Annotated in this window: 51 protein-coding genes, 3 tRNA genes and 1 pseudogene (1 of these 55 cut by a window edge); 28 read left to right on the top strand and 27 right to left on the bottom strand. The window is 73.7% G+C overall.

The features are described 5' to 3' along the window. The 4 genes in view from ACZ6X9_RS15795 to ACZ6X9_RS15780 are tightly spaced (at most 52 nt apart) and all read left to right on the top strand, a layout consistent with a single transcriptional unit that may run on beyond the window. Window positions 1-770 carry the 3' portion of an ABC transporter permease gene (locus tag ACZ6X9_RS15795; RefSeq protein ID WP_469778538.1) on the top strand. Its footprint begins 31 nt before the window's first position, so 770 of the gene's 801 nt are visible here — the last part of the coding sequence; its start codon lies off the left edge, out of view; it ends in the stop codon at window positions 768-770. A 52-nt stretch (window positions 771-822) separates the two neighbouring features. Then, window positions 823-1,587 carry an ABC transporter permease gene (locus tag ACZ6X9_RS15790; protein WP_469778666.1) on the top strand — a complete coding sequence of 255 codons (765 nt, stop codon included), beginning with the start codon at window positions 823-825 and terminating at the stop codon, window positions 1,585-1,587. A gap of 2 nt (window positions 1,588-1,589) precedes the next feature. After that, the gene (locus tag ACZ6X9_RS15785) at window positions 1,590-2,579 is read left to right on the top strand and encodes an ABC transporter ATP-binding protein (protein ID WP_469778537.1); all 990 of its coding nucleotides are present in this window, start codon (window positions 1,590-1,592) and stop codon (window positions 2,577-2,579) included. A 25-nt stretch (window positions 2,580-2,604) separates the two neighbouring features. Continuing rightward, window positions 2,605-3,237 carry a DUF1707 SHOCT-like domain-containing protein gene (locus tag ACZ6X9_RS15780; RefSeq protein ID WP_469778536.1) on the top strand — a complete coding sequence of 211 codons (633 nt, stop codon included), beginning with the start codon at window positions 2,605-2,607 and terminating at the stop codon, window positions 3,235-3,237. A gap of 152 nt (window positions 3,238-3,389) precedes the next feature. Here ACZ6X9_RS15780 and ACZ6X9_RS15775 read toward each other — a convergent pair whose 3' ends face one another. Further along, entirely contained in the window at window positions 3,390-4,718 is a 1,329-nt protein-coding gene (locus tag ACZ6X9_RS15775; protein ID WP_469778535.1) for an SGNH/GDSL hydrolase family protein, read from the bottom strand. 673 nt (window positions 4,719-5,391) lie between these two features. Here ACZ6X9_RS15775 and ACZ6X9_RS15770 point away from each other — a divergent pair. From ACZ6X9_RS15770 to ACZ6X9_RS15730, 9 genes and pseudogenes are all read left to right on the top strand, one after another. Then, window positions 5,392-6,747: a DUF445 domain-containing protein gene (locus ACZ6X9_RS15770; RefSeq protein ID WP_469778534.1), complete on the top strand. Its 1,356-nt coding sequence runs from the start codon at window positions 5,392-5,394 to the stop codon at window positions 6,745-6,747. A gap of 419 nt (window positions 6,748-7,166) precedes the next feature. After that, the gene (locus ACZ6X9_RS15765) at window positions 7,167-7,367 is read left to right on the top strand and encodes a DUF3311 domain-containing protein (RefSeq protein ID WP_469778533.1); all 201 of its coding nucleotides are present in this window, start codon (window positions 7,167-7,169) and stop codon (window positions 7,365-7,367) included. Then, window positions 7,364-8,890: a sodium:solute symporter family protein gene (locus ACZ6X9_RS15760; protein WP_469778532.1), complete on the top strand. Its 1,527-nt coding sequence runs from the start codon at window positions 7,364-7,366 to the stop codon at window positions 8,888-8,890. The genes ACZ6X9_RS15765 and ACZ6X9_RS15760 overlap by 4 nt, the downstream gene beginning before the upstream one ends. A 214-nt stretch (window positions 8,891-9,104) precedes the next feature. Next, window positions 9,105-9,422: a DUF6412 domain-containing protein gene (locus tag ACZ6X9_RS15755; protein WP_469778531.1), complete on the top strand. Its 318-nt coding sequence runs from the start codon at window positions 9,105-9,107 to the stop codon at window positions 9,420-9,422. Between the two features lie 352 nt (window positions 9,423-9,774). After that, window positions 9,775-10,806: a YidC/Oxa1 family membrane protein insertase gene (locus ACZ6X9_RS15750; RefSeq protein WP_469778530.1), complete on the top strand. Its 1,032-nt coding sequence runs from the start codon at window positions 9,775-9,777 to the stop codon at window positions 10,804-10,806. A gap of 178 nt (window positions 10,807-10,984) precedes the next feature. Then, window positions 10,985-11,842 carry a fumarylacetoacetate hydrolase family protein gene (locus ACZ6X9_RS15745; RefSeq protein ID WP_469778529.1) on the top strand — a complete coding sequence of 286 codons (858 nt, stop codon included), beginning with the start codon at window positions 10,985-10,987 and terminating at the stop codon, window positions 11,840-11,842. A gap of 95 nt (window positions 11,843-11,937) precedes the next feature. Beyond that, window positions 11,938-12,438 carry a hypothetical protein gene (locus ACZ6X9_RS15740; RefSeq protein WP_469778528.1) on the top strand — a complete coding sequence of 167 codons (501 nt, stop codon included), beginning with the start codon at window positions 11,938-11,940 and terminating at the stop codon, window positions 12,436-12,438. Window positions 12,439-12,537: 99 nt separating this feature from the next. Beyond that, the gene (locus tag ACZ6X9_RS15735; protein WP_469778527.1) at window positions 12,538-13,011 is read left to right on the top strand and encodes an SRPBCC family protein; all 474 of its coding nucleotides are present in this window, start codon (window positions 12,538-12,540) and stop codon (window positions 13,009-13,011) included. A 103-nt stretch (window positions 13,012-13,114) separates the two neighbouring features. Then, window positions 13,115-13,683: pseudogene (locus ACZ6X9_RS15730) on the top strand (GNAT family N-acetyltransferase). Between the two features lie 23 nt (window positions 13,684-13,706). Here the strand turns inward: ACZ6X9_RS15730 and ACZ6X9_RS15725 are convergent. The 3 genes from ACZ6X9_RS15725 to ACZ6X9_RS15715 all read right to left on the bottom strand — a co-directional run bounded on the left by ACZ6X9_RS15725 (window position 13,707) and on the right by ACZ6X9_RS15715 (window position 15,557). Beyond that, window positions 13,707-14,159: a pyridoxamine 5'-phosphate oxidase family protein gene (locus ACZ6X9_RS15725; RefSeq protein WP_469778526.1), complete on the bottom strand. Its 453-nt coding sequence runs from the start codon at window positions 14,157-14,159 to the stop codon at window positions 13,707-13,709. A gap of 286 nt (window positions 14,160-14,445) precedes the next feature. Then, window positions 14,446-14,679 carry a DUF397 domain-containing protein gene (locus ACZ6X9_RS15720; protein WP_469778525.1) on the bottom strand — a complete coding sequence of 78 codons (234 nt, stop codon included), beginning with the start codon at window positions 14,677-14,679 and terminating at the stop codon, window positions 14,446-14,448. Next, complete coding sequence (locus tag ACZ6X9_RS15715; protein ID WP_469778524.1) at window positions 14,679-15,557, bottom strand: helix-turn-helix domain-containing protein; 879 nt, start codon at window positions 15,555-15,557, stop codon at window positions 14,679-14,681. The genes ACZ6X9_RS15720 and ACZ6X9_RS15715 overlap by 1 nt, the downstream gene beginning before the upstream one ends. Window positions 15,558-15,760: 203 nt before the next feature. On the opposite strand from ACZ6X9_RS15715, the gene ACZ6X9_RS15710 reads away from it, so the two are divergent. Further along, on the top strand, window positions 15,761-16,096 hold the full coding sequence (locus ACZ6X9_RS15710; RefSeq protein WP_469778523.1) for a hypothetical protein: 336 nt from the start codon (window positions 15,761-15,763) through the stop codon (window positions 16,094-16,096). Then, complete coding sequence (locus tag ACZ6X9_RS15705; protein WP_469778522.1) at window positions 16,096-16,482, top strand: DUF6255 family natural product biosynthesis protein; 387 nt, start codon at window positions 16,096-16,098, stop codon at window positions 16,480-16,482. The genes ACZ6X9_RS15710 and ACZ6X9_RS15705 overlap by 1 nt, the downstream gene beginning before the upstream one ends. On the opposite strand, the gene ACZ6X9_RS15700 is transcribed toward ACZ6X9_RS15705, so the two are convergent. Continuing rightward, a complete protein-coding gene (locus ACZ6X9_RS15700) occupies window positions 16,392-16,958 on the bottom strand; it encodes a GNAT family N-acetyltransferase (RefSeq protein ID WP_469778521.1) in 567 nt (188 codons plus the stop codon). The two genes, ACZ6X9_RS15705 and ACZ6X9_RS15700, sit on opposite strands and share 91 nt — an antisense overlap. 528 nt (window positions 16,959-17,486) lie before the next feature. After that, on the bottom strand, window positions 17,487-18,569 hold the full coding sequence (locus ACZ6X9_RS15695) for a Gfo/Idh/MocA family protein (protein WP_469778520.1): 1,083 nt from the start codon (window positions 18,567-18,569) through the stop codon (window positions 17,487-17,489). A gap of 55 nt (window positions 18,570-18,624) precedes the next feature. On the opposite strand from ACZ6X9_RS15695, the gene ACZ6X9_RS15690 reads away from it, so the two are divergent. The 7 genes from ACZ6X9_RS15690 (at window position 18,625) to ACZ6X9_RS15660 (ending at window position 24,995) form a co-directional block, all read left to right on the top strand. Then, complete coding sequence (locus ACZ6X9_RS15690) at window positions 18,625-19,686, top strand: ROK family transcriptional regulator (protein WP_469778519.1); 1,062 nt, start codon at window positions 18,625-18,627, stop codon at window positions 19,684-19,686. Between the two features lie 135 nt (window positions 19,687-19,821). Then, window positions 19,822-20,127 carry a hypothetical protein gene (locus ACZ6X9_RS15685; RefSeq protein WP_469778518.1) on the top strand — a complete coding sequence of 102 codons (306 nt, stop codon included), beginning with the start codon at window positions 19,822-19,824 and terminating at the stop codon, window positions 20,125-20,127. 231 nt (window positions 20,128-20,358) lie between these two features. Beyond that, the gene (locus ACZ6X9_RS15680) at window positions 20,359-21,324 is read left to right on the top strand and encodes a hypothetical protein (RefSeq protein ID WP_469778517.1); all 966 of its coding nucleotides are present in this window, start codon (window positions 20,359-20,361) and stop codon (window positions 21,322-21,324) included. A gap of 171 nt (window positions 21,325-21,495) precedes the next feature. Further along, window positions 21,496-22,275, top strand: a complete 780-nt coding sequence (locus tag ACZ6X9_RS15675) for an HAD-IIA family hydrolase (protein ID WP_433019383.1) — start codon at window positions 21,496-21,498, stop codon at window positions 22,273-22,275. A 197-nt stretch (window positions 22,276-22,472) separates the two neighbouring features. Continuing rightward, a complete protein-coding gene (locus tag ACZ6X9_RS15670) occupies window positions 22,473-23,078 on the top strand; it encodes a hypothetical protein (RefSeq protein ID WP_469778516.1) in 606 nt (201 codons plus the stop codon). A gap of 19 nt (window positions 23,079-23,097) precedes the next feature. Next, complete coding sequence (locus ACZ6X9_RS15665) at window positions 23,098-23,760, top strand: class F sortase (protein ID WP_469778515.1); 663 nt, start codon at window positions 23,098-23,100, stop codon at window positions 23,758-23,760. 164 nt (window positions 23,761-23,924) lie between these two features. After that, complete coding sequence (locus ACZ6X9_RS15660) at window positions 23,925-24,995, top strand: glycoside hydrolase family 6 protein (RefSeq protein ID WP_469778514.1); 1,071 nt, start codon at window positions 23,925-23,927, stop codon at window positions 24,993-24,995. Between the two features lie 47 nt (window positions 24,996-25,042). Here the strand turns inward: ACZ6X9_RS15660 and glxA are convergent, their stop codons facing one another. The 3 genes from glxA to ACZ6X9_RS15645 all read right to left on the bottom strand — a co-directional run bounded on the left by glxA (window position 25,043) and on the right by ACZ6X9_RS15645 (window position 29,396). Further along, window positions 25,043-27,067 (bottom strand): radical copper oxidase GlxA, encoded by a 2,025-nt coding sequence (gene glxA, locus ACZ6X9_RS15655; protein WP_469778513.1) that lies wholly within the window; start codon window positions 27,065-27,067, stop codon window positions 25,043-25,045. Continuing rightward, complete coding sequence (locus tag ACZ6X9_RS15650; protein WP_469778512.1) at window positions 27,064-28,920, bottom strand: glycosyltransferase family 2 protein; 1,857 nt, start codon at window positions 28,918-28,920, stop codon at window positions 27,064-27,066. Before ACZ6X9_RS15650 ends, glxA begins: the two co-directional genes overlap by 4 nt. A 402-nt stretch (window positions 28,921-29,322) precedes the next feature. Continuing rightward, window positions 29,323-29,396 (bottom strand) — tRNA-Lys (locus tag ACZ6X9_RS15645). Window positions 29,397-29,676: 280 nt separating this feature from the next. Here ACZ6X9_RS15645 and ACZ6X9_RS15640 point away from each other — a divergent pair. Next, a complete protein-coding gene (locus ACZ6X9_RS15640) occupies window positions 29,677-30,609 on the top strand; it encodes a C40 family peptidase (RefSeq protein ID WP_469778511.1) in 933 nt (310 codons plus the stop codon). Window positions 30,610-30,647: 38 nt separating this feature from the next. On the opposite strand, the gene ACZ6X9_RS15635 is transcribed toward ACZ6X9_RS15640, so the two are convergent. The 5 genes from ACZ6X9_RS15635 to ACZ6X9_RS15615 form a co-directional block, all read right to left on the bottom strand. Next, window positions 30,648-31,463, bottom strand: coding sequence for a cytochrome c biogenesis CcdA family protein (locus ACZ6X9_RS15635; RefSeq protein WP_469778510.1), 816 nt, complete (start codon window positions 31,461-31,463; stop codon window positions 30,648-30,650). Continuing rightward, window positions 31,460-32,332, bottom strand: coding sequence for a DsbA family protein (locus tag ACZ6X9_RS15630; RefSeq protein ID WP_469778509.1), 873 nt, complete (start codon window positions 32,330-32,332; stop codon window positions 31,460-31,462). Before ACZ6X9_RS15630 ends, ACZ6X9_RS15635 begins: the two co-directional genes overlap by 4 nt. 77 nt (window positions 32,333-32,409) lie before the next feature. Further along, window positions 32,410-32,880 (bottom strand): hypothetical protein, encoded by a 471-nt coding sequence (locus tag ACZ6X9_RS15625; protein WP_469778508.1) that lies wholly within the window; start codon window positions 32,878-32,880, stop codon window positions 32,410-32,412. A gap of 86 nt (window positions 32,881-32,966) precedes the next feature. Next, window positions 32,967-33,040: transfer RNA gene (locus tag ACZ6X9_RS15620), tRNA-Lys, on the bottom strand. A gap of 73 nt (window positions 33,041-33,113) precedes the next feature. Further along, entirely contained in the window at window positions 33,114-33,875 is a 762-nt protein-coding gene (locus ACZ6X9_RS15615) for an IclR family transcriptional regulator (protein ID WP_469778507.1), read from the bottom strand. A 388-nt stretch (window positions 33,876-34,263) separates the two neighbouring features. Here ACZ6X9_RS15615 and ACZ6X9_RS15610 point away from each other — a divergent pair, with 388 nt between their 5' ends. Next, on the top strand, window positions 34,264-35,370 hold the full coding sequence (locus tag ACZ6X9_RS15610; RefSeq protein ID WP_469778506.1) for an LLM class flavin-dependent oxidoreductase: 1,107 nt from the start codon (window positions 34,264-34,266) through the stop codon (window positions 35,368-35,370). 259 nt (window positions 35,371-35,629) lie between these two features. Here the strand turns inward: ACZ6X9_RS15610 and ACZ6X9_RS15605 are convergent, their stop codons facing one another. Further along, window positions 35,630-37,390: a putative bifunctional diguanylate cyclase/phosphodiesterase gene (locus ACZ6X9_RS15605; protein WP_469778505.1), complete on the bottom strand. Its 1,761-nt coding sequence runs from the start codon at window positions 37,388-37,390 to the stop codon at window positions 35,630-35,632. Between the two features lie 417 nt (window positions 37,391-37,807). Between ACZ6X9_RS15605 and ACZ6X9_RS15600 the strand changes: the two genes are divergently transcribed. Next, entirely contained in the window at window positions 37,808-39,022 is a 1,215-nt protein-coding gene (locus ACZ6X9_RS15600; protein WP_469778665.1) for a M6 family metalloprotease domain-containing protein, read from the top strand. A 130-nt stretch (window positions 39,023-39,152) separates the two neighbouring features. Here ACZ6X9_RS15600 and ACZ6X9_RS15595 read toward each other — a convergent pair. The 7 genes from ACZ6X9_RS15595 to ACZ6X9_RS15565 all read right to left on the bottom strand — a co-directional run bounded on the left by ACZ6X9_RS15595 (window position 39,153) and on the right by ACZ6X9_RS15565 (window position 45,650). Beyond that, window positions 39,153-39,226: transfer RNA gene (locus ACZ6X9_RS15595), tRNA-Lys, on the bottom strand. Window positions 39,227-39,244: 18 nt separating this feature from the next. Beyond that, window positions 39,245-39,826, bottom strand: a complete 582-nt coding sequence (locus tag ACZ6X9_RS15590) for a bifunctional DNA primase/polymerase (RefSeq protein WP_469778504.1) — start codon at window positions 39,824-39,826, stop codon at window positions 39,245-39,247. 155 nt (window positions 39,827-39,981) lie between these two features. Continuing rightward, window positions 39,982-40,359, bottom strand: coding sequence for a hypothetical protein (locus ACZ6X9_RS15585; RefSeq protein WP_469778503.1), 378 nt, complete (start codon window positions 40,357-40,359; stop codon window positions 39,982-39,984). Window positions 40,360-40,527: 168 nt separating this feature from the next. After that, window positions 40,528-41,877, bottom strand: coding sequence for an AAA domain-containing protein (locus tag ACZ6X9_RS15580; RefSeq protein WP_469778664.1), 1,350 nt, complete (start codon window positions 41,875-41,877; stop codon window positions 40,528-40,530). Between the two features lie 68 nt (window positions 41,878-41,945). Continuing rightward, window positions 41,946-43,514 (bottom strand): hypothetical protein, encoded by a 1,569-nt coding sequence (locus tag ACZ6X9_RS15575; RefSeq protein WP_469778502.1) that lies wholly within the window; start codon window positions 43,512-43,514, stop codon window positions 41,946-41,948. Next, a complete protein-coding gene (locus tag ACZ6X9_RS15570) occupies window positions 43,505-44,719 on the bottom strand; it encodes a hypothetical protein (protein ID WP_469778501.1) in 1,215 nt (404 codons plus the stop codon). Before ACZ6X9_RS15570 ends, ACZ6X9_RS15575 begins: the two co-directional genes overlap by 10 nt. Beyond that, a complete protein-coding gene (locus ACZ6X9_RS15565) occupies window positions 44,619-45,650 on the bottom strand; it encodes a phosphatase PAP2 family protein (protein WP_469778500.1) in 1,032 nt (343 codons plus the stop codon). Before ACZ6X9_RS15565 ends, ACZ6X9_RS15570 begins: the two co-directional genes overlap by 101 nt. 296 nt (window positions 45,651-45,946) lie before the next feature. Here ACZ6X9_RS15565 and ACZ6X9_RS15560 point away from each other — a divergent pair, with 296 nt between their 5' ends. Then, window positions 45,947-46,543 carry a histidine phosphatase family protein gene (locus tag ACZ6X9_RS15560; protein ID WP_469778499.1) on the top strand — a complete coding sequence of 199 codons (597 nt, stop codon included), beginning with the start codon at window positions 45,947-45,949 and terminating at the stop codon, window positions 46,541-46,543. A gap of 114 nt (window positions 46,544-46,657) precedes the next feature. Here the strand turns inward: ACZ6X9_RS15560 and ACZ6X9_RS15555 are convergent, their stop codons facing one another. Then, window positions 46,658-48,061 carry a tetratricopeptide repeat protein gene (locus ACZ6X9_RS15555; RefSeq protein WP_469778498.1) on the bottom strand — a complete coding sequence of 468 codons (1,404 nt, stop codon included), beginning with the start codon at window positions 48,059-48,061 and terminating at the stop codon, window positions 46,658-46,660. A gap of 308 nt (window positions 48,062-48,369) precedes the next feature. On the opposite strand from ACZ6X9_RS15555, the gene ACZ6X9_RS15550 reads away from it, so the two are divergent. Beyond that, on the top strand, window positions 48,370-48,822 hold the full coding sequence (locus ACZ6X9_RS15550) for a hypothetical protein (protein ID WP_469778497.1): 453 nt from the start codon (window positions 48,370-48,372) through the stop codon (window positions 48,820-48,822). A 72-nt stretch (window positions 48,823-48,894) separates the two neighbouring features. Continuing rightward, window positions 48,895-49,797: a spermidine synthase gene (locus ACZ6X9_RS15545; RefSeq protein WP_469778496.1), complete on the top strand. Its 903-nt coding sequence runs from the start codon at window positions 48,895-48,897 to the stop codon at window positions 49,795-49,797. Between the two features lie 166 nt (window positions 49,798-49,963). Here the strand turns inward: ACZ6X9_RS15545 and ACZ6X9_RS15540 are convergent, their stop codons facing one another. From ACZ6X9_RS15540 to ACZ6X9_RS15525, 4 genes are read right to left on the bottom strand one after another with little or no spacing between them, the layout of a single operon-like run. After that, window positions 49,964-51,337, bottom strand: a complete 1,374-nt coding sequence (locus ACZ6X9_RS15540; protein ID WP_469778495.1) for a GH1 family beta-glucosidase — start codon at window positions 51,335-51,337, stop codon at window positions 49,964-49,966. A 51-nt stretch (window positions 51,338-51,388) separates the two neighbouring features. Beyond that, window positions 51,389-52,282, bottom strand: coding sequence for a carbohydrate ABC transporter permease (locus tag ACZ6X9_RS15535; RefSeq protein ID WP_469778494.1), 894 nt, complete (start codon window positions 52,280-52,282; stop codon window positions 51,389-51,391). Window positions 52,283-52,291: 9 nt separating this feature from the next. Then, the gene (locus ACZ6X9_RS15530) at window positions 52,292-53,314 is read right to left on the bottom strand and encodes a carbohydrate ABC transporter permease (protein WP_469778493.1); all 1,023 of its coding nucleotides are present in this window, start codon (window positions 53,312-53,314) and stop codon (window positions 52,292-52,294) included. Next, complete coding sequence (locus ACZ6X9_RS15525; protein ID WP_469778492.1) at window positions 53,311-54,615, bottom strand: ABC transporter substrate-binding protein; 1,305 nt, start codon at window positions 54,613-54,615, stop codon at window positions 53,311-53,313. The genes ACZ6X9_RS15530 and ACZ6X9_RS15525 overlap by 4 nt, the downstream gene beginning before the upstream one ends. Window positions 54,616-54,918 lie beyond the last annotated feature (303 nt).

Below are 54,918 nucleotides of genomic sequence, written 5' to 3'. Positions count from 1 at the left end.
GCTTCCGGCGCCACGCGACGTACCGGATGGCCACCGCGGCCGGCGTGTTCACCAATACGGTCTTCGGATTCATCCTCGCCTACACCTTCACCGCCCTCTGGGACGAGCGCCCGCACCTGGGCGGCTACGACCGGGGACAGGCCCTCACCTTCGTCTGGACCGGCCAGGCCCTGCTGGCGGCGGTCTCGCTGCTCGGCGGCGGGTTCGAGCAGGAGTTGCAGGCGCGCATCCGCGACGGCGACATCGCGGTCGACCTCTACCGCCCCGCCGACCTCCAGTTGTGGTGGCTCGCCGCCGATCTGGGCCGGGCCGCCTTCCAGTTGCTGGGCCGCGGGGTGGTGCCGCTGACGGTGGGCGCCCTCTGCTTCGAGCTCACCCTCCCGCTCGACCCGCTGCGCTGGGTGCTGTTCCTGTGCGCCGTCACGCTGGCCGTCGTGGTCGGCTTCGCGCTGCGCTTCCTGCTGGCGCTGTCCGCCTTCTGGCTCCTCGACGGCGACGGCGTCATCATGGTCGGCCAACTCCTGTGCCTGTTCTTCTCCGGCACCCTGCTGCCGCTCACCGTCTTCCCCGGCGCCTTCGCCGACGTGGCGCGGGCCCTGCCGTGGTCGGCCGTCTTCCAGGTGCCGGTGGACGTGCTGCTGGGCCGGTACGAGGGGACGGGCCTGGCCGGCGCGCTGGGCTTCCAGGCCGGCTGGGCGGCGCTGCTGCTGGCCCTGGGCCGGCTGACGCAGGCGCGCGCCACCCGGAGGGTGGTGCTCCAGGGTGGCTGACCGCCTGGCCTGGTGGGTGCACGCCGTGCGCGCGTACCTGCTGATCGCGGCGATGTGGGTGCGCTCGACGATGGCCTACCGGGCGTCCTTCGTCCTCATGACGATCGGCAACTGCGTCGCGGGCGGCCTGGACTTCGTCGCCATCCTGCTGATGTTCTCGCACATCGACGCCCTGGGCGGGTTCACCCTCCCCGAGATCGCCCTGCTCTACGGCGCGAGCTGCACCTCCTTCGGCCTCGCCGACCTGATCCTGGGGAACGCCGAACGCGTGGGGCAACGGGTGCGCGACGGCACGTTCGACACCCTGCTGGTGCGCCCGGTGCCCGTCCTCGCCCAGGTGGCCGCCGACCGGTTCGCGCTCCGCCGGCTGGGCCGGACCGGCCAGGGGCTGGCGGTGCTGGGCTGGGGCGTGGCCTCCGCGGACGTGGCCTGGACGCCGCTCAAGGCGCTGTTCCTGCTGGTGACGGTGGTGGCGGGGACGGCGATCTTCTGTGCCGTCTTCCTGGCCGGGGCGGCGTTCCAGTTCTGGGCGTCCGAGGCCTCGGAGGTGGCCAACTCCTTCACCTACGGCGGCGTCACCCTGCTCCAGTACCCGCCGACGGTCTTCGCCCGGGACCTCGTGCGCGGAGTGACGTTCGTCGTCCCGCTCGCCTTCGTCAACTGGCTGCCCGTGCTGCGGCTGCTGGGCCGGGACGACCCGCTGCACCTGCCCGGGTGGGTGTCGCTCTGCGGCCCGCTGGTCGCGGTGCCGCTGCTGGCACTCACGGGCCTGGCGTGGCGGGCGGGACTGAGGAGCTACAGGAGTACAGGGAGTTGAGCGTGGACAAGGCATCGGATGCCGACGACAAGGCGTTCATCGAACTCGACGGCGTCGAAAAGGTCTTCCACGTCCGCCGCCGGGCCGGCCTGCTGCGCCGGGAGCGCCGCGAGGTCCGGGCCGTCGACGGCCTCACCTTCCGCGTGGCGCGCGGCGAGATCGTCGGGTACATCGGCCCGAACGGCGCCGGGAAGTCCACGACGGTCAAGATGCTCACCGGCATCCTGATGCCCAGCGGCGGACGACTGCGCGTCGCCGGCATCGACCCGACCCGCGACCGGACCCGGCTGGCCCGCCGGATCGGCGTCGTCTTCGGACAGCGCACCACCCTGTGGTGGGACCTGCCGCTGCGCGACTCCTACGGCCTCGTCCGCCGCATGTACCGCATCCCCGACGCCCGTTACCACGCCAACATGGAGCGCTGCGTCGACCTCCTCGACCTGGGCGACCTCCTCGACGTCCCCGTCCGGCAGCTCTCCCTCGGCCAGCGGATGCGCGGCGACATCGCGGCGGCCCTGCTGCACGACCCCGACGTGCTCTACCTGGACGAGCCGACGATCGGCCTCGACGTGGTCAGCAAGGCGAAGGTGCGCGGCTTCCTCCGCGAGCTCAACGCCGAGCGCGGCACCACCGTCCTACTGACCACCCACGACCTCACGGACATCGAGCAGTTGTGCGGCCGGGTGATGGTCATCGACCACGGCAAGCTGGTCTACGACGGCGCGCTCGACGGTCTGCACACCGTGGGGGAGAGCGAGCGGATGCTCGTCGTCGACCTGGAACACGAGCTGCCGCCCATCGACGACGTCCCCGGCACCCGCGTCGACCGGGTGGAGGGCCCCCGGCAGTGGCTGGCCTTCCCGGCGGCCCGCAGCGCCGCTCCCATCGTGGCGGCCGTGGCCGAGCGGTACCCCCTGGTCGACCTCTCGGTGCGGGAACCGGACATCGAGCAGGTCATCGCCCGGCTGTACGCCGACCGGCCGGGTCTGTGACCCCGCCAGGCCCTACTCTGTGGCCATGACAAGCGAACGCCCTGAGATGCGCGCCTCCGACGCCGAGCGCGAGCGCGTCGCCGAGGCGCTGCGGACGGCCGTCGCCGAAGGGCGACTGGACATGGAGGAGTTCGGGGAGCGCCTGGACGCCGCCTACAAGGCCCGCACCCACGCCGACCTCGCCCCGCTCGTCCGCGACCTGCCAGCCGCCGGGAGCCGGCTCGCCGTCCCCACCGCGGCGTCCCCCGACGTCGGCGACGGGAGCTGGGAGGGCCGCATCGGCGGCACACCGTCGTCCAAGGGCGCCGTCGCCGTCATGGGCGGCTTCCAGCGGCACGGCCGCTGGACGGTGCCCCGCCTCTTCACCGCCTTCACCTTCTGGGGCGGCGGCCAGATCGACCTGCGCGAGGCCCGGTTCGAGGACCGCGAGGTGACGATCCGCTGCATCGCCGTGATGGGCGGCATGGAGATCGTCGTCCCGCCCGGCCTGGACGTCCACGTCGGCGGCGTCGGCATCATGGGCGGCTTCGACGCCAGGGGCGCGGGAGCGGGCTCGCCCGGCTCGCCGCGGGTGCGCGTCACCGGGTTCGCGTTCTGGGGCGGGGTGGGGGTCAAGCGCAAGAAGAGCGGCCGGATGTCGCTGGAGAAGGGAAACTAGCCCGTCCGGCGTTTGAGGACCGGGGGACCCCCTCTGGGGGAGCGCGCAGCGCGCTTCGGGGGTGCGGGGGCGGAGCCCCCGCGAGAAACGGCGAATGGGGGTGCCCCCTCTGGGGGAGGGACAGGGACACCCCCCCGGGGCCCTCCGGGCGGCTAAAGCGCCGCGTCCACCGGCCGCCCGACAAGCGCACCGAGATCGACAGCCTCGGCCATCCGCCGATACCCCGCGTCATTCGGATGCAGCCGATCCCCACTGTCATAGGCGGGCAGCAACCGCTGCGGATCGGCCGGATCCCGCAACACCCGATCGAAATCCACCACGGAGTCGAAGACCCGCCCAGCCCGAATCTCCGCGTTGACGGCCAGCCGCACAGGCTCCTGCCGGGGGAGAACGACCCCGAAATGCCCCCCGAACGGCGTCAGCGTGGACCCGACGACCACCAGCCCCCGCTCGTGCGCCCGCGCCACGAGCCGCCGCAACCCGTCCACGATGCGCCGCGCGTCAAGCTGCTGGGGCCGCCGCAGGATGTCGTTCACGCCGAGCTCGACGACGACGGCCCGTACCCCCGTCCGTCCGAGTACGTCCCGGTCCAGCCGTTCGAGCGCGCTGGGGTTGTTCCGGGGCGCCCGCCCCCGGTTACCGAGCAGGACGCGGTTGCCGCTGATCCCCTCGTTGAGGACGCCGTAGCGCGGCGCACCCGGCTCGGTGCGCAGCCGCGTGGCCAGGAAGTCGGTCCAGCGCCGGTTGGCCCCCACGGTCGAGCTGACGCCGTCGGTGATGGAATCGCCGATGACGACGACGGACCCTGTCGCCTCCGTCCCCCACACGTCGAGCCCGGTGACGTACCGCCAGTAGGTCGTACGGGTGGTGTACGGCGCGCCGTCGACCGCCTCCGTCCGGTCGCCGCGCGCCAGCCAGGAGACCTGGCGGGCGTGCGGGTGCAGTGTCACCGGACCGGACGGAGCCGCCGCGTAGAGGGTGACGAGCAGGTCGGACGCGGGGGCGACGGCGAGCGGCACGGGGTCGCTGACGGCGGCCCGCCCGGCGGGCACGGTCACCGCGGACCGGCCGCCGAACGACAGCCGCCGCATCGTCCCGGGCACCGCCGCGGCCGTGCCGGGCCCGGCGGAGACGGCGAGCGAGGCGTGGGTGAGGCGCAGGGGCCGGTCGCCGAAGAGGTTCGAGAGGTGGATGCGGGCCCCGGTGCCGCCGACGCTGGTGTGGATCACGTTGCGGATGGACGTTCCGGGGAGCCCGGCCGGTGCTCGCGGATCGGCGGCGGCGGGCGCGGCGGCCCAGGAGCCGGTCCAGCCGTTCACCGCGGCGGGCGCGGCGTCCGTCCGCCACCGCCGTGGTTCCCCGCCGCCCGCGCCGCGGCCCGCGGCGCCCAGGAAGATCGCCGTGGAGACCAGGGCGACGACGGCCACCAGCGCGGCGATCAGGGCACAGGCGGTGCCGCGGGACAGAGGGGGCCTGGTCATCGCGGGGACTCTCCTGAACGGCGGTCGGACGGAGCGGGATCCGGGCGGGCCGTCGGGGAAGGCGCCCGTACGGGTGCCACCGCGGCCCGGTCGCCGGATCCATGATCCCACGCGGTTCGCGGGAGCTCCGGGCGGCCGGACCACCGGTGCGGACCGGCCGCGACGTGTCAGACGGTGGGAACTACCGGGCCGTTCCCCGAGTCGAGCGGGTAGAGAGAAAAGAGCTTTCCCGAGCGGGACGGGGAAACCTCTGAGGAAACGCGGACGGGTGGTACGGATGAATCGGTCCCATGAGGACGCGGCGACGGGCGCCGGGGACGGCGGAGGGCCGTCCGAGGGCGGACGGCCGGGCACGGGGGCGACGGGGGCGACGGGGGCGGGTTCGCCGGGAGGGGCGCGGGAAGAAGCGCCGGGAGAAGGGCGGGGAGGAGGGCGGGGAGGAGTGCGAGGCGAGGGAACCGGGGAGCCGCACGGGCTCGCGCCGGAGGAGTCGTCACGGAGGGCACCCGGCGGGACACCCGAGGACCCAGCCCGGGCGACGCCCGGCGGGGCGAGCCGGACGGGCCGGACGGGCGGGACTGGCGGGGCGGCCCGTACGGGTGGAACGGGTGGGACGGTTGGGCCAGGCGGAGCACCGGGAGAGACACGCGGAAAGCGGCCGTCCGAGGGAGTGATGCCCGGAAGGAGCCGACCGGCAACCGACCCGTCGGCGGAGGAGATTCCGGTCACGGCCCCGCCGGAGACCACCCCGCCCACCCCACCCGTCGGCTTCACCTACAGCGAGGCCGACGAGCTGAAACGCCGCGGTGTGCGCCGGATGAAGACCTTCGCCACCGGGCTGCTGCTCGGCGTCGCCCTCGTCTACGCCCTGGCCACCTGGGCCAAGTCGGCGGGGGCGGGCCCCTGGGCGGGCTACGTGGCCGCGGCGGCGGAGGCGGGGATGGTCGGCGCGCTCGCCGACTGGTTCGCCGTCACGGCGCTGTTCCGCCACCCGATGGGTCTGCCGATCCCGCACACCGCGATCATCCCCACCAAGAAGGACCAGCTCGGACAGAGCCTCGGTGAGTTCGTCGGCGAGAACTTCCTCTCCGGCGACGTCGTCCGCCGCCGGCTCCGCGCCGTCGGCATCGGTTCCCGCCTCGCCGCCTGGCTGGCCGCCCCCGAACACGCCGACCGGGTGACGGCCGAACTCTCCACCGCCCTGCGCGGCGCCCTGCGCGTCCTCCGCGACGCCGACGTGCAGGCGGTGGTCGGCGAGGCCGTCACCCGGCGGGCCGACGCCCAGGAGGTCGCCCCGGGCATCGGCCGGATGCTGGAGCGGATCGTCGCCGACGGCGGTCACCACAAGGTCGTCGATCTGGTCTGCGCCCGGGCCCACGACTGGCTGGTCGCGCACGGGGACTCGGTGATGCAGGCCGTCACGGGCGGCGCACCCGGCTGGACCCCGCGCTTCGTCGACCGGAAGGTCGGCGAACGGGTCTACAAGGAGCTGCTGCGCTTCGTCACCGAGATGCGGGACATGCCCGGCCACCCGGCGCGCGGCGCCGTCGACCGCTTCCTCGCCGACTTCGCGCACGACCTCCAGTCCGACCCGGACACCCGGGCACGGGTGGAACGCCTCAAGTCGGAGGTCCTCGGCCGGAGCGAGGTGCAGGACCTGATCGCGTCGGCGTGGAGTTCCGTCCGCGCGATGGTGGTGGCCGCCGCCGAGGACGAGCGCAGCGAACTCCGGCTCCGCACCCGCACGGCGATCCTCTCCCTGGGCGCCCGGATGACCGCGGACGAGCGGCTGCGCGCCAAGGTCGACGGCTGGCTGGAGGACGCGGCCGTATACGTGGTGACGACCTACCGGGACGAGATCACGTCCCTGATCACGGAGACCGTGGCGGGCTGGGACGCGGAACAGACCTCGCGCAAGATCGAGGCACACATCGGCCGGGACCTCCAGTTCATCCGCATCAACGGCACGGTGGTGGGCGCCCTGGCGGGGCTGCTCATCTACTCGGCGTCGCGGCTGCTGGGGGCATGAGAGGAGGAGGAGGCTCCGCGTCCGGGCACACGCTCACCCACCCCAGCCCCCTCAGCCTGTCCGGCGTTTGAGGACAACCGCGCGAAGCGCGGTTCCGGGCGGCGCGGTTCCGGGGGTGCGGTTCCGGGGGTGCGGTTCCGGGGGCGCGGGGGTTCGCCCCCGCAAGAAACGGTGAAAGTGGGGGTCCCCCCTCTGGGGGAGGGACCGGGGCACCCCAAAAAACACTACGCGACCGCCCCCCCTCCCAGGCCGACGGCCGCCGCCCCGAGCGCCCAAGGTCAGCCCCCGCCGCCCGGGTGAGCCACCCCCGCCGGGTGAACCGCCCCCGCCGGGCGGGGCGAACCTGCCGGGTGGGGCGAACTCGCCGCACGGGGCGGGGCGAGCCCACCACACAAGCAACACCCCCTAGGGTCAACGCCGTGTTGAAGAAACGTCCCGCTCTCCTCTGGCTCCTGGCCCCCTACGTGCTCTACCTGGCCGCCCTCCCCTTGGTGAACCGAGTCCACCCCACCATCCTGGGCCTCCCCTTCCTCTTCTTCTGGCTCCTCCTCGCGACGCTCCTCACCCCGGCAGGGGTCTGGCTCGCCTGGCGAGGCGACCGCAAGCGGGGCCGGGTGTGAACGCCACCATCGCGACGACCGTCTTCGGCGTCTTCATGGTCCTCACCGTCGCCCTCGGCCTGCTGGCCGTCCGCGGCCGGGGCGCGGGCGGCGGCATCGCCGAGTGGTCGGTGGGCGGACGCAGCCTCGGCACGGTGATGATCTGGGTTCTGATGGCCGGCGAGGGCTACACCAGCTTCAGCTACCTGGGCGCCGCCGGCTGGGGCTACAACTTCGGCTCGCCCGTCCTCTACGTCATCGCCTACCTGTCCTGCGGCTACGCGATCGGTTACGTCGTCGGCCCGACCCTCTGGTCGTACGCCCGCCGGCACGGACTCGTCTCGATCACCGACATGGTCGCCCACCGCTACGGCCGCCCCTGGCTCGGCGCCTTGGTCGCGGTGCTGGCGACCGTCTGCCTTCTGCCGTACATCCAGCTTCAGATCACCGGCATGGGCGTCGTCGTCTCGACGATCTCCTACGGTGCCATCAGCCTCGACTGGGCCTACTTCATCGCCTTCGCGGTGACGACGGCCTTCGTCGTGATCAGCGGTCTGCGCGGCAGCGCCTGGGTTTCGGTGCTGAAGGACATCCTCGTCATCGGAACGCTCGCCTTCCTCGCCGTCTACGTCCCGCTGCACCACTTCGACGGCTATGGCCCGTTCCTCGACCGGCTGGTGGCCGAGAAGCCGGAGTGGCTGACGCTGAGCGGGCACGGTGGCAGCGGACTGGGCGCCACCTGGTTCGCGACCACCAGCTTCCTCAACTCCCTCACCGTCGTCATCTTCCCCACCACGGTAGCCGGTTACCTGGGCGCCCGCAGCGCCGACGCCCTGCGGCGCAACGCCATCCTGCTTCCCTTCTACAACGTGCTCCTCTTCGTCCCCATGCTGCTGGGCATGGCCGCGATCTTCGTCGTGCCCGGCCTCACCGGCGCGGGCTCCAACCTCGCCCTGTTCAAGCTGGTCGTCGACTCGCTGCCGGCCTGGCTGGTCGGTGTGATCGGGGTGGCGGCGGCGCTGTCGTCCATCGTGCCGATGGCGGTGTTCATGCTGGTCATCGGGACGATGTGGGGCCGGAGCGTGCTGGGCACGGTGCCCGCGCTCGTCGACCGGCCGCGGCGCCAGCGGTTCGCCGCGCAGACCGTGGTGGTCGTGGCGGGCGTGCTGGCGCTGATCCTCACTTACGCGGCGCCCAACACCCTGGTCCGGCTCTCGCTCATCTCCTACGAGGGCATGGCCCAGCTCGTCCCCATGATCCTGCTGGGCCTGGTGTGGCGGAGGATGACGCTGTGGGGCGCGTTGAGCGGCCTGCTCGTGGGCGGTGCCCTCGTCTGCGCGCTCGTGTTCACCGATCACGACCCCGTGGGGGGCGTGAACGCGGGGGCCCTGGCACTCGGCGTGAACCTCGTCGTCGCCCTGGCGGTCTCCTGGCTGGGACCGAAGCCGGCCGACGAGCGCCCGGACGCCGAGGTACTGGCCTCGGACCCGGGACCGGAGACCGGGACGGACGCGGAACGGGTTCCGGCGACGGAGGGCATCTGACGGGTACCCGAGCGGTACCCGAACGGTGTGGTTGTCAGTGGGGCCGTCTACTATCGGAATGACTGAACGGCCGGAATGACTGAACGGCTGAACGTCGGACCGCCTGACGGGCTGCCCGACGGGCCGGGCCGGCCCGACCGGCCGGCCGCCGGAAGCCGCAGCCGGTGTTCAGCCGGCGCTCAGCCGGCCGAGAGAGCAAGGGGGGAGCAGGAGCATGGTGCAGCGCGTCATCCGCACGCACATCGGCGTGTTCCTCACCCTGTGCGCCGAACTCCTGCTCGCGCAGTGCGGACTGCTGAGCATCCTGATGAGCGCGGTCGCCGTCGCCTCCACGACCGCCGTCGCGGCGGCCCTGACGCTGTGCGCCGTCCTCGTGGCGGCCGTCCGCACGGGCCCGCTGACCCCGACCCGAATACGCACCGCGATCCGGGACAGGGAGCGGCGCACGGCCTTCCTCGCCCAACGCGACCCCGACGCCCGGGGCCGTCGGCGCCCGAGGGCACCCGGCCGTCTCGTCCTGACGGCCGCGTAAGCGGCTCCCCGCCGCCTCGGCGGGGGCTTCGCCGCCCCCGCCGCGTGCCCGCACCCGCCTTCCGGCGCGGTGCGGCAGCACGGGCGAGAGACGACGCGCTCCCCCTGACGAACCGCCCCGCGGGCCATCCGCCGCACGGCGCACGGTCACGGGAAGAGGGACGCGTCCTCGCCAAGGCGCATGCACCGCACGTCGATCACCGCCCCGCCCGCGCAGGGGCGCGTCGGCGGCGGGCGAGGAGCCGCGCGGCTCGTCACGCCGATTCCGGCGGCCCGGTGGCCGCGCCTGCCGCGTCACCACCGGTCCGCCGTACCGAACTCCGGCACGACGAGACCTCGTGGAGGGCTCCACCATGTCCTTTTTCGCGCCCCTGGGTGCACTCCTGTCCCATGTCGCCGACGCCCTCGAACCTGTCTTCGGGGCTACGGCGACGGCCGCCACCATCGTCCTGCTCACCCTGTGCGTACGGCTCTGCCTGCACCCTCTGTCCCGGTCCGCCGCCCGCGGCGAACGGGCCAAGGCGGCACTGGCCCCGCGGCTCGCGGAGCTCAAGCGCAAGCACGGCAAGGACCCGGAACGACTGCGGCAGGCGACGGCCGAGCTGTACCAGGAGACCGGCGTGTCCCCCCTGGCCGGCTGCCTGCCGATGCTGGTCCAACTGCCTGTCTTCTACCTCATGTACCACCTTTTCTCGACCGGCTCCGGAGGTGACCTCCTCGACCACACCCTGTTCGGCGCGCCGCTCGGCGGCCGATGGGCGGGCGCCCTCGCCGACGGCGGGCCGGTGGGCGCGCACGGCCTCGTCTACCTGGCCCTGTTCGCGGTGGTGGCGGCCGTCGCCACCTGGACTTTCCGGCGCGCCCGCCGGATGACCGCCGCGACGCCCCTCCCCACCGCCGGCGGGGCCGCCGAACCGGGCGCGGAGGCGGTCGCCCTGGTGGCGCGGATCTCGCCGTTCCTCTCCTTCGCCACCCTGATCACCGTCGCGGTCGTCCCGCTCGCCGCCGCCCTGTACGTGGTGACGACGACGCTGTGGACGGCGGTGGAACGCGTGTATCTCTACCGGGCACGGGCCGGGGAGGACGCCGGAACGGGCACGGGACCGAATGCCGGGCCGGATGCCGGGCCGGATGCCGGTCCTGTCGCCGGTAGCGGGACGAAGGCCGTCGCCGGTAGTGGGACGAAGGCCGGCACCGGCACCGGTCCCGGGACGAAGGCCGGTCTCGGCGCCGGGACGAAGGCCGGACAGGCTGCCGGACCCGACCCCTCCCGCCCGTCGAAGGCCGGGAAGGACGCCGGCCCCCGCGCCAGGGCGAAGACCGGAAAGGGCACCGGTGCGAAGAGCGGCGCGGGTGCCTCCGCCCGGCGTGCCACGACCGGGTGAAAGCAGCGGCCGGGACAGTCCCCGGAAACGGCTGTCCGAAGGCCGGTCGTCGCCGTCCACAGGCCGAAACGCCCCTTGCCGTCCGCCCCCAGGATCTTGCACGATCGACCGGTCGTGGACGATCGACCGGTCGTGCCTTCACGCACCGAGTCCGCCGAAGCACCGGAGGGTTGTACCGATGAAGCTGCTCCGGGTCGGCCCGGCGGGGGCGGAGCGCCCCGCGCTGCTGGACGAGGAGGGCACGCTCCGCGACCTCTCCGCGCTCGTCGGGGACGTGGACGGTGCCCTGCTCGGCGACCGGCCCCTGCTCGACCACATCAGGGCGGCCGTCGGCGCGCGCGTGCTCGCCGCCCTGGACCCGGTGGGCCTGCGCGTCGGCCCGCCGGTGGCCCGGATCGGCAAGATCGTCTGTGTGGGGCTCAACTACCGCGCCCACGTGGCGGAGGTCGGTGCCCGCACGCCCACGGAACCCGCCCTCTTCCTCAAGGCCCCGGACACCGTCGTCGGCCCGGACGACCCCGTGCTAATCCCGCCCGGCAGTCTCAAGACCGACTGGGAGGCCGAACTCGCCGTCGTCATCGGCCGCACGGCCCGCCGCCTGACCACGGACGAGGAGGCGCTGGCCGCCGTCGCCGGCTACACCATCAGCAATGACGTGTCCGAGCGCGCCTACCAGCTCGAACGCGGCGGCCAGTGGGACAAGGGCAAGAACTGCGAGACGTTCAACCCGCTCGGCCCCTGGCTCGTCACCGCCGACGAGGTGCCCGACCCCCAGGCCCTGACGATCCGCGCCTGGGTCAACGGCGCGCTGATGCAGGAGGGGAGCACGGGCGACCAGATCTTCCCCGTCGCTCATCTCGTGCGCTATATCAGCCGGTTCATGACGCTCTACCCTGGGGACATCATCAACACCGGCACCCCGGCGGGCGTCGCCCTCGGCAGACCCGAGCCCAAGCCGTACCTCCGCTCCGGAGATGTCATCGAACTCGCGATCGACGGCCTGGGGCGGCAGCGGCAGCACTTCAAGGACGGGTAGGCGGCGGACGACCGGGCGGCCGGGCGGGGTGCGTTCGGGGGAACGGGCGCGTGTGCTGCCCGAGGGGGTCGGTTGCGGTGTGCTTATTTTCGGATATGCGGCACAGACTTCGCCGGGCCCGCCTCCGGATCCGACCCACCGCCCGGGCCACGGTCGCCGCGATCGCGACGGTCCTGGCGGCGACGGTCAGCGGCGCCCTGCTGCTCTGCGCGTTCACCGCCCCCGCCACCACCGACCCGGACGCAGAGGCGCGCTGCGCGGCCGGCGCACCGGGCGCCTGTGTCGGCGGCGCCCCCCTCTCCGGTCCCGACCGGCTCGGCACGGAGACGGGCCGGGACGACGACCGGGACGCTCCTCCCTGGCCCTTCGGCTCCGCGGCCCCCACCGCCCTCCCCACCGACCCCGCCCTCCGCGCCCGCCTCCCCATCACCGTCGCCCCCCTGTCCGCCGCCCGTCCCGTCGGCGACGACCGGCAACAGGGCCACCGCGGACCGCCGATGAGCCGCGACATGGCCCTCGGCGGCGCCCTGGTCCTCCTCGGCTCGGGCCTGGCCCTGACCGTCCTCTACCGCTCCCGGACGGACGAGTGGACGTGACGTACGTCACTCCGTGGTCCGTCACGGCCGGACCCACTGTCCCGTCCAGACGGTGACCGGCTCCCGGACGACCGGTCCGGCCCGGAGAGAGGACGAGACATGGAAACCGTGACGGTACGACGCGTCATCGCCGCCCCCATCACCGACGTCTTCACGTGGTGCGCCACGACCACCAACTACACCCGCTCCCCGTTCGTCCTCAAGGCCCGCCTGGCCCGCCCGGGCGCGGGTGCCCCGTACGGGGTGGGCGCCGTCCGGCTGCACACCTGGCTGATCGGCTGGTTCCGCGAACGCGTCACCGCCTACAACCCGCCGTACGACTTCGCGTACGACGTCGAACGCAGTTGCCCGCCGGCGCGGCACGAACTCGGCCGCATGGCGTTCACCGAGGTCCCCGAAGGCACACTCGTCACCTGGACGACCACCTTCGGTCTTCCTTTCCCTGGCGGTGCAACCGTCGCACGCCGCGTCGCCAAGCCGGTCATCACCCGTGTGTTCGCCGACATCCTGTCCGCCGCCGACAGGTCCCTGACCGCCCGGACCCGGCCCGCTCGCGGCGTGTCCGGGCCGTGATCGCGGCGGTGTCCCGGATCACGCTTTCGCGGACCGCCGCCCGCGCCGTCGCCATGAGAAGATCCGTTGCCCGCCCGCCGGTTCCGACCCGTGGAGAACGGCGATGTACGCGATCCCCCTGGACGATGACGGGGGTGAACTGGGCCCCCTGGAGCCGTGGCAGGCCGAGGAGTTCCTGTCCTGTGTCAGGCGGGGCGGGGATTTCGTCGGCCGGTTCCTCCCCGTCCCGAACAAGATCACAGACCTGGAGTCGAGCCGCGCGTACCTCCTCTCGTACATGGAGAAGGCCGCTGCCGACACCGGCCGGCTCCACGGCATCCGGTGGAACGGCAAGCTGGTCGGCGTGGTCCTGATCCGCGTCATGGATGTCGGACAGGGCACGGCGGAGATCGGCTGCTGGCTCGAACGGGCGCTGTCGGACGGGGGTTGGTCACCCGGGCCGCGCGCCGCGTCATCGACTGGGCCGTCGAGGAGCGGGGCCTCCACCGCGTCGAATGGCGCGCCGCGACCGACAACGAGTCCAGCATCGCCGTGGCCCGCCGGCTCGGCATGACAAAGGAGGGCGTCCTCCGGGAGTGCTTCCTCCACGCGGGCAGGCGGCACGACATCGAGGTGTGGTCGGTTCTCGCCCCGGAGTGGCGGGTGGCGAAGGGTCCGTCTGCGTCCGGGTGATCATGACGACCGTCCGGACACGGTCACGTGCGGCGGAACGTCTTCACCGGCAGGCCGGGACGCCAGAGCCTGACGACGAGTTCGGCACCCTCGACAGTGGTGAGCACGACGTCACGCAGATCGAGCCGGAAGGCGTGGAAGCCGTCCGAAGGCTCTGTTCCGGTCGTGTAGACCCTCTTCCGCTCAGGGTCCGTCACCTCGACCGCGATGCCGGACACCTTGGCGTCACCCCCACCGCTTGGCTGGGCGTGGATCGCGCAACGGCCGTCTCGTCGCAAGTCCAAGGCCTTGACTGCGTTCGGCATCGAGCCGAAGGACAGGTCCGGCCCCAGGAACGCGACCTCGGATCCGCTGACGCGCGGTGAACCGTCCTTCCGCAACGTCGCCAGAATATGGGTCTCGGCCTTCTCGAACCGGGCTCTCACCACGGACGCGAGATCACGGGCCTCGCTCGCGAACTGCTCCCAAGTCGCCATCCTTCCACTCTCACATCAACGATGTTGCTGTGACGCTGACTTGCCACTTCTGGCTTGAGCCCATCGCCGGGCGGGGTGTCCGCCCCATGCCCGGGTCGTACTCCCTGGCGTGAAGCGAGGTGATCCGACGGATGCCGAGTGTGAACGGTTGCGACCGCTCCTGCCGGTCAGCACGAGGCGTCGTGGCCTGTGGCGGGGCCACCGGCAGGTGGGAAGATGGCATTCCGCGTCGGATGAGGACCGAGCGCGGCGGCGTGACCTGCTCGCTCCGATGCGACAAGCGTGGCTATGTCTTCCTTGGCATCACAACCGCACTGAGGCTGCCTTGCTCCTGGACCGCCCGCACGAACGCCGTCCAGGCGCTCGGCCCGAAGGTGCAGGATCCTCGACGGCGTGCCTTGCTGTCACGGACGGCTATGCGCCGGTCGGGGGTGGGTCGGCACTCGACGCACAGATCCTCACCGTCGGCGCTGTACGAGGACCTCCGCCAGTGACTTTCCTGGGAGTGGGGGCGTATCACTATGCACTCCCTTGGAGTTGTTCAAGCTCAAGCACGATGGACTCCATCAGCTCGGCGGACTGCGCCGTAGACAGGGCAGCCGCCTTCAGGCGGTCGATCGCTCTCCAGGATTTCTTGATCGCCTCATCGTCCTCCAGGTACAGACTGCCGCCAAGGTACGGGATGTGTACGACATCCAAGTCGAGGGCTTTGGGATACGAGAACACGGTGAACGACCCCTGCACGGTTGGCCACCCATGATGATGGAAGGGGATGACCCGGATCGTCAGCTCGGGTTCCCGGTTCATGGCGATGAGGTGCCGGAGCTGGTCGGCCAGAACGGCCGGGCCGCCGATCTGCTGGCGGATGGCACTTTCATGGATCAGAGCCAGGTATTCAGGTGGATTGTCCCGCCGGAGGACTTCCTGTCGAGCCAGACGGAGGTCGACGAAGAAGTCGATGTCCTCGTCGGTGCGGTTCGGGGAAACGTCGCGGATGACCGCCGTGGCATACTCCCGGGTCTGTAATAGGCCCGGGACGAGTTGGGACTGGAACGCGGTAATGCGCGCGGCATCCGACTCATGGGTCAGCAATTCCTTGAAGTCCGCATTGAGCCTGCCGCTGTAACCCCGCCACCAAGTGCGCTGGTTTCCTTCCGCGGCGAGTGCGATCAGCCATTCGCGCGTCTTCTGGTCGGCGACTTTGTAGAGAGCGAAGAGCGTCTCCAGCTCCAGGCGGGTCACGCGGTGGCGACCCGTCTCGATGCGGCTGATCTTCGTGTTGTCGGTGTGGATCGCCCGGGCCGCGTCGGTGGCGGTGACGCCCGCCGCCTCACGGGCCTCCCTGAGTGCGGTGCCGAGCCGGCGTCGGCGGGCGGTACGGCGGGACGGATGTGGCATGTGGTGCTTCTCCCCTTGAGCGCTCCTGTTCAGCGTGGTGTGTGAGGCGGGCGCGTCGACCCGATGTGCAGGTTGATCACCCGGAAGGGTGATTGGGCCAATTTGGAAGCTTGGTTCTTGCCGGACGGGTGCAGACTGATGGAGCAAGGCGCAACGAGCAACCTGCACAGGCGGGTTGCTGCCCAAACAAGGGGGCGGGGCTCGTGACGTACAGAACCGGCACCTTCGTGGTCGACGTGCGGGAGAACCGGCTGGTCCAGGTGATCGGCGCGGCTGAAGACCGTGTGCAGGTCCGCGGACCGGGTGGTGGGGTGGAGTGGGAAGTGCCGCCTTCCGCCCTGCGATTGGCGACGCGGGAGGAGCGGAACGCGGCGGGGTTACGGCCGTACCAGACCGGTTGCGGCCGATGCGCGGAGCTGGAGGCGGCGCGGCGGGCCGCTGCGGCCGCCGGCGACGCGGCGGCGTCGGGGCAGGCCAAGGTGGCGGCGCTGACCCACTGGGTGATGGAGCACTGCCTGCGACAGGAAGGGGACCGGTGATGGAGCGGACGATCGGCCGTCTCGTGCGGCACTGCGGACACACGGCGGGATGGGAACCGGGCGGCGGCGCGAGCCGGTGCCTTGGGTGCGGGACTCGCCGATTCATGGAGTACGGCGCACTGCGACCGCCCGGCCCGCTGCCGCCGGGCCCGCCCCTACCCCTCGGAAGGAACGCCGACGCGTCGGGCGGAGACCTCGACTGCGCGGGCCGCGACGGTGGGAGCCCCGACACGGGAACGGTCGGAACATCGGGGTCAAGTGTGTCTCACGGGCCCCTGCCTCACTGGCCTACGCCTCACCAACCGTCTCCCGCCGTGTCCCGATCCAGCAGCATGACCGAGTGGACGGCGATACCCCAGGGATCGGCCTCGGCGATGGTCCGGTAGCCCCAGGAGTGGTACGCCGCCCGGGCGGGGGCCGCGGCGTGATGGACGGTGAGGAGGGCTCGGTCCGCGTCGGTGGTGCGCAGCAGGGCGTCGTGAAGCAGGCGTGCGAGGCCGCGCCGGCGGTGGGCGGCGCGGACGGCCAACTCCATGAGACAGAAGGTTCGGTGCCGGTCGGTGGGGGCGACGTACGCGTCCCACCACCCGGACCGCCGATCGAGCGTTCTGCCCAACGCCATGCCGACGGGTTCCCCGTCAGCCGCACGGGCGAGGGCCGCGCGGAAGGCGGGGTGTACGGCCTCCGCACGGAAGCGTTCGAAGGTCAGCGCGACGTCCGATGCAGTCTCGTTGTACGGGGGTTCGGCGAAGGCCTCGGCGTACACCAGCCGGAAGTCGTCCACGACGCGGACCGCCGCCGGCCCGTCCATGGTCTCCGCGACGGGGAGACCGGCCGCGTCGCGGGAGGCGTTTTGTGTCATGACCGTCATTGCAGCACCCGGTATGCCCGGAGCCCGAGCCGGGGATGAGGAAAGGAGGCGCCCTGAAAAGTCCCCGGAGTCGGACCCGAGGCCCGAGTTGGTGCCGTGTGAGCCCGAGTTGAAGCCCGGGGTTGGCTCGGCAAACGGTGCCGCCGACGCCTGGCTGGCCGCCACCGACCGCCGCCGCGACCGGAGGGCCGGCGGTGACCGGCGCGGGACAGGCGGCGGCCGGAGGCGCCCGGACGGCAAGCGCCCGACAACCACTCAGCGATCACCCGGCAACCGGACGGCAAGCGCTCGACAGCCACCCAACGATCGCCCGCCAACCGAACGGCAAGTGCCCGACAACGACTCAGCGATCACCCGGCAACCGAACGCCAAGCGGCCACCGATCGCCCGGCAACCTAGCGGCACTCGAGCAGCCTCCACCGGCGACCACCGGCGACCACCGGCGACCACCGGCGACCACCAGCGGCCGCCCGGCGATCACCGGCGACCACCGGCGGCCGCCCGGCGGCCGCAGTGCGATCACAGGCTGACCGTGCGGCCCTCGGTCGCCGAGACCTTCGCCGCCTCCAGGACGCGCAGTGTCGCCGCCGCCTCCGCGGCGGTGACCGGTGGGCGGCCGCCGGTGCGCAGGGTCTCGACGATCGCCGCGTAGTAGGCGGGGTAGTCGCCGGGGAGGGTCGGTACGGGTTCCCCGCCGCCGGTCAGAGGGGACTCGCCCTCGCCGAGCCGGCCCCACAGGGAGCGCGGTTCGACGCCCCAGGGCGTGCCGTCGTCCGGGCGCAGGCCCTCGCGGAGGGCGGCTTCCTGCGGGTCGAGGCCGTACTTGACGTACCCACCTTCACTGCCCAGCACCCGGAAGCGAGGGCCGAGTTGGGCGGTGGTGGCGCTCATCCAGAGGTGGGAGCGGACGCCGTCGGCGTGGCGGAGGGCGATGAAGGTGTCGTCGTCCGCCTCGGCACCCGGGCGGCGGACGTCCGCCTCGGCGTAGACGGTGACGGCCGGTCCGAAGAGGGTCAGCGCCTGGTCGACCAGGTGACTGCCGAGATCGTAAAGGAGGCCGCCCAGCTCGGCGGGGTCGCCGGACTCGCGCCAGCCGCCCTTGGGGCGCGGGCGCCACCGTTCGAAGCGGGACTCGAAGCGCAGCACGCGGCCGAGGCTGCCGTCGCCGACCAGGGCCCGGACGGTACGGAAGTCGTTGTCCCAGCGCCGGTTCTGGAAGACGCTGAGCGGCAGCCCGCGCCGCTCGGCCAGCGCGCCGAGCTCCTCCGCCTCGGCGGCGGTGGCGGCGAGGGGCTTGTCGACGACGACCGGCAGCCCGGCCTCCAGGGCGCGGCGGGCCAGGGGCACATGGGTGCGGTTGGGGGAGGCGACGACGATCAGATCCAGGTCGCCGGCGCGGGCGAAGAGCTCGTCGGGGTCGGCGGCGGTCCGGGTCCCGGGGTGTTCGGTGGCGACCTGCCGCTGCCGCTCCGGGTTGGCGGTGACGACCGTGTCGAGGGTCAGGCCCTCGGTGGCGGCGATCAGCGGGGCGTGGAAGAACGACCCCGCGACGCCGTAGCCGATCAGGCCGACGCGGAAGGGGGTGTCGGAGATGCCGTCCATGCCGCCACTTTGGCAACACTGTTGCAAAAGTGCAAGCGCCCACGACAATGGTTCCGTGAACAGGACCGATCCCGGAGCCAACCTGGCCGCGCTGCGCGACCACAACACCGCCGTTGTCCTCGGACTGCTGCGCTGCGCCGGCCCGGCCGGCGCGAGCCGGGCCGAGCTGGCCGCCCTGGCGGGGCTGACCCCGCAGGCCGTCAGCAAGATCACGGGCCGGCTGCGGGACGCCGGGCTGGCCGCCGAAGCGGGCCGCCGCGCCTCCACGGGGGGCAAGCCGGCGACGGCTCTGCGACTGGTCCCCGGCGCCGCCCACGCCGTGGGGGTCCACCTCGACCGCAACGCGCTCACCGTCACCCTCGTCGACCTCACCGGCACCGAGACCGCGACCCGTACCGCGCCGCTCGACTTCGGGTCCGGGGCGCAGGCCGTACTGGACACGGTGGCCGGCGCGGTGACCGCGCTGCTCGCCGAGCACGCCACCGGTGACGTGCTCGGGGCCGGCGTGGCCGTCCCCGGGCCCCTCGACCACCGCAGCGGCGTCCTGCACCGGGTCACCGGCTTCCCCCGGTGGGACGGCTTCCCGTTGCGCGACGCGCTGGGGGAACGGCTCGGGCTGCCGGTCGTCGTCGACAAGGACACCAACGCCGCCGCCCTCGGCCTCGCCCTCCGTGCCCCGCGCGCGACCGGTTCCTTCGCCTACCTGCACCTTGGCACCGGCCTCGGCGCCGGACTCGTCCTCGACGGCGGCGTCCACCGCGGCCCGCGCACCGGCGCCGGGGAGTTCGGGCACCAGGTCGTCCTGGTCGACGGCCCCGTCTGCGCCTGCGGGGACCGGGGCTGCCTCGAAGCACTGTGCCTCGCCGCCGTCGCGGACGGCGACACCGCCCGCGCCGCTCGGCTGCTCGGCGTCGGCGCGCTCAACCTCGTCCGCCTGCTCGACATCGACGGCATCCTGCTGGGCGGCGGCGTGGTGCTCGCGCGGCCCGCCGCCTTCGTGGACGGGGTCCGGGGCGTGCTCGGCGGCGCGGTGCCGGTCGACGTCGCCCCCGACGGCGCGCGGGTGGTCGTGGGCGGCGCGGCGGAGCTGGTGCTCGCGCCGCTGTTCGGGGTCTGACGGCGACCGGGCCCCGCGAGCGCCGGCCGCCCGGCCCGTCACCCCTCCGGGGGAACGAAATGCACCCTTCCCTGTCGACCGCGTTGTTTCTCATGTGATGTCCGCTTCCCGCAGCGCTCCCCGGAAGGGAACCCCATGAGAACCACCGCCCTCCTCCCCGCCCTCGCCGCCGTCCTGCTGTTCGGCGCCGCGGCCCCCGCCACCGCCGCGCCGCACGGCATCAGCCGCACGTACCAGGACCCGGCGGGCAAGGCCGCCACCCACACCCTCCTCTGCCCGGGGCGCGAGCACGCGCACAGTGGAGGGGCGCAGGTCGAGCCGCACAACTATGTGGCGGACTCCCATCCCACGGCCGACCGCCGCGGGTGGACGATCACCACCGAGCCGCTGCCGGGCAACGCCCGTGGCCGCAAGGTGACCCTCTACGTCCTCTGCGCCTGACCGGACGGCCGTTCCGGGAGAGCCGTCGACCGCCCGTCCGCGAAGGACCGGCCACCCCGCCCGGGTGAGCCGCCTTTGGTCCCAACGGGCGGTAATCCGCCGCCGGCCGGGGGACATGCCCGTCGTGTCCTTCGCCTTCCGGCGTGTGACGGGGATGTTCCCGGCCGACCGGAGTTACCGGATGCCCGGAGTTCCCGGCCGTCCGGAGTCCCCAGCCGTAAAGGTTCCCCGATGCCGTTGTCCCGCGCGCTGCCGATCCCCGCGACCGCCGCGCACGCCCTTCCGGCGCGCGCGGCGGCGTTCGCCCTGCCGGTGCTCGCCCTCCCGGCGCTCCTCCTCGGCCCCGCGATCCCCGCCACCGCCGCGCCTGCCACCGCCGCGCCTGCCACCGTCGCTCTCACCGCGGCCGGCCTCACCGCGGCCGGCCTCACCGCCGCCGTCCCCACCGCCGCCGTCCCCACCACCGCCGGTCCGGTGACCCCGGCCGTGGCCCGTGGCGTGGCCCCCGCCGCTCTCCACCGCGGCGACCGGAAGGGATGCGGGGACGGGGGCCGCGAATTCCCGATCGCCTCCCGGCTCGCCGGCGGACCCGAGGTCTACGAGCGTGGCGCCGCCGCGCCCGCCTGGGAGCTGGAGCTCCGCAACGTCACGGGCGAGGACTGCCGGGACGTGCACCCCGTCGCCGTCCTGGCCGACGCCGGGCGGGCGCTCCGGCCCGACCACATCCACCTGGAGTTCTACGACAGGGACGGGGCGCGCTGGCGCCCGGTCCGGTTCGAGCGCACGGACGAGGCGGAGAACGTCGGTGTGATGGACGGCGGCACGTCCGGCTTCCGGGGCTTCACGATCCCCGCCCGCCGGACGGTCGTCGTCCCGTTGCGGCTCGCCTTCACCGAAGCGGCCCCCGAGGGGCCCGTCACCGCCAACGTCACCGCGGTCCAGCGCCGCGGCGCGGACGGCGCCTGGGTGGGGGAGTCCGGCGACTACACCTTCACCGTCGCCCCCGCCGCGGCCCCCGCGCCGTCACCCCTCAGGCCGGGGCCCACCCCGCACGCCGTCCCCGGGCGCGACCCCGGCCCGCCCGTCCTCGCCGCGACCGGCGGTTCGCACACCGTCCCGGTGCTCGGTGCCGTCGCCTGCCTCTGCCTGGGCGGCGGGGCGGGGCTGCTGCTGTGGGCCCGCCGGATGCGGCGCTGAGGCGAGCCACCGCCGGCCGCCCGGACCGAGCCCGGAAGGCCGCCGCCGCGCGCTGACTAGGCTGGGAGGTGCCGGGCCGGCGGGCGAGCCCCGCCGGTCCGGTTCGTCCCCGATCCGGCGGAGGGCCTTCGGGCCCGACGGCGGGCCGCCCAGCATGGCAGGAGTTCCGCAGTGGCAGAGCGCAAGCCCATCGAGTCCTGGCTCACCGACATGGACGGTGTGCTGATGCACGAAGGCGTCCCGGTACCGGGGGCGGACACCTTCATCTCCCGCCTCCGGGACTCCGGGAAGCCCTTCCTGGTCCTCACCAACAACTCCATCTACACCCCGCGCGACCTGCACGCCCGGCTCCAGCGCATCGGCCTGGACGTGCCCGTCGGCAACATCTGGACGTCCGCCCTGGCCACCGCCCAGTTCCTCGGCGACCAGCGGCCGGGCGGCACCGCGTACGTCATCGGCGAGGCCGGGCTGACCACCGCGCTGCACGACATCGGTTACGTCCTCACCGACGCGGACCCCGATTATGTCGTTTTGGGCGAAACGCGCACTTACTCCTTCGAAGCGCTCACCAAGGCGATCCGGTTGATCAACGCGGGGGCCCGGTTCATCGCCACCAACCCCGACGAGACCGGCCCCTCCGCCGAGGGCGCCCTGCCCGCCACCGGCTCCGTCGCCGCGCTGATCACCAAGGCGACCGGCCGTGAGCCCTACTTCGTCGGCAAGCCCAACCCGCTGATGATGCGCGCCGGTCTGAACGCCATCGGCGCCCACTCGGAGACCAGCGCGATGATCGGCGACCGGATGGACACGGACGTCCTCGCCGGGCTGGAGGCGGGCATGGAGACGTTCCTGGTGCTCACCGGCTTGACCCGGCCGGACGAGATCGACCGCTACCCCTTCCGGCCGTCCCGCGTCGTCGACTCGATCGCGGACCTCACCGAACTGATCTGAAAAGGGCGTTGCGGGCGCCGCTGCCGGACATCCGTGGACATCGTGCGGACAGCGCCCTCCCCGGACGGCGGACACCGTTGCCCGCCGTCCGGGCGGTACGGACATCCGGATCGTCACCGGTTGGAGTAACGGGAGCACGGAGCGGATGCGCGGGCGGCTCCGGGCAGGTGAACTTCTGAGGTATCAGGAGGTTCATCATGGTTTCAGTCCGCTCCGCACTCTGTGGTGCGCTGGCGGCGGTCGCCGTCGGTGCCGCTCCCGCCCATGCCCTCGATGATCCCGTGACCACCCGGACCGGAACGGTCGACATCGTCCCCGTCACCGCCAAACCCGGCGCCGACGTACGGATCCGCGTCTCCGGGTGCACCGGCGAACGTGCCACGGCCGTCTCGGAGGCGTTCGTGACCGAGGCCAAGCTCACCCGCGACACCACCGGCCACCTCGCCGACGCCACGGTCCGCTCCACCACCACCGCCGGCACCTACCCGGTGCGGATCAGTTGCGACGGGCGGGACGGCGTCGCCGAAGGCCAGTTGACCGTCATCCCGGACGCCGGCGCGGCCTCCGTGCCCGAGGGCCGCGACGGCCGCGGCCCCGCGGCGGGCGGCCCCGACGGATTCGCCGCCCAGGACCACGACCACGGCGTCCCCGTCGCGCCGGTCCCGGCCGGAGGCGGTGGCACGGCCCCCGTCGCCGCCTCGGGCACGCCCGGCACCCCCGGCCTCGTGGTCGGCGGTGTCGGAGTGCTGATCGCCGGTGGTCTGATCTGGTACCGCCGGCGTAGCGAGGCGGGCCGACGGTGAACGGAAGCGACCGGGCGTCATGTCGGAACCACAAGCCAGCGGCCACGGCCGCCTCCTGACGGGCCTGGCCTGGGCCGCCCTGCTGGTCGCCCTGTGGCTGTGGGGGCGCGAGGTCACGGAGGTGCCCGTGGGCGCCTGGCCCGCCACCGGCGACGTGGCCGCCGCCGGCCGGCCGCCCGCCCAGGAGCTGCCGCCGCCGCACGCCCCGCTGCCCGGAGCCCAGCCCGAACGGCTGGCCATCCGGGCCATGGGCCTGCGCGCCCCGATCGAGGGCCACGGCCTCACGCCCCAGGGGGCGGTGGAGCCGCCGTCCTACGACCGCCCGGACACCGTCGCCTGGTACCGGGGCGGCCCCCAGCCCGGCAGCCTCGGCGCGGCCGTGCTCGTCGGGCACCTGGACACCGAACGGTCGCCCGCCGTCTTCTACGACCTGGGCAAGCTCAAGCGCGGCGAGACCGTCACCGTCTCCCGGGTCGACGGCTCCACCGCCGACTTCACCGTCGAGGACGTCACCGTCTTCACCAAGGACCGGTTCGACGCGGCCAAGGTCTACGGACCCCGCGACTCCGGCCGGGCCGAACTCCGGCTGATCACCTGCGGCGGGGACTACGACCGTGCCCGCCGTGAGTACAGCGCCAATGTGGTCGTCTCCGCCTACCTGACCGGAAGCGGACGGGCATGAACCGTGCGAGAAGCGGCAAGTGTGCTCCGAGAGAGCGATCTGCCGTCATGTCATGAGATGACTGGCCCCGTTCGTGGACACCCCTGTGCCAGCATGGGGGCGACCGGTTCATTGTCCCGAGGGGACCCGAGACGTCTCCCGGAAGTACACCCAAGGGGGAGTGGATGTACGGCAGTCGCACCGGCCACACCCGTCCAGTCTGTTCGGCCCGTACGGCCCTCGTCCGTACCGGCGCCGCGGTGGCCGCCCTGGCCGCGCTCGCCGGCCTCGCCGGCTGCTCGTCCTCCGACGACGAAGCGGCGGGCCCCCACCCGCAGCCGTCCGCCGCCTCTCCCTCCCAGCTCCCCCGGGAGCACTCCCCGTTCTGGGTGAACCCCAACGGCAACGCCGCCCGGCAGGCGGCCAGGCTGCGCAGCTCCGGCAAGGAGCAGGAGGCGCAGCTCATCGCGAAGATCGCCCAGCAGCCGGTCGCCGAGTGGATCGGCGTCGACGACCCCGAAAGCCAGACCCGCGGCTTCACCGAGGCGGCGGCCAAGGCAGACCGCGACGCCCTCCTCGTCCTCTACAACATCCCGCACCGGGACTGCGGCCAGTACTCCCAGGGCGGCGCCGCCGACGGCGACTCCTACCGCGCCTGGCTGGACCGCGCGGCGAGCGGCATCGGCGACCGCAGCGCCACCGTGATCCTGGAACCCGACGCGCTGCCGCACATGGAGGACGGCTGCACGCCCCAGCAGTTCCACGAGGAGCGGTACGCGCTGCTGAAGGAGGCCGTCCGCCGGCTGAAGGCGCTGCCGCGGACCAAGGTCTACCTGGACGCCGGCAACCCGAGCTGGGTCACCCCGGCCGACCGGATGGCCGAACCGCTGCGCCGCGCCGGCATCGACCGGGCGGACGGCTTCGCGCTCAACGTCTCCAACTTCCAGACCACCCAGGCCAGCAAGGAGTACGGGCACGCCCTCTCGGCACTGGTGGGCTACAAGCACTTCGTCATCGACACCAGCCGCAACGGGAACGGACCGCTCTCCGGGGGCGACCACGAGAAGGCCTGGTGCAACCCCTCCGGCCGGGCGCTCGGCGAGCCGCCGACCACCCGCACCGGCGACCGGCTGGTCGACGCCTACCTGTGGGTCAAGCGGCCCGGCGAGTCGGACGGGGCCTGCAAGGGCGGCCCCGACGCGGGGGAGTGGTGGGAGACGTACGCGCTGGAACTGGCCCGGAACGCGCACTCCTGAGCCGGGCGGCGTCCGCCTCCGGGTGAGGCCGGCCGGGCGCCCGCCGCTCAGTCCTTCTTCTCCTCCTTGTCCTCGTCCTTCTTCTCGTCGTCCTTCTTCTCCGCCGTCGGCACCTTCACCCAGACCGCCTTCGACGGGACGCCCCGCTCGTCCACCACCATGACCATGTACCAGCCGGGCGGCACCAGGGACGGGTCCTTGGGGAGCGTCACGGTGAAACGGTCCGCCCCCTCCTTCTTGAGGTCCAGCGCTACCGACCGCTGCTCGATGTTGGTCACGTGCGTGAACGAGCCCGGACGGATCAGCCGCGCCTTGGCGACGCCGTGTGCGGACGCCACCCGGTAGGTGGTCTTGTCGCCGAGCTTCACGACCCGCCGGTCGGTGTCCCTGATCTCCGGCCGCTCGCCCTTGCCGAAGAGGTACGGCGGGGTGTACAGGTCGATCTGCTGCTGGAAGACGCCCGGCTGGGTGTTGTCCTTGTCCCGGAAGAGGGAGTCCGAGCCGAACGTCATCACCCGTCCGTCGGGCAGCAGCAGCGCGCCCGAGTGGTAGTTGCGGCCCACCAGCGGGTCGGCCACCCGGTGGGAGGCGTTGGCCCTGGGGTCGTAGATCTCGGCCTTGAGGACGTTGGAGGCGCCGCGTCCCCGGTAGTCGCCCGAGCCGTTGGTGGTGAGGACCGTGTCGTCCGGCAGGATGACGCTGCTCGGGTAGCGGGCCTTGGCGTAGAGGTCGGGGCCGTCGTGGAACCGCGGGCGCTCGGTGTGCAGGTCGACGATGCGCGTCTTGGCCGTGGACTTCTTGTCCTCGCCGACCCCGCCGCCGCCCAGCACCATGTACCGCTGGTCCTGCGCGGGCGGCAGCAGGACGGACATCGAGGTCTCCAGCGCGTCCGGGTCGCTGATGCCGGGGACCGGGATGAACGAGTTGTTCCCCAGGTCCCACACGCCGGGGTCGCGGCCCTTGTCGGCCGGTCCGTAGCCCGCGTTGGAGCCGGTGTAGAAGATCTTGCCCTTGTCGGTGAGGAAGAGGGACGGATAGGTGGGGAAGAACCGCTCCTTCGGCAGGTACGTCCACTTCTTGGTCTTGGGGTCGTAGACCTCGTTCTTCCCCGGGACCACCTGACCGATCTCGTCCAGGCCGGAGACGGAGAGGACCTTGCCGTCCTGGAGGGTGGTGAGCGTGGGGTACCAGCGGGCCTCGTTCATCGGGTCGACGGTGACGTAGCGCTCCGCGACCGGGTCGAACTCGAAGGCGTCCTTGATGCCCTGGAAGTCCTTCTTGTCGAACGACAGCTTGTTGGCGATGCCGTAGAAGTTACGGCTGTCGTCGCCCTGGAGGCCCTCGATGCGGTAGTTGTCGGTGAGGCCGGTGGCGTGCTCCTGGCCCTGCCGCAGCGCCTCCACATAGACCCGGGCGGTGCTGACGGTGACCTTGACCTTGCCGTCCTTGCCCTGCTCCTTCTTGGCGCGCGGCACCAGCACGGCGTCCTTGGACTCGAAGGTCTTGCCGGTCTGCTTGCCGGTGAACCGGGTGCCCGCCGGGAAGGTCATCGGCTTGTCCGGGTTCTCGTTGTGGACGATCATCAGGCCGCCGGCCCGGGTGACGTCCCCCTCCAGCTTCTCGTAGCGCTGGGTACCGCCCGCGACCAGCAGCTTCCCGTCCGGCAACTGGGTGTGGCCGGCACAGAAGAGGTCCTTGGGGGTGGGGATGTTCTTGAAGGTGTTCTTCTCGGGGTCCCACAGGACCGTCCGGAAGGTCTTCGCCGCGAAGTTGGCCGCGTTGTTGCCCGAGCCCGCGACCAGCAGCACCTTGCCGGTCTGCAGCAGCGCCGCGTGGATCGTATTGATCCGGTACTCGTCCGGGACGTCCACGACGTCCCAGTGGCCGTTCTTCGCCTTGTACTCCGGCTTGTTGATCTTGTACTCGTGGTACTGGTCCGAGGCGTAGCCCCAGATCGCCGGCCCGTTCATGCCCGCCAGGGCGAGGACCACCGCCGCGCCCACCGCCGTCCGGCGGGTGCGGCGCCCGATGACGGGCCCGGAGCGGCGGTCGGACAGGTGGCGGAGTCTCATGGCTGGGCTCCCTCGGGCTGCTTGCCGTGGCGCGCGGTCCACCACCAGGCGACGATCGGCGCGACCGTGATGACGACGGCCAGGGCCGCCCAGGTGCGCATCGCCGCGTGGCTGTGACCGAGGAAGAACGAGGCCACCAGCGAACCGCCGAAGATCAGTAGGAAGAAGAGATGGATGCGGAAGGTGCCGAAGAGGGTGTCCGGGCTGGCGGAGTCACCCTTGGGGGTCACCACGAAGCGGCTCTTGCGGCGCAGGACCGCGTCGAGCAGTGAGCGGGCGTAGATCGGCGCGGAGAGCGCGGACATCACCATGCCGGCGACCCCGCCGGAGCCCTCGGGCTCGTGGGGGGAGACGTTGTGCCGGCGGTTCCAGATGTAGAGGCCGATCTGAAGGGCGGCGGCGTCGCTGTAGAGCATCATCCAGATCTGCGAGTCGATCTGGATGCCGGCCGCGCCCAGGCCCAGGAAGAGGGTGCAACTGAGGGCGCCGAGCATCCAGTTGACCGCGGTCATCGGATAGTAGACGACCATCAGGGTGTAGTTGAGGAAGCTGCCGGGCGCCAGGGTGAAGGGGCCCTTCCAGTACTGCTTGATGATCGTCTCGTAGGTGCCCCGGGACCAGCGGAGCTGCTGGGTGAAGAAGTCCGTCCAGGCGTTGGGCCCCTCCCCGACGGCGAGCACGTCGGGCGTGTAGACGGAGCGCCAGCGGCGGCCGGTGGCCGGGTTGCGGTGGCGGTGCAGCTCGAAGCCGGTGGCCATGTCCTCGGTGATCGAGTCGTAGAGGCCGCCGACGCCCTTGAGGGCGCTGATCCGCACCGCGTTGTTGGTGCCGACGAACATGGGGGCGCCGTACCGGTTGCCGGCGCGCTGGATGAGGGCATGGAAGAGGAACTGCTGGCTCTCGGCCGCCTTGGTGACCGTCGCGTCGTAGTTCCCGTACACCTGAGGTCCAACGACAAAGGCGACATTGGGGTCACGGAAGTAACCGAGCATGCGCTCCAGGAAGTTGGGCAGCGGCACGTGGTCGGTGTCCACCGAGGCGAAGAAGTCGTAGTCGTCGCCGTGCGCGTCCAGCCAGGCGTTGTAGTTGCCGTGCTTGGTCTTCGCCCGGTGCGGGCCCTTGGGCCGGTTCCACTTCTCGACCCCCTTGCGGGTGAAGTGGCGCACCCCCAGCCGGGCGCACACCGCCTTGACCTCCGGATCGTCGCCCTCGTCGAGCAGCCAGACGTGCACCGGCCCGCGGTGGCGGACCCGTACGGCGGCCTCCAGGGTGCGGGTGACCATCGCGATCGGCTCCTTGCCGGGCACGAACGAGGTGAGGAACGCGACCCGGGTGCCGGTCTCGGGGACGACGGGTATCGGGTCGCGGGCGACCAGCGTGGCGTGGGCGTTGGAGACGACGTTCAGCGTGCGGAAGAACTCGATCAGCCCGATGGAGACCAGCATGACCAGGTCGAGGACGCGCATCAGCGGTCCGGCGTGGTCGCGCTGGACCCAGTGGGCGGGCTGCAGCAGCCACAGGAGCAGCACCACGGAGACGACGGGGGCCGCGCCCAGCAGGAGCGCGGCCCGGATCCGGTGCGGCTCGTCGGCCAGCAGACTGCGGTACCGCACGGTGTACGGACCGTCCCCGGGCCGGGTGAGCGGGCCGGCGAGCCGGCTGTAGTGCTCGTAGTCGTACCGGGACTGCGGCCGGCGGGGGGTGCGGGGCGGGTGGGACCGGAGGGACGGGGCTCTGCGCCGTTCGTCGTCCGGCCCCGGGGGCGCGGGGATGCGCAGCCGGGTGGTGACCGCCGGATCGCGGGCCGGATCGTATGGGATCTGCCGTCGCGCGTCGGCAGGCGTGGACGTCATGACTCATTCCCCCCACACGCAGGAGCCCTGCGTGGTACGCCGGTACATGAACCCCGGCCGACCCCCCAACGGCCGGCGCGGGCGCCTGGACACCGGCTCCCTCCGGTGTCTCCCGGCTCACTGTGTGCACGGTGAGACGGGGATCACAGCCGCCGTTCAGGATCTCGGACGCCACTTCATGATCGCAAGGGCGAAACGATCGGTTTACCGGGCAAAGCGGTATGTCAGTCGGAGACGTGTGCGAATGTCGCAGAAATGGTCACGGATGACCTCTTCCGTTCGTTCCCCGTCACGCGGCCGAGTCGCGGCGACAGGCGCTCGGCCGCCGGTGAAGGGGTGACTTCCGCGGCCGGAAACGCCGAGAGGCCCCTCACGGTGAGTGAGGGGCCTCTCGGCTGTCGGTGCGCCGCCAGGGACTCGAACCCCGGACCCGCTGATTAAGAGTCAGCTGCTCTAACCAACTGAGCTAGCGGCGCCTGCTGACAGAGAAAACTCTACCTCACTCCTGAGGGTGCCGATGACCACCCCGGCGGAGTACGAAACCGCCTCCGGCGCACCGCCACCCCGGTTCCGCGCTGGTGGGAGGCCCGGCGGGACGGCGGACCGCCGTGAGGTGCGGGGCGCGTGGACCGTTGAGAAGCTGGCGGAGCGGTGCCTGAGGCAATCGACCACGCTCCCGTGGCGCGCCACGGGCCGAGGGCGGAAGGCGGTGGAGCGGTGCGGACGTCAACCGGTGGGCCGATACCCGACGGCCGTGTGCGCCCCGGGCGCGGTACGGCGGCCGCCCCGTCCCCGTGGGCCGGCGGGACTCCGGAGGGTGACGAGGACGCCGGGTACCGGAGGTGCGCCGTCCGGAGCGTCCTCCTGGCCGCGGCCGTGGGCGCGGCCGTCATGGCCGGCCCGGGGGCGGCCGCGGCCGCGACGGGCGACCCGCCGGACCCGGTCGCCGCACCCGCCGCGGCCCCCGCCGCTCCGGATGCGGCTCCGGACGCCGCCCCGGGAGAGGACGTGGGCGAGGAGACGGTGGCGACGGCCGACGGCGGGGGTGGGGAAGAGGCGGGCGCGCCGCCTGAGGGGCCCGAGACGGCCGGGACGCCGGAGGCGACGGAGGAGGCGCCGCCCGCGGGGGATGCGGCAGGGACGGGTGCGGCGGGGGCCGACGCCGGTGACGCCGCGAGGTCCGGGGACGCCGTCGGCCCTCTTGAGCCGGTCACACCTGCCGCGCCCGCTGCCCGGCCCGGCGAAGGCGCGGTGGCGACCGGCCTCCCCGCGCCGGAGGCGGGCACGTCCTCCACCGCCGTGGACGCCGCCGCCGCGGCCAAGGGGCTGGAGGCGGCCGTCGCGTACGCCCTGGCGCACATCGGCGACGCCTACGCGCTGGGCGGCAAGGGGCCGCACCGCTGGGACTGCTCCGGACTCGTGCAGATGGCCTACCGCCGGGCGGGCGTACGTCTGCCGCGGATCGCCGCGGACCAGTACCGGGCCACCGCGCGGATTCCGCGGAGCGCCCTGCGCCGCGGGGACCTGGTGTTCTGGTCGCGGAACGGGCGGGCCTCCGGCGTGCACCACGTGGCGATCTACCTTGGCGGCGACCGGTACCTGGAGGCGGCCCGGCCGGGTACCAAGGTGCGCATCTCGACGTTCGCCCGGTACAAGCCGAACCTGTACGGGCGGGTGCGGCTGCGGTGAGCCTCCGTGAGGCCGCGCGGCCCGCACCCGGGGAGCCGTCACCGCTTCCGGAACGCCACCCTCGCCAGCACCCCCGCCACCACCAGCGCCACGACCGCCAGCACCACCAGGTCCGGCACGGCGTTGCCGAGGCGGGAGGCGGTCTCCTCCAGATGCGCCTCCTGGTCGGCGTCGAGGAGACCGGGGAGCCCTGTGGTGCCGTCGTAGCGGAGGAAGAGGACACCGATGGCGATGAAGAAGAGACCGGAGAAGAGGGAGGTGGTGTGGAGGCGGAGGCGGCCCACTCGGAGCTCGCGGCCGCGCAGCCAGCGGCGGTCGCCCAGGTGGAACCGGTCCCAGAACAGGGCCAGGACGAACAGCGGCAGCGCCATGCCCAGGGCGTAGACGGCGAGCATGGCGGCCCCCTGGACCGCCTCGCCGCGCATGGCCGTCATGGCCAGCACGGAGCCGAGGATCGGTCCCGCGCAGAAACCGGCCAGCCCGTACACACAGCCCAGCAGGTAGGTGGAGGCCGCCGTGCGCGGGGTGAGGCGGCCGGCGGCCTCCTGGGCCTTCCGCGAGGCGAAGCCCAGGCCGACGATCTGGGCGGCGCCCAGGACGATGACGATCCACCCGCCGGCCGTCACGAGCGCCTCACGGTGGCCGTTGAACAGTTGGCTGGCGGCGCCGGAGGCCGCGCCGAGCGGGACCAGCGTGGTGGCGAGGCCGAGGTAGAAGACGCCGGTCCGGGCCAGCAGCCGGCCCGGACTCGCGAGCGAGTAGGCGAAGAACGCGGGCAGCAGCAGGGCGCTGCACGGGCTGACCAGGGCGAGGACGCCGCCGAGGAACGCGGCGAGGTAGCCGATGTCGGTCATGCGCCCGGCCGCCCCTTCGGCGTCCCGGGGGTTTTCGCGGCCTTGGCCAGCCGGGCCTGCTCGATCGCCGCTTCGAACTCCCTCATCGGCTGGGCGCCGGCGAGCGGCCGGCCGCCGACCAGGAAGGACGGGGTGCTGCTGACGCCGAGGCGGTAGCCCTCCTGCTGGTCCTTCTTCACGGCCTCCTCGGAGGCGTCGCTCTTCATGTCGGCGCGGAAGCGGTCGAGGTCGCCCACCCCGGCGGTGCGGGCCATGTCGACGAGCTTGTCCTCGGCCAGGGCGTCGCCCTTGCGGGTCTTGGCGTAGAGCTCGTCGTGGAACGGCCAGAAGCGGCCCTGCCGTCCCGCCGCCCAGGAGGCGCGGGCGGCGCGCTGCGAGGGATCACCGAAGATCGGGAAGTTGCGGAACTCGATCCGCAGGACTCCCTCGTCCACATACTTTTTGACCAGTTCCGGCTGGCTCTCCCGGGTGAAGCGGCCGCAGAACGAACACTGGTAGTCGGCGTACTCCACCAGCACCACGGGTGCGTCCGGCTTGCCGAGGGCGAGTGGGTCGCCCTTCTCGCGGCGGCTCGTCATCCGCTCGGCCTCGTCGAAGAGGCCCTGCTGGGGATCGGCGGAGGCGGTGGCGGCGGGTTTCGCGCGGTCGGACCGGTCGTCGGAGCCCCCGGAGTTCTTGGCGATGGCCAGGCCGGCGGCGACGACCGCCACGACCAGGGCCGCGGCCGCCCCGATGGCGGCGATCCTGCGGCCGGCGGTGGAGGGGGCGGCGCCCGGGGCCTTGCGCTGCGGCTTCTTGTCGGGGTGCGGTTTCCGCCCGTTCTTCGGGGCGGTCGGGTTCTTCTTGGGGGAACGAGGAGAAGGGGACATGGCGGGTGGAGCTCCAGAGGTCTCGGCGGAATCCAGGCATGCCGGAGTACGGCCCGGCGCGGGCCGTACGGGCGGGTCTAGATCCGCAGGACGGGGAGGAGCTCGGCGCTGCCGGTGAGTGACGCGGGCGGCGCCCTGGGCGTACGGGCCCGGGGCGCCGGGGTCTGGGGGAGGGGCGTGCGCGCGGTGGCGGACGCCGTCAGGGGGTCGGTCGGGGCGTGCGGGACGACGGCCTCCGTGCCCTTCGCGGGCACGTCGTGCGGCCGGCAGCTCCCCCCGCCGCCCTCGCGGTCGTCCGGAGCGGCGACGACCACCGCCCCGGACGGGGACGGGGTGTCCGGCCGCGACGCGGTGAACGGGCGGGAGGCGGTGGCGCCCGGCCGGGCGCCGGGCGCGTCGGCCCGTGTGCCGACGGAAGTCGCCTCCGTGCGCGCCCCGGTACGCACAGCGGCGGCGGCCGGTGCCGGGACGGAGAGGGCCGGGCCGAGGACGGCCAGCAGGAGCAGCAGTGCCAGGCCGACTGCCGAGGGGCGGCGCCGCTGGGGCATGTGACCGCTCCTTTCCCGCCGGTTCCGCTGCTGGTCTCCGCCACGCAGAAGGCCCCTCACCGGAGTGAGGGGCCTTCTGCTGTCGGTGCGCCGCCAGGGACTCGAACCCCGGACCCGCTGATTAAGAGTCAGCTGCTCTAACCAACTGAGCTAGCGGCGCCTGCTGACGAGGTAAATACTACCTGGTTCCGAGGGGTGGTTCGCACCACCCGTCTCCGAGGACCACTCCGGTCTCACTGGAGGGCGAGGGAGAGCAGCATCGGGGCGGCATGCCGGTTGAGCGCGTCGGCCGCCTGGCGGAGCCGGTGGGCGTGGGCGAGCGGGAGGGAGAGGGCGAGCGAGCCCACCCGCTTGCCCGCCGTGATCGGGACCGCGGCGCAGACCGTGCCCACCGCGTACTCCTGGAGGTCCAGGACGGGAACGCTGGCGGGCTGGGCGGCGAGCCGGGTGAGCAGCGTCTTCTCGTCGGTGATCGTCCGCGAGGTGAGCCGGGCGGCCCGGTGCCGGGAGAAGTGGTCGCGCCGGTCGTCGTGGTCGAGCTGGGTGAGCAGGCACTTGCCCAGCGCGCTCGCGTGGGCGGCGGTGCGGAAGTCCACCCACTCGTGCACGCGCGGCGTCCCCGGCCCGTCCGCGTACTGGGTGATCCGGACCTCGCCGTCGACGTACCCGCTGAGGTAGACGGCCGCGCCGACGGTGTCGCGCAGCCGGGTGAGCGCGCGCTGGAGCCTCCCGGCGAGGGCGGCGTCCCGGCCGCCGCCCGTGGTCAGCAGGGCGAGCGCGGGGCCTGCGGCGTAGGCGTCCTCGCCGACCCGCTCCACGTACCGTTCGCGACGGAGCATCGTCAGCAGGTGGGCGAGGCGCCCGGTGGGCAGGCCGGACTCCCGGGCGAGCTGGGCCTCGCTCACGCCGCCGGAGTACTTGGTGACCGTCTCCAGGACGCGCAGGGCGTGCTGCACCGAGTGGAACGGTGTGATCGGCTCGGGCTTGAGCGCCACGGTCTCCCCTTGGCTGGTCGCGCGGGTGTTCCGCTTCTCACGATAGGGCGAAGCCGCCTGTGGGGAGAGGGGGTTGCGTGAGAAGGAGAGGCTCCGGAACGCTCGGGGCCATGGCGTCGGTCGACGGCATATGCCACCGGTATGACGGGGCGGCGGATGAGCCCGTGTGTGGGGGCGGGGAATAAAGCGGAGTGTGACTCCGGTTGGCCTCCGGTGGGACCGGCGGCAGGGCGTTCGCGCGGGCGCCCTCACGGGCGGACGCGGCGCGTGCGCCGACGTCCCGGACGCGGACCGGCGCCACGCGGCGCCCGTGAGGCGGCCGGGCGTACCCGTCGGACCCACGACAGTTGGCGCACACCGCGCGACACGAGCAGGGAGGCGGGCCACCGTGGCCGACGAGCACGACGAGATCATCCGGGCGACCCCTCGGGGACGCGCGCCCGTCCCGCTGTCCGTACTGGACCTGGCCACGGTGGGCGTCGGCCGTACGGCGCGGCAGGCGCTGGAGACCACCGTGGAGCTGGCCCGGCTGACCGAGCGGCGCGGCTACCACCGCTACTGGGTCGCCGAGCACCACTCCATGCCCGGCGTCGCCAGCTCCTCGCCCGCCGTGATCCTGTCCCACCTCGCGGCCCGGACGGACCGGATCCGGCTCGGTTCCGGCGGCGTGATGCTGCCCAACCACGCGCCGCTGGTGATCGCCGAGCAGTTCGGCACGCTGGAGGCGTTCGCCCCGGGGCGCATCGACCTGGGTCTCGGGCGCGCGCCCGGTACGGACGGCGCCACCGCCGCCGCCCTGCGCCGGGCGGACCGGCTCGCGGAGGGGGCGGACGAGTTTCCGCAGCAGCTCTCCGAGCTGATCCGCTTCCTCGACGACGACTTCCCGGACGGCCACCCCTACGCCCGGATCCACGCCGTCCCCGGTCCCGTGCAGGGCCGGGTGCCCGGCGGGGTGCAGCGGGCCGACCGGCCGTCCGTCTGGCTGCTCGGCTCCTCCGGGTTCAGCGCCCGGCTCGCGGGGGCGCTGGGCCTGCCCTTCTCCTTTGCCCACCACTTCTCGGCGGCCAACACCGTCCCGGCGCTCGACCTCTACCGTTCCTCCTTCCGCCCGTCCGCCGTCCTCGACCGCCCGTACGCCAAGATCGGCGTCCAGGCGCTCGCGGCGGACGACCCGGCGGAGGCGCGCCGCCAGGTGCTGACCGGTGCGCTGTCCATGCTCCGGCTGCGCCGGGGGCGGCCGGGCCTGGTGCCGTCGCCCGAGGAGGCCGAGGCGTACGAGTTCAGCGAGGTGGAACGGGACTTCGTCGACGACTGGCTGCGGAACGTGGTCCACGGCACCCCGGACGAGGTACGCGAGGGGCTGGACGCGCTGGTGCGGCGGACGGGCGCCGACGAGCTGATGATCACGGCCAACGTGCACGGCCCCGACGCCCGGCTGCGCAGCTACGAGCTGATCGCGGACGCCTACGGGCTGCCGGGCGCCTCCGGCGCGTAGAGAGGCTTGTCGCGAGCGGTGTGATCGGCCCGGCCGGCGTCGTCGGCGCGATCGACGCCGCGCGACGGGGACGCCGGGCGTGCGGCCGGTCGCGCCGGGGCGCGGGACGCCCTGGGCGCGGGGGTCGCCGACGCGTGCGGCCCGCCGCGTTCGGTGTGGCCGGCCGGGGTGGGCGCGTGGCGGCCCGTACCGTGCCGGCGCACACGAGCGCGTGGCACGACCGTCACCGCCGCCCTGCCCGGGCGCGAGCCCGCCGTGTTCACACCGCCGCCCGCGCCCCCATTCCCAGCAGCGCGGAGATCCGCTCCGCACTCACCGGGCGGGAGTAGAACCAGCCCTGCCCGGTGTCGCAGCCGATCCGCCCCAGGCGTTCCGCCTGTTCCGCGTTCTCCACGCACTCCGCCGTCACCGTCAGCCCCAGCCGGTGCGCCAGGTGCACCAGGGCCTCGACGATCGTCTCGTCCGCCGGGTTCGGCGGTTCGTCGGTGCGGAATCCGTGGACGAATGAGCCGTCCAGCTTCAGTGTGGAGACCGGCAGCCTGCTGAGGTAGGAGAGGTTGGAGTAGCCGGTGCCGAAGTCGTCGATGGCGATGGCGACACCCATGTCGCTCAGCCGGCGCAGTTGCTGGAGCGGCCGGCCCGCCGAGCCCATCACGGCCGATTCCGTCAGCTCCAGTTGGAGCAGGCGGGGCGGCAGACCGGTCTCGGCGAGGATCGCCGCCACGTCCGCGACCAGGTCGGAGTCCCATACCTGACGGACCGCCACATTGACGCTGACCACCAGCGGATCGTCCGGCCGCTCCAACTGCCAGCGGCGGGCCTGCCGGCAGGCGGTCTCCAGTACCCAGCGGCCGAGCGGCACGATCGCGCCGGTCTCCTCGGCCAGCCCGATGAACCGATTCGGCGCGAGGGTGCCGAACTGCGGGTGGTGCCAGCGCACCAGGGCCTCCACCCCCCGGACGACACCGTCGCCCAGCCCCACCAGCGGCTGGTACTGGAGGACGAACTCGCCCCGGTCGACGGCGGGTCGGAGGGTGCTGGAGAGGGCCTGCCGGGTCATCCGGTGGGCGTTGCGCTCCGGGTCGAAGAGGGCCCAGCGCGCCTTTCCGTCCGCCTTCGCCCAGTACAGCGTGGTGTCGGCGGCCTGCATCAGCTCGGTGGCGTGCGTCCCGGCCGCCGGGCGCTCGACGAGTCCGATGCTCGCCGACACCGCCAGCCGCTGCCCCTCGACCTCGAACGGCCGCTGGAGCGCGGCCAGTACGGCGGAGGCGAGGGCGACGAGCTGCTCGGTGCCGGCCGACTCCTCCACCAGCAGCGCGAACTCGTCGCCGCCCAGCCGGGCCACCAGATGGCCGCCCTCCGCGGCACAGTCGCGCAACCGGCGGGCCACCGCGCAGAGCAGCCGGTCGCCGGCGCGGTGGCCGAGGGTGTCGTTGACGGCCTTGAAGCCGTCGAGGTCCAGGTAGCAGAGGCCGATCCGGGCGTCCGCGTCCTCCTCCGCCGCGGCCAGCGCGGCGGCCAGCCGCTCGAAGAACAGGCTGCGGTTGGGCAGCCGGGTCACCGGGTCGTGCATCCGCAGGTGCCGCAGCCGGGCGCGCAGGTCCCGGCGCTCGCTGATGTCGGCGACCGACAGCAGGGCGTCGCGGCCGCCCGGCAACGGGGTGACGGCCACCTCGGCCCAGACCGCCCGCCCGCCGGGGCGTCGCAGCCGCCGGGTGCAGTTGAGCCGGGCCCGGCGGCCGAGCAGCACTTCCCGGTACGCGTTCCAGGTCCGGGAGTCCTCGCGCAGCCCGGTGAACTCGGCCGCCGGACAGCCCTCCAGCCGGGCGGGGTCGGTGCCCAGCAGCGCCCCGAGGGCGTCGTTGGCGACGCGCACCAGGCCGTCGGCCCCGACGACGGCCATCCCGAGGTGCGCGGCCCGGAAGGCAGCGCGGAAATCGTCCGCGTTGACGTGACGTTGTGTGACGACAGGCGCCGCCGCACCCGGCGCGCCGCCCTGGTCGTCGAGGGTTCCGCTCACCGCTCGCTCCCGCGTGGCAATCGTTCCGCACCGTCTCGTGCGGCTTTCATGAGTCTCGTACGCGTGGTCGAATTGACGGCCTCAGGCCGCCGGTTGGGGCAATCCATGCTGCAAATGTGGCGATCATAGGGCTCGTACGGGGCCCGTTCCAGCGGCCGGGTCCGGATCAGGGGAGCCGCGACCCTGGATTCGACCGTTTCTGTACGTCCATGCCCGCTCGGGGCCGAGGCTGCATGGGCGTGCATCTCGATGACATTCTCGATTGACCGTCCGTGACTGAGTGTGATGTACCCAGAAGTCGGCCTAGTCACTCGACCGGGGGACCGGAACAGGGCATAACACTACAAACCGCCTGATGGTGGGAGAGGTGTCCCGAATCCTTCCCGGGAGGTCGACGTGGTGCGTCCGCAGACACCCATGGGGGTGGAACGGTCCGGGCTGCGTCGACTGTGGGCGGTGCTGACCTGCCTGTCCGCCATCGCCGCGACCCTGGTCGCGACCCCCGCCCGGGCCGTCGGGCCGGGCGGCCCCTGCGCGCTGCCCCGCAGCGACGCCCACCATTCCGAGGGCCTGGACACCCGGAACCCGTCCTACCCGCGCGCCCTCGGCAGGCTGGACGCGGTCATGGTCTTCCTCTCCTTCCCGGACTCCCGGCCGGTCGCCACCCCCGCCCAGCTCGCGGCGGACCACTTCCCCGGCACCTCCCGGTTCTTCGAACAGGCCTCCTACGGCCGGTTCTCCGTCCGCGCCCACCCCGTCGACCGGTGGTTCCGGATGCCCCGGCCCTCCACCGCGTACCGGATACAGCGCGACTGGGACGGCGAGCTGCGCACCGCCTATCTGCGGGACGCCATCACCGCCGCGCGCGGCGCCGTGGACTTCGGCCGCTACGGGCTCGTCTACCTGGTCGCCGACCCGGACGCCCCCGGGGTGGACTCGGACGCCACCAAGGTCGTCAACCTGGAGCGGCCGCTGAAGGTCGACGGAGCGGAACTGCGCCGGGTCGTCACGGTCTTCGAGCACCACCCGCCCGACCGGAACGTCCTCGCCCACGAGACCGGGCACGTCCTGGACCTGCCCGATCTCTACCACCGGCCCTCCGAGGGCAAGGGCGACTGGGACACCCACGTCGGCGACTGGGACCTCATGGGCAGCCAGTTCGGGCTGGCCGCGGACCCCTTCGGCTGGCACAAGTGGAAGCTGGGCTGGATCGACGCCCGGCAGGTCGACTGCGTCGTCGGGCGGGGCGGGGCCGTGCACACCGTGCAACCGCTGGAAGCCCCCATGCGGCCGGGGGACACACGGACCCGGCTGGTGGTGGCCAGGACCGGGGTGAGCAGCGCCGTCGTGGTGGAGGCCAGGACCGCGGCCGGCAACGACGCGACCACCTGCACCGAGGGCGTGCTGGTCTACCGGGTGGACAGCGAGACGCCGTCCGGCGGCGGGCCCGTGCAGGTGGTGGACGGGCATCCCGGCACCCTGGCCTGCCCGGGCGAGGCCGTCTTCCCGCCGCTGGCCGACGCGCCGCTCGGGGTGGGCGAGGCGCTGACGGTGGCCGAGGACGGGGTACGGGTGGCGGTCAGGGGGCGGGCGGCGGACGGGGCGTGGACGGTCCGGGTCACCCGCGAGTGATCTCCCGCGCCCGGGACCGGACAGCGAACGCCCGGGTCCGGACAGGGAACGCCCGGGTCCGGACAGGGAACGCCCCGATTCGGGCAACGAAAAAGTCCCTCCACCGAAGTGGAGGGACTCTTCCCGTCTGTGCGCCGCCAGGGACTCGAACCCCGGACCCGCTGATTAAGAGTCAGCTGCTCTAACCAACTGAGCTAGCGGCGCCTGCTGACAGAGAAGACTTTAGCACCCTGATCCGGCGGAAAGAAAATCCGTATGTTTGAGCCCGGCACGGGCGGTACGGACGCAGGCCCAGAGCAGGACGTCGGGCCCCGGCAGCCAGGGATGCCGCACGTCAGGGGCGACCACCCAGCGCGAGGCCGGGGGAACCGGCTCCGTGCCGTCCGGCGGGTACGGCGGGGGGACCGTCACCGCGTCACCCGTGCCCAGGCACAGCAAAGGCGGGACGGCCCGGCCCCACTCCTCCCAGCGCAGCAGCGCCGGCAGCCGCTGGGCCGTGCCGGGCGAGGCGAACAGCAGCAGCCGGCCCTGCTGCGCGGCGACCGGGCCGGAACCCGGCCCGTCCGACCACATCCGGTCCAGCATCCGGCGGCCGAACAGCGACGGGACGCCGATCACGTCGAAGGCCCGCCCGCACGGCAGCAGCAACGCGGACCGCGGGTCGGCCCCCCAGAGGGCCAGCACGCTGCGGGGGAACGGGCCGGCCGAGGCCAGCCACTCGGCACCGGCGGCGCTGACCGGCGCGCACGGGCCGGTCGGCTGCGGGAAGCGGGCGGGGTGCGGAACGCTCGGCCTGGAGTCCATGCCCTCATGGTCGGCTCGCCGCCGGGGGCGGGTGGCGGCAGTTCCCCGAATTCGGGACGGCGCGGCGCGGCGTGCGCTAAATTGTGCGCCGCATATGCCAACGGCCCATGAGTCGGGTCATGGGCCGCGTCGCGGCGTGGGCCGCCGGGGCGGGCTCAGTCGGCCGTTCTGCCGCTGCGCAGCAGCTCACGGCCGAACTCCACCATCTTCTTGGCGTAGTCCTCGCTCCACTCGGCACGCTCCGCGATCACGGCCGTGGGCAGCCGGTCGAACCGCCGGGGGTCGGCGAGCTGGGCCGCCGCCACCGCCTGGAACTCGATCGCGCGGTCGGCCGCCGCCCGGAAGGCCAGGGCCAGCTCGGTCGACCGGGTCAGCAGTTCGCGCGGGTCCTCGATCGACTCGAGGTCGAAGAAGTGCTCGGCCTCCGAGACGGCCTCGGGCGGCTCGAAGAGCAGCGGAGCGGGCCTGCGACGGGGGGCCGCGCCACCGCCCGGTCCGGGAGCCTGTTTCGGCTCGCACTCGCACATGTACATACCTCCAGGATCGTCTGCGCCGCCATCCATTGTCGCGCCGCGCGCAAGGGGGCCCGCCCCAGCCGGGGGCGCGGCGGTCAGGGCCGCCCCCGGCGGCGTGCCGGACCGCGTCCGGCGGGTGCGGCGGTTCGCCGGTCGTTCCGCCGGACGGGTGCCGGGGCGCGCCGGTCAGGGCCGCCACCGCACGCGGTGCTCGTTCAGATGGGACAGCACCGCGAAATTCGCCTCCCACCCGTCCGGGAACTTCACCGCGACCCCCAGCCGTACCGGTTCCGTCGAGGGGTGCTCGTCCAGCAGCCGGTCCACGCCCGCGCGGCACACCACCACGCAGGCGTGCCGGTGGCGCGAGGCCAGGACGCACAGGCGGCCGGTCTCCAGGTGGAAGGCGGTGGCGTCGGGGCGGCCAGAGAGGGGGTGGAGGACGACGGTGAGGTCGAACTCGCGGCCCTGGAGCCGGTTGGCCGTGTCCACCGTGACACCGCTGATCCCATGGCCCGCCAGGGCCGCCCGCACGGCCGCCGCCTGGTCCCGGTGGGCGGTGCCCACCGCGATCCGGGCGGCGGTGAGCGGGACGGGGCCGGGGGAGCGTTCGCTGGTCACGGCCGCGCCCCGGTCGAGCGTCCGGCGCACCACCAGGGCCACCGCCTCGACCGCCTCCGGGTCCGTGCGCGGTACGTGCCGCTCGGGCAGCTCCAGCAGCCCCCAGCCGGCCGCGGCGGCCTCGTCCAGCACCCGGTCGACCGCCGATCCGTCCTGGCGGACGCCGAAGGACATCGACCGGTCGCCGTGGTCCGTGCCGCTGCGGAAGGGGGTGTACGGGTAGAACGCGTCGGAGACCAGGCGCGCGGCGGACGCCGGCAGCCGCCAGGACACCGGGAGGCGGTGCTGCGGCAGCCCGGGGTTGTGGGCGAGGAGCGTGCTCACGGCGCTCACCGACGGGTCGTACGACAGGCCGGCCCACTGCGCCGTCCCTTCGGCGCCCACCACGCTGAACGGGTCGAGCTGGCCCGGGTCGCCGACGAACAGGGCCCGGTCGAACAGGCCCGCCACGGCCAGCAGCGCGTCCGAGCGCATCTGGTACGCCTCGTCCACGATCGCCTGCCCCCAGGGCTCGGCCACCTTGGTGTGCGCCCACTTCGCGGCGGTGGAGACGACCACGTCCAGCCCGGCGAGGTCCGCGGCCTTCGTGGACGTGACCACCTGGTCGAGGCCGTCCAGCGCGGGGTCGTAGGGCCGCGGGTCGCTGCTGTGCAGCCGGCCGACCGGCAGCTCGGCGTCCTTCTCCGCCAGCCGCAGCACCAGGTCGTCCACCTGGGCGTTGGTCTGCGCCACGACCATCAGCGGCCGGCCCGCCCGGGCCAGCTCCAGGGCGGCGCGGACGACCAGCGTCGACTTGCCGGCGCCGGGCGGCGAGTCGACGACGACGCCGCGGTGCCGGCCGTCCAGCGTGTCGCGCAGGATGGCGTCCGTGGCCGCGGCGGCGGCGGCCGACGGGTCGAAGGCGCGGGGCTCCCGCACCGGCCCGGCGGGGGCCGGGATCGCTCCCCGGGGCGCGGCGGATTCCTGGGGCACAGCGGTTTCCCGGGTCACAGAAGGTCCTCCGCGGTCGCCGGATCGGGCTCCTCCGCCCGGGCCCCGGGCGGGCCGCCGTGGGTCCAGGGGGTGTGCTCGGGCTCGGGCAGCTCCGGGCCGCCCCTGGGCATGGGTTCGAACAGGGTCCAGCAGACGTGGTCGCCGGGGGCCGGCACCGATCCCTCGTCGGGGGTCTTGCCCCGGCCCATGCCGCCGGTCAGCCGGACCGTCAGCCCGGCCGGGCCGGCCGTCACGAACTCGGCGGACTGCGACCGCCCGTCGGCCAGCGCCCGGTGCACCCGCGCGCCCTCCTCCAGCAGCGGGGTGTCGTCCGTACGGACGGTGACGAGCGGGCGCGGGCGCGGCACCCGTGCCTCCGAGTAGGCCATGACCACCTCGGTGACCTCCCCGGCGAACGCCTCGCCGGCCAGCCGCCGCCCGGCCATGACCAGCGGGTCGTCCAGTGCCTCCTGGGCGTCCAGGCGGGCCTGGGCGGTCTCCCGGGCGGCGAGCTTCCGCGCGGCGGTGACCGCGTCGTCCCGGCGGGGCTGCGGCGGCTCGCCGGCCCGCAACCGGTCCCGGTGGCCGGTGTACGACCAGCGGTCGCGCTTCCAGCGCTCGGCGACCGAGGCGCTCTCGGGGAGGGCGCGCAGCAGGTCGACGCCGCGCCAGACGGCGTTCCAGGTGGGCAGCGACTGCGAGAGGAGCAGCGTGCGGATCGCGGTGTCCGCGGCGCGCAGCCCGGCGTGGCCGCGGCCGGTCTCCAGGACCGTCGTCCTGGCCCGGTCGTAGCGGGCGATGGCGGGGGCCAGCAGCTTGTTGTCGAAGGCCGGGTCGGTGGCCGGGCCGGCGGGCGGGTGGAGCAGCAGGCCGTCGGCGTCGCGCTCCAGTTCGGCGCGGCGGGCCGCCTCGGGCCCCGAGCCGCCCTCCGGCGGGTCGATCCAGGCGAGCAGCGCGCCCAGGTGCTGATCCTCCAGGTGGCTCTGGCCGGTGGCCCAGTGCCGGGACAGCAGCCCGGTCATCGAGAGCAGGAGAGCGCTCCCGGGGAGGTGGGCGCGCTCCCCGTAGTGGGTGAGCCAGCGGCCGAGCAGCGGGACGCGCGGCGGCGCGGGCCAGTCGGCCGCCGGGTCCTCCTCGGCGGTACGCCGGAAGCGCATGGACCGGCCGAGCAGCCGGACGTACTCCACCGCGGCCGGTCCGGGGACCAGCAACTGCGGGGCGTCCGCGCACAACTCGACCTCCACGGTCGTCCGGCGGCCGGTCTCCGGGTCGGTCTCCTTGCGCTCCTCGGTGACGGTGTCGTCCGCGTACCCCTCCAGGTAGGGCAGGACGGCCTCGGCGAGCTCGGCCAGGAAGGCGAACCGCAGGGCCCGGTCGCGCGGCTGGGGGACCGTCAGCAGGCGGGGCGCGTCGCGGTCGGTGCCGACGAGGGCGCCGAGGGGCGCGCCCGTCTCGCCGGCCGTGGTGAGCGGGACGAGCACCAGCGGGCGGTCCGACAGGTGCCGGTGGCGGACGGTGGCCAGGGGGCGGGCGCGGCCGGCCCGCAGCGCCTCCAGCCGGGCGAGCGAGGTGATCAGCGACATGCGTGCGCCTCCTCCGGGCGGCCCGCGGTGGCCAGGGCCTCGGCGCGCAGGACGGCGGCGCGCCGGAGGGCGGCGACGGCGGGGTCGTCGGCGGGCCCCGCGGCGTCGCCCCGGGCCGCCGCGAGCGCCTCCTCCACGGTGGTGAGCCCCCCGAGGCCGGAGCGGACGTCGCGCCCGAGGTGCCGGACGTCGCCGGCGGCGCGGGCCCGGTCACGGCAGTGGAAGGCCAGCTCGCAGGCGGCGAGGCAGTCCGGCGCGTACGCGGCGTCGACCGCCTCGACGGCGGCGGTCAGCTCCGCCACCGGCCGGTCGGGGGCGAAGGTGGTGCCGGGCGGGAGGGCGGCGGCGATCTCCTCGACCCGGGTGAGCCGGCCGAGCTGGCGGCGGATGGTGGCGCGCGGCTTGCGGAGGTCGAGGAGGGCGGCGGCCGGCAGGTTGGAGAAGTCCTTGGGGCAGACCAGCAGCGCCTGGTGGCGCACCCGGCCGTTCTCCGGGGCCGGGTCCGGCAGCCGGTCGGCCACCGTCTCCAGGGCGAGCGCGTACACCGCGGCCTGCCGGGCGGCGGCCCCGGCCTTGGCGGCGTCGGCCGCGCCGTCGATCAGGGCGAAGGACTTGATCTCGACCACCGTCCAGGTGCCGTCCGGGTGCACGACGACGGCGTCCGGCTCCAGGTAGGCGGGGGTGCCGGCCACGGTGAGCGCCAGCATGGGGTGGTCGAGCAGCGCCCACCGGCCGGCGGCCGTGGCCTCCCGCAGGGCCAGGGCGGTGCGGGCCGTGCGGCCCTCGGGGCCGGCGGCGGAGAGGTCCGGGGCATCGACGGCGTCCGGGGGCTCGGGCGCCTCCCCGGCGGGGAGCGCGGCGTGCAGCAGCCGGACGAGCTCCGTACCGCCGTCGGCCTTCACCCGGGCCTCGAAGGCGTTGCCGCGGGCTATGGCGAACTGCGACTGGCCGAAGGCGGCGGGCGCCCCGAGGGCCCGGGCGAGCGCCGCCTTGTCGACCCCGGCGCCGTCGAGCAGGGCGCGGCGGCGGCAGCCGGGATTGGCGGCGAGGGCCGCCAGGGCGCGGGCGTCCAGCGGGCGTGGCGGGACGTCCGGCCCGCGCAGCTCAGCGAGCCGCCGCGGGAGCGCCGTCGGGCCGGCTGCCGCCGGCCGCTCCGTGGGCCGGCTGCCGGGGGAGTTCCGAAGGGATCGAAGGGGTGTGCTCACTGGCGTCCGCCTCGCGCTGTCTCTCCGGCGCGCCCGGCCGGCCGCTGCCGGCGGGAACGCCGGACGCGGTCGTGCGCGGGAGCGCAGTACGAGCCGAAGTCTCGCACCCCGCACTGACATTCGCCGGGCTCTCGGGCATCTCCGCAGGTCCGGCGGGGGCGAGCGAGGGCAGGGAGCGGGGCGCCCGGGCGCGGAGCCGCTCGCCGAGGCGCAGTGCGGGACGGGTCAGCAGCAGGCCGACGCCCATGACGGCGGCACCCGCGACGGCGTCCAGGAAGTAGTGGTTGGCCGTGCCCATGACCACCAGGGTGATGGCCAGGGGGTAGGCGACCCCGAGGACCTTCGCCCAGACTCCGCGCCCGTGGCGCCACAGCACCACGCCGCACCACAGCGCCCAGCCGACGTGCAGGCTCGGCATGGCCGCGTACTGGTTGGTGAGCCCGCCCAGACCACGCGGCGCGCTGGCGTCACCGCCCCACCATCCGTACGACGAGTACTGGTGCATGGTGTCGATGAAGCCGTAGCCGTCCGGCAGGAGGCGGGGCGGACAGGTGGGCAGCAGGGTGAAGCCCACCAGGCCGATGAGGGTGGAGATCATCAGCCAGGTCCGCACCTTGCGGTAGTGCTCGGGACGGCGCCGGAACATCCACACGAGGACGGCCGGCGTGAGCACGTAGTGCAGGGAGGCGTACGCGAAGTCCGCGGGCACGCCGAGGGCGGCGTGGTCCGTGAACAGCCGGTTGAGCGGGTGTTCGAAATTTATTCGAAACCGCTGTTCGAGGTCGAGTATGGACACACCGTGATCGACCGCCGACCGCACATCGCCCCGGACGAGCAGGCGGCCCGCCGAGTACAGCGCGTAGACGACGGCGATCAGCGGCAGTTCGGTCCACCAGCGCGGCCGCTTCCCGAGTGGTGCGGTGCGGTACATCCGGACGCTCTCCATGTGTTCAGGCGGCCAACAAGCGCGCATGCCACCGTACGGTGCACGGCGCATCCGTCGCACACCGCCCCGTGGCTCCACGGAAACACCGGGGTCATCCGCCGTTCGGCTCCTGGGGCGGCGCATGAGGGGAAAGACGACCGAATATGGCCTCGGGTTGCCTGTGGTGCAAGTGAGTGATGATAGTTCCGACGGGTCCGAACCATCCGTACCGCACATCACTTTTGTGGCAGATCCCGCCGTTTTGTGGGGGAAGTCACCGAGACTCCGAGGGAGCCCGCTCCATGGCACCGCGCATCCTGCTGGCCCGGCACGGACAGACCGAATGGTCGCTGTCCGGAAGGCATACCGGCCGCACGGACATCCCGCTCCTGGAAGAGGGCCGGCGCGGGGCGAAACTCCTGGGCGACCGCCTGCACCGCGCCCCCTGGGACGGCCTGCCCGACGTCGAGGTCCGGACCAGCCCGCTGGTGCGCGCGAGCGAGACCTGCGAGCTCGCCGGCTTCGGCGAGCGGGCGACCGCCTGGGACGCCCTGATGGAGTTCGACTACGGCGCCTACGAGGGCATGACCCCGGCCGAGATCAAGGCCCGCCGCCCCGGCTGGCTCATCTGGCGCGACGGCGTCCCCGGCGGCGAGACCCTCGACCAGGTCGCGGCCCGCGCCGACGAGGTCGTCCGCTGGGCGCGCTCCGCCGCCGACCGGGACGTCCTCGTCTTCGCCCACGGCCACATCCTGCGTGTCATCGCCGCCCGCTGGCTCGGCTTCGAGGCGTCCTTCGCGGCGCGCATCCGCCTGGAGCCGACGTCCCTGTCGATCCTCGGCTGGGCCTACGGAGAGCCGGCGATCGAGCGCTGGAACGACACGGGCCACCTGGGCTGAGCGGGAGCGGCGGGCGCGGCCGGGGGCGCCGCCCTCCGGTCGCCCTCCCCTCCGGGGGCGCCCTTCCGGCCGCGCCCGCCGCCCGGGCACCCTCACGCGCTCCTCACGCCGCCCTCACGCCACTCCCCGCGCCAGGAACGACCCGACCGCCGGATCCTCCGCGTACCGGCGCAGCGTCCGCGACGTGGCGCCGAGCATCCCGCGGATGCGGGCCGACCGGACCTGGCCGAGCAGGTCCAGGACCCGTTCCCCGGCCGCCGCCGCCGCGTCCGGGGCGCCGGAGTGCGCCAGGTCGTCCGCGAGCTGCGCCGTGTAGAGCGCGATGTTGCGGGCGAAGTGCGGGTCGGCCAGCGCCACGGCCCGCTCCCCGTGCTCGGCCGCCCGGGCCCGGTCGCCCAGGGCGGACCAGCACTGGGCCTCCAGGCCCTCCAGCTCCGCCTCGCCGAAGAACGTCATCCACTCGGGGTCGGCGTCGCTCGCCCCCCGCCCGAACAGGGTCCTGGCCCGCAGCAGCGCGGTCGCGCAGGCCGCCCGGTCGCCCAGTCGGGCCCAGCCGCCGGCCTCCCGCAGCGCCAGCAGTGACATCAGCCGGTCCGAGCCCAGCCGCCGGCCCACGTGCTGCGCGGCCTGGGCGGCCCGGACGGCCTCCCGCGGCCGGTCGGCGTCCCGCGCCAGGAACGCGGTGTTGCAGAAGGCGTGCGCCTCCAGCGCCGCGTCCCCGGCCACCCGCGCGGTGGCCAGCGCCTCGGCGTAATGTGAGCGGGCGTCGGCGAACCGGCCGGAGTCGTGCGCCAACCATCCGACGGAGATGGCCAGTTCGCCGGCGCCCGCGTGCAGCCGGTCGGCCACCGACTGCCGCCGGGTCTCCGCGTCGAGCAGGTCGTACGCCGCCCGCAGCGGCCGGGTGGCCCGCCGGTAGAGGCCGTCCCCGCCGTGCCGGTCGTCGAGCAGCCGGATGCTGCGCACGGCCTGCTCCACCGCGTCGGCCTCCGCCTCGCCCGCGTGGCACCGGGAGCGGGCGCCCGCGACGCCGGCCAGGGAGACGACGGCCACCGCGGCCGTGCCATGGGTCATGAACGCGCGACGCAACACGTCGCTCTCCTCGTCACTGGTACCGCCGGTACCGGGGGCGTCGGCGTCCCGGAGGCCCGGTGCGCCGGGCCCCGTCACGTCACCGTCGTCGGCGGGGCTTTCGATGTGTGCGGGCGGCGCACCGCCCTTGTTTCGCGCCCCCCGTCCGCGTACGGTCTCGCGGGGGAGGAAGCCCATGTCCGCCGGCTCGCGGCCGGGGAACATATGGCGGAACACCCGCTCGTAGGCGTAGTTGGGGCAGCGGATCTCGCCGGATTCGACGCGCCCGATGTACCGCGCGTCACACGAGACCTGTTCCCCGATCTCGCGGGCCGCACGCCGTACCGCCGCCGCGAATTCCGCAGGTGAACGCGGTCCGCGCAGTGCACGGAAGACGGTGTTCGGACGGGGGGCGCGAGGTGACGGGGACGCGTGGGGCGACGCCATGGCCGGACCCTCTCCTGGCGGGTGCCGCCCCGCCGGCATCCGGGGCGGACGGTGGTACTGCCGTGCGGCGTGATGACCGTACCGGCTGCCGGGAATCCAGTACGTCCGCTTTGGCTACAAAACGGATATCCCACTCGCGATCCGCCATGAACTGCCATCCTTTACGGCGGCGTGGTGCCGTAGCCGTTGACGGCGCAAGGGAGTTGAACAGTACGAGCGGGTGCCCGCAGCACGTGCCCCGGCCCTCGGCCGGCGGGTACGGAGCGGGGGCGACGGGTTCAGCGAAACGTGCGGAGGAGGCGTTCCCCTTGGCGGAAGCCGGAGTGAACATCGGCGGCTCGCGGACGGCGGCCCTTCACCAGGCGCGCCCCGGACACGGTCCGGCGGCGCGCCCGGCCCGGGGGCAGGGTGAGGGCATCCCCTGCGACCTGGTCACCGTGCCCGCCCGGCAGGGCCTGGAGGCGGTGGACATCCTCCGGCTCCGCGACGGCGTCGGACCCGTGCTGCACGACGGCGAGTGCCACACCCTGGGCTTCCTCGTCCCGGCCGGCACGGCGGCGGGCTGGGACGTCCCCGGCAGCGCCTGCACCCAGGCGTACGGGCGCGGCGTGCGCGCCGGCCGCCATGAGCCGCCCGTGACGGGCAGCGGCTGGCTGGTGGCCCCCGAGGCGGCCCTCGCGGAGGCGACCGATCCGGTGGTGCTGCGGGCGGCGCTCGGTGAGGCGGCCCGCACCATCGAGGCCGTGGACCGCTGCCGCTGATCCCCGGCCGTGGACCGCTGCCGTTGATCCCCGGCCGGGGCGCGTCCGTCCGGGCCGGGCGATACTTGGCGTGTGGCCAAAGGGAAGCGGGAGACCGGGGGGACCGGTGGGAACGGACGACGCGCGGGACGCGGGCGCGCCGCGGAGCCCGTCACCGAACAGGTGGCGGGCGGTCTCGCGGAGCTGGAACCGGACCGCGACCGTCCGAACGCCCGGACGCTGCTGATCGACGGCGCGCCGCAGTCCCACGTCGACCCGGACGACCCCACCCGCCTGGAGTTCTCCTACCAGCGGCGGCTCGGCCACGTCGCCGACCTCGTGGCACCGCCCGGACGGCCCGTCCAGGCCCTCCACCTCGGCGGCGGCGCCTTCACCCTGGCCCGCTACGTCGCCGCGACCCGGCCGCGCTCCACCCAGCAGGTCGTCGAGATCGACGCGCCGCTGGTCGCCTTCGTCCGGCGTGAGCTGCCGCTCGATCCTTCGTGGCGGATCCGGGTGCGGTCCGGGGACGCGCGCGAGGTGCTCGCCAAGGTGGCCGACGGGTGGGCGGACCTGATCATCGCCGATGTGTTCGCGGGCGCCAGGACGCCCGCTCATCTCACCAGTGGGGAGTTCGTCGCCGACGTACGGCGGGTGTTGCGGCCCGGGGGCCTCTACGCGGCGAACCTGGCGGACGGTCCGCCGTCCCTCGGGTTCGTCAAGTCGCAGATCGCGACCGTGCGGACGGTCTTTCCGGAGCTGTGTCTGGCGGCGGAACCGGCAGTGTTGCGGGGGCGGCGGTTCGGGAACGCGATTCTTGTGGCGTCGGATTCCGCTCTGCCCGTCGCGGAGTTGACGCGGCGGTGTGCGACGGACGCGGCGCAGGGGAGGGTGGAGGCGGGTGCCGAGCTCGTCGCCTTCGCGGGCGGGGCGGCGGCGGTCACGGACGCGAGTGCTCGGCCGTCGCCGGAGCCGCCGCCGTCGGTGTTCGAGTGAGGGTGCTGCCCCTGTCCCGCCCTTTCACCGTTTCCGCGGGAGGGCCCGCACCCCGGTGAACGCGCCTGCGGCGCGTGTCCTCAAACGCCGGACGGGCTGGGTGTCGCGCCCAGGGGGCTGGGGGCTTGGCCCCCAGGAATCGGCGAAGGGGCGGGCCAGGGGCGACTCACCCCACCCGCCCGGCCCGGATCACCCCCCGATACCACTCCCCACTCTCCTTCACCGTCCGCGACAACGTCGCGTAATCGACGTACACGATCCCGAACCGCTTGCCGTACCCGTACGCCCACTCGAAGTTGTCGAGCAGCGACCACACGAAGTACCCCCACACGTCCGCCCCGTCGGCGAGAGCGCGCAGCACCGCCTCGAAGTGCCCCCGCAGGTACGCGACGCGGTCCGGATCGCGTACGGCCCCCCGTGCGTCGGGCTTGTCGTCGTAGGCCGCACCGTTCTCGGAGACGGCGAGCGGGAGGCCGGGCGCTTCGCGGGTGAAGCGGAGGAGCAGGTCGTACAGGCCGCTGGGATCGACGGTCCAGTCCATGGCCGTGCGGGGCCCGGGCGGCTGGTGGAAGGCGACGCTCTGGGCCCCGGGGTAGGGCGAAGGCGCAGGTGAGGGACGGTTGTCAGTGGCGGCTGATACAACGGACGGCGTGTAGTAGTTGATGCCCAGCCAGTCGAGGGGGTGCTTGATGACGGAGGTGTCGCCGTCGCGGACGAACGACCAGTCCGTGATCCCGGCCGTGTCGTCGATCAGGTCGGCGGGGTACGCGCCGTGGAGCATGGGCCCGGTGAAGATACGGGTGGAGAGCGCGTCGATACGCCGCTGAGCATCCAGGTCGGCGGGTGACGTGGTGCGGGCCCGGACGGCGTTCGGGTTGAGGACGACCGCGACGCGTGCCCGGCGCGGCAGGGTGGCGCGGAGCGCCTGGGCGCCGAGCCCGTGGGCGAGGTTGAGGTGGTGCGCGGCGCGCAGGGCCGCGGCGTCGTCGGTGCGCCCGGGGGCGTGCACTCCCGAGGCGTAGCCCAGGAAGGCGCTGCACCAGGGCTCGTTGAGGGTCGCCCAGGAGTCGACGCGGTCGCCCAGGGCCCGGGCGACGAGCTCGGCGTAGTCGGCGAAGCGCTGCGCGGTCTCGCGGGCGGGCCAGCCGCCCGCCGTCTCCAGCTCCTGGGGCAGATCCCAGTGGTAGAGGGTGAGGACGGGCTTGATGCCGTGGGCGAGCAGCTCGTCGACGAGCCGGCGGTAGAAGTCCAGGCCACGGGGGGAGGCGGGTCCGCTGCCGGTGGGCTGGACGCGCGGCCAGGAGACGGAGAAGCGGTAGGCGCCGAGGCCGAGGGCGGACATCAGGCGGACGTCCTCGGCGTACCGGTGGTAGTGGTCGGTGGCCGTGTCGCCGGTGTCGCCGTTCATCACCTTGCCGGGCGTATGGCTGAAGGTGTCCCAGATGGAAGGGGTGCGGCCGTCCTCGTGGACCGCCCCCTCCACCTGGTACGCGGCGGTCGCGGCGCCCCAGACGAAGCCGGGAGGGAAGGTCGTGGGCATGAACACGCTCCAAAGGGGAGGGGTGGGGAGATGAGGGAGCCGGCACGGGGGTCAGCCCTTGACCGCGCCGCGCATGATGCCGCCGACGATGTGCCGTCCGAAGAGGGCGAGGACGAGCAGCAGCGGCAGGGTGCCGAGCAGTGCGCCGGCCATGACGACGGCCTGGTCGGGAACGTAGCCGCGGCCGAGGCCGGTGAGGGCCACCTGGACGGTCGGGTTGTCCTGGGTCAGCGCGATCACGGGCCAGAAGAAGTCGTTCCAGGCCTGGACGAAGGAGAGCATCCCGAGCACCGCCATCGCGGGCCGTGCGACGGGGAGGACGACGTGCCGGACGACGCGCAGACTGCCGGCGCCGTCCATCCGGGCGGCCTCGACGAGTTCGGTGGGCAGCGCCTCCACGAGGTACTGCCGCATGAAGAACACGCCGAACGCGCTGACCAGGGTGGGCAGGACGACCGTCTGCAGTCGGTCGGTCCAGCCCAGTTCCGCGACGACGGTGAAGAGGGGGACGACGGAAAGCTGCGGGGGCACCATCATCGTGCCGACCACCACCGCCAAGAGGGCGTTCCGCCCCCGGAAGCGCAGCTTGGCGAAGGCGAAGCCGGCGAGGGTGCAGAAGAGGACGGTGCCCAGGGCGACGCAGCCGGCGACCAGCGTCGTGTTCAGCAGGGCCAGACCCAGGTTGGCGTCGCCCCACGCGACGGCCAGGTTGTGCGGCAGGTCGCCGCCGAACAGGAGGGGCGGCGGGGTGTGGGCCAGCCGGGTGTCGTCGTGCGAGGCGGCGACCGCCGTCCACACCAGCGGCAGCACCGAGCCCGCGGCGAAGAGGACGAGCACGGCGTAACCGAGCGGCCCGGCGTGCGGCCGGCCGGCGGTGCTCCGGCGGCGGACGGCTCGCGGGGCCGGCCGGTCACCGGCGGCGGGTGTGACGGGGACGACGGGCACGGCGGCTCCTCACCGGTCCGCGCGCGACCGGCGGGCGAGCAGCCCGCCCGCGGCGGCGACCAGCAGCAGGATCAGGAACATGGTCCAGGCGACGGCGGAGGCGCGGCCGAGGTGGAAGGCGAACCACCCCTGCTCGTACAGATAGAGGCCCAGGGTCTGGAACTGGTGCGAAGCTCCGCCCTTCTGCCCGGCCGCCCCGCCGAACAGCAGCGGCTCGCCGAACAACTGCGTCGCCCCGATCGTCGAGACGACGACGGTGAACAGGATCGTCGGCCGCAGCGACGGCACGGTCACGTGCCGGAACTGCCGCAGCCGCGACGCGCCGTCCAGCGCCGCCGACTCGTACAGCTCGTCGGGGATCGCCTGCATCGCGGCCAGGTAGATCAGCGCGTTGTAGCCCGTCCACCGCCAGACGACGATCGAGGAGACGGCGACCCGGGACGCCCAGGTGCCGCTCTGCCAGTCCACCGGGCCCGCGCCGGCCAGTCCGAGGGCCCAGTTGACCAGCCCGTAGTCCCGGCCGTAGAGGAGGACGAAGACCAGGGTGGCGGCGGCGACCGAGGTGGCGTACGGGGTGAGCAGGGCGACGCGCCAGAAGGTGACGGCCCGCAGCCGCTGGTGCAGCAGATGGGCCAGACCGAGGGCCGTCAGCAGTTGGGGGACGGTCGAGAGCACGCCGATGGTGAAGGTGTTGGCGAGGGCGTTCCAGAAGAACTCGTCGTGCAGCAGCCGGAGGTAGTTGCGGGCCCCGACCCACTCCATCCGGTCCGCGTCGCCGAGTTCCGTGAGTTCGAGCCGGTGGAGTGAGGCCCAGCCGGTCCAGAGGAGGGGGAAGAGACCGAATGCGGAGAAGAAGAGGAAGAACGGCGCCACGAACGCGTACGGGCTCCAGCACATGTCCCACCGGTGGCGGCGGACGCGCCAGGTGGTTCCGCGGTCCGGGGCGGGCGGGGCGCGGTCCGGCCGCGGGCCCGGGCCCGCGGCCGGGTGAGCCTCGGGGTCCTCGGCGGTGGTGGGCGGCGCCGCGGTCATTCGTCCACCGCGTTGTGGATCTCCTTCTGGGCCGCCGCCCAGGCCGCCCGCGGATCCCTGCCCTGCTGCTCGACCTGCGGGATGCCGACGTCGGTGAAGGCGGTGCCGATCTGCTGCTCACGGGGCCCGGTCACCGGTGTGGGCGCGCCCCGGGCGGCCCGGGCGAAGATCCGCGCGACGGGCGCGTCGCCGAAGTAGGGGTTCCGCGCGTCCCGGAGCTCCGGCATGCCGTACGAGGCCGGGGTGGAGGGGAAGCTCGACTGCCGGGCGAAGAGCCGGGCCTGCTGCGCGGGCGCGGTCAGCCAGACGGCGAGTGCCACGGCCTGCGCCCGGTGCGGGGCGGCCTTCGGCACGGTGAGGAAGGAGCCGCCCCAGTTGGCCGGCCGGGGCGCCGCCGCCACGTCCCAGAGGCCACGGCCCGCGTCCCCCGACTTCTCCTTGATGTAGCCGAGCATCCACGGCGGGCAGGCCACGGTGGCGAAGCGGCCGTTCGCGAACGCCTGGTCCCACGGCCTCTCGAACTGCCGCAGCCGCGCGGTCAGCCCCTCGCGGGCCGCCCGCACCGCCAGGTCCCAGGCCGCCCGGACGGCCGGGCCGCCGGAGTACAGCGGACGGCCGGACCGGTCGTAGTACCGCTCCGGATAGCCCTGGACGGCGGCGTTGTAGACGCCCGCCGCCGAGTCGGTGAAGACCGTGCCCGCCGGGGCCCGCTTCCGGTAGGCACGGCCGACGTCCAGGTACTTCCCCCAGTCGCCGGCCCACAGCCGGCCGACGGCCTCGCGGTCCGTGGGAAGTCCGGCGCGGCGGAAGAGGTCCTTGCGGTAACAGACGGCGAGCGGCCCGATGTCCGTGCCGAGCCCGACCGTCCGGCCGTCGGGGGTGGTGGCCTGGGCCCACTTCCAGCCCAGCCAGTCCGCCCGGCGGACCCCCGGCGCCCGGGACAGGTCCTCCAGCCGGCGGCCCTGTCCCGCCGCCAGGTCGTACAGGGCGCCGGCCTCGGCCGCCTGGACGTCCGCCAGCCCGCTGCCGGTCACCAGATGCGTCACGAACTGAGGGAAGTAGGTGTCGTTCCGCTCGATCACGCTCTCCTTGATGCGGATCTCCGGGTGCAGCCGCTCGTATGCGGCGTAGAGCCCGGCCTGCCGGTAGCCGAAGACCCCGAAGGTGCCGACGGAGAGCGTGGTCCGCCCGTCGTCGCCGGCCGCGCAGCCGGTGAGTGCCGAGGCCAGCAGCGCCCCGGCCGCGAGAGCCGCCCGTACCCGGCGGGTCCGGGGGCGCCGTCCGTGCGTGCCGCCGCGCATGCCTCCTCCTGGTGCCGTGCCCGACCGGCCCGGCCGACCGGCGGGCGGAGGCCCGCCAAGGGGCATGCCCGACCGGAGTATTGGGGGGTTCCGGGACTGCCCCGAGACTTGCCGCAACCTGGCGTAGTGTCAAGGACGCGCTGCGTGACGTGGCGTGAGGGGTGAAAGGGAGGGGAGGGGTGTCTTCGGCGTGTCGCTGCGGTGACGCGGCAGGAGCCCGCCGGGCCTGACGGTCATTCGGACGCGGGCGGCCGGCGCGGGCAGGGGGCGTACGCGCGGGGCGTACGGGCGCCGCTCCGGAAA

This window comes from Streptomyces sp. NPDC052910 (genome assembly GCF_055585605.1).
Note: the sequence above shows the minus strand (reverse complement) of the source record. Positions and strands in the feature narration are given on the sequence as shown.

What these genes read in the sequence shown, in the direction of transcription:
- ACZ6X9_RS15790 (WP_469778666.1), top strand. Translation starts at nt 823, where the DNA reads ATGTGGGTGCGCTCGACGATGGCCTACCGGGCGTCCTTCGTCCTCATG.
- ACZ6X9_RS15780 (WP_469778536.1), top strand. Translation starts at nt 2,605, where the DNA reads ATGACAAGCGAACGCCCTGAGATGCGCGCCTCCGACGCCGAGCGCGAG.
- ACZ6X9_RS15775 (WP_469778535.1), bottom strand. Translation starts at nt 4,718, where the DNA reads ATGACCAGGCCCCCTCTGTCCCGCGGCACCGCCTGTGCCCTGATCGCC.
- ACZ6X9_RS15770 (WP_469778534.1), top strand. Translation starts at nt 5,392, where the DNA reads ATGCCCGGAAGGAGCCGACCGGCAACCGACCCGTCGGCGGAGGAGATT.
- ACZ6X9_RS15755 (WP_469778531.1), top strand. Translation starts at nt 9,105, where the DNA reads ATGGTGCAGCGCGTCATCCGCACGCACATCGGCGTGTTCCTCACCCTG.
- ACZ6X9_RS15750 (WP_469778530.1), top strand. Translation starts at nt 9,775, where the DNA reads ATGTCCTTTTTCGCGCCCCTGGGTGCACTCCTGTCCCATGTCGCCGAC.
- ACZ6X9_RS15745 (WP_469778529.1), top strand. Translation starts at nt 10,985, where the DNA reads ATGAAGCTGCTCCGGGTCGGCCCGGCGGGGGCGGAGCGCCCCGCGCTG.
- ACZ6X9_RS15740 (WP_469778528.1), top strand. Translation starts at nt 11,938, where the DNA reads ATGCGGCACAGACTTCGCCGGGCCCGCCTCCGGATCCGACCCACCGCC.
- ACZ6X9_RS15735 (WP_469778527.1), top strand. Translation starts at nt 12,538, where the DNA reads ATGGAAACCGTGACGGTACGACGCGTCATCGCCGCCCCCATCACCGAC.
- ACZ6X9_RS15725 (WP_469778526.1), bottom strand. Translation starts at nt 14,159, where the DNA reads ATGGCGACTTGGGAGCAGTTCGCGAGCGAGGCCCGTGATCTCGCGTCC.
- ACZ6X9_RS15715 (WP_469778524.1), bottom strand. Translation starts at nt 15,557, where the DNA reads ATGCCACATCCGTCCCGCCGTACCGCCCGCCGACGCCGGCTCGGCACC.
- ACZ6X9_RS15705 (WP_469778522.1), top strand. Translation starts at nt 16,096, where the DNA reads ATGGAGCGGACGATCGGCCGTCTCGTGCGGCACTGCGGACACACGGCG.
- ACZ6X9_RS15700 (WP_469778521.1), bottom strand. Translation starts at nt 16,958, where the DNA reads ATGACACAAAACGCCTCCCGCGACGCGGCCGGTCTCCCCGTCGCGGAG.
- ACZ6X9_RS15695 (WP_469778520.1), bottom strand. Translation starts at nt 18,569, where the DNA reads ATGGACGGCATCTCCGACACCCCCTTCCGCGTCGGCCTGATCGGCTAC.
- ACZ6X9_RS15685 (WP_469778518.1), top strand. Translation starts at nt 19,822, where the DNA reads ATGAGAACCACCGCCCTCCTCCCCGCCCTCGCCGCCGTCCTGCTGTTC.
- ACZ6X9_RS15680 (WP_469778517.1), top strand. Translation starts at nt 20,359, where the DNA reads ATGCCGTTGTCCCGCGCGCTGCCGATCCCCGCGACCGCCGCGCACGCC.
- ACZ6X9_RS15670 (WP_469778516.1), top strand. Translation starts at nt 22,473, where the DNA reads ATGGTTTCAGTCCGCTCCGCACTCTGTGGTGCGCTGGCGGCGGTCGCC.
- ACZ6X9_RS15665 (WP_469778515.1), top strand. Translation starts at nt 23,098, where the DNA reads ATGTCGGAACCACAAGCCAGCGGCCACGGCCGCCTCCTGACGGGCCTG.
- ACZ6X9_RS15660 (WP_469778514.1), top strand. Translation starts at nt 23,925, where the DNA reads ATGTACGGCAGTCGCACCGGCCACACCCGTCCAGTCTGTTCGGCCCGT.
- glxA (WP_469778513.1), bottom strand. Translation starts at nt 27,067, where the DNA reads ATGAGACTCCGCCACCTGTCCGACCGCCGCTCCGGGCCCGTCATCGGG.
- ACZ6X9_RS15650 (WP_469778512.1), bottom strand. Translation starts at nt 28,920, where the DNA reads ATGACGTCCACGCCTGCCGACGCGCGACGGCAGATCCCATACGATCCG.
- ACZ6X9_RS15635 (WP_469778510.1), bottom strand. Translation starts at nt 31,463, where the DNA reads ATGACCGACATCGGCTACCTCGCCGCGTTCCTCGGCGGCGTCCTCGCC.
- ACZ6X9_RS15630 (WP_469778509.1), bottom strand. Translation starts at nt 32,332, where the DNA reads ATGTCCCCTTCTCCTCGTTCCCCCAAGAAGAACCCGACCGCCCCGAAG.
- ACZ6X9_RS15625 (WP_469778508.1), bottom strand. Translation starts at nt 32,880, where the DNA reads ATGCCCCAGCGGCGCCGCCCCTCGGCAGTCGGCCTGGCACTGCTGCTC.
- ACZ6X9_RS15600 (WP_469778665.1), top strand. Translation starts at nt 37,808, where the DNA reads ATGGGGGTGGAACGGTCCGGGCTGCGTCGACTGTGGGCGGTGCTGACC.
- ACZ6X9_RS15590 (WP_469778504.1), bottom strand. Translation starts at nt 39,826, where the DNA reads ATGGACTCCAGGCCGAGCGTTCCGCACCCCGCCCGCTTCCCGCAGCCG.
- ACZ6X9_RS15585 (WP_469778503.1), bottom strand. Translation starts at nt 40,359, where the DNA reads ATGTACATGTGCGAGTGCGAGCCGAAACAGGCTCCCGGACCGGGCGGT.
- ACZ6X9_RS15575 (WP_469778502.1), bottom strand. Translation starts at nt 43,514, where the DNA reads ATGTCGCTGATCACCTCGCTCGCCCGGCTGGAGGCGCTGCGGGCCGGC.
- ACZ6X9_RS15565 (WP_469778500.1), bottom strand. Translation starts at nt 45,650, where the DNA reads ATGTACCGCACCGCACCACTCGGGAAGCGGCCGCGCTGGTGGACCGAA.
- ACZ6X9_RS15560 (WP_469778499.1), top strand. Translation starts at nt 45,947, where the DNA reads ATGGCACCGCGCATCCTGCTGGCCCGGCACGGACAGACCGAATGGTCG.
- ACZ6X9_RS15555 (WP_469778498.1), bottom strand. Translation starts at nt 48,061, where the DNA reads ATGGCGTCGCCCCACGCGTCCCCGTCACCTCGCGCCCCCCGTCCGAAC.
- ACZ6X9_RS15540 (WP_469778495.1), bottom strand. Translation starts at nt 51,337, where the DNA reads ATGCCCACGACCTTCCCTCCCGGCTTCGTCTGGGGCGCCGCGACCGCC.
- ACZ6X9_RS15530 (WP_469778493.1), bottom strand. Translation starts at nt 53,314, where the DNA reads ATGACCGCGGCGCCGCCCACCACCGCCGAGGACCCCGAGGCTCACCCG.
- ACZ6X9_RS15525 (WP_469778492.1), bottom strand. Translation starts at nt 54,615, where the DNA reads ATGCGCGGCGGCACGCACGGACGGCGCCCCCGGACCCGCCGGGTACGG.